This is a genomic window from Streptomyces sp. NPDC044064 (assembly GCF_056434245.1).
Map to the genome: position 1 here is coordinate 1 of NZ_JBWKFN010000046.1, position 55,313 is coordinate 55,313.

General features: G+C 68.9%; 57 protein-coding genes and 3 pseudogenes (1 of these 60 running past the window's edge). 32 read left to right on the plus strand and 28 right to left on the minus strand.

What is annotated here, in order from left to right:
* Positions 1-169: 169 nt before the first annotated feature.
* The 3 genes from AC07DS_RS42895 to AC07DS_RS42905 all read right to left on the minus strand — a co-directional run bounded on the left by AC07DS_RS42895 (position 170) and on the right by AC07DS_RS42905 (position 2,210).
* The gene (locus tag AC07DS_RS42895; protein WP_479154161.1) at positions 170-580 is read right to left on the minus strand and encodes an RICIN domain-containing protein; all 411 of its coding nucleotides are present in this window, start codon (positions 578-580) and stop codon (positions 170-172) included.
* Positions 581-844: 264 nt separating this feature from the next.
* On the minus strand, positions 845-1,198 hold the full coding sequence (locus tag AC07DS_RS42900) for a peptidase inhibitor family I36 protein (RefSeq protein WP_479154162.1): 354 nt from the start codon (positions 1,196-1,198) through the stop codon (positions 845-847).
* 712 nt (positions 1,199-1,910) lie between these two features.
* On the minus strand, positions 1,911-2,210 hold the full coding sequence (locus AC07DS_RS42905) for a hypothetical protein (protein WP_479154163.1): 300 nt from the start codon (positions 2,208-2,210) through the stop codon (positions 1,911-1,913).
* A gap of 157 nt (positions 2,211-2,367) precedes the next feature.
* Here AC07DS_RS42905 and AC07DS_RS42910 point away from each other — a divergent pair.
* Positions 2,368-2,772 (plus strand): annotated as a pseudogene (locus tag AC07DS_RS42910) (transposase); the annotation flags it as partial.
* A 63-nt stretch (positions 2,773-2,835) separates the two neighbouring features.
* Here AC07DS_RS42910 and AC07DS_RS42915 read toward each other — a convergent pair.
* The 3 genes from AC07DS_RS42915 to AC07DS_RS42925 all read right to left on the minus strand — a co-directional run bounded on the left by AC07DS_RS42915 (position 2,836) and on the right by AC07DS_RS42925 (position 6,100).
* Positions 2,836-3,240 (minus strand): nuclear transport factor 2-like protein, encoded by a 405-nt coding sequence (locus AC07DS_RS42915; protein WP_479154164.1) that lies wholly within the window; start codon positions 3,238-3,240, stop codon positions 2,836-2,838.
* A gap of 272 nt (positions 3,241-3,512) precedes the next feature.
* Positions 3,513-4,460, minus strand: a complete 948-nt coding sequence (locus AC07DS_RS42920; protein WP_479154165.1) for a hypothetical protein — start codon at positions 4,458-4,460, stop codon at positions 3,513-3,515.
* Positions 4,457-6,100 carry a serine/threonine-protein kinase gene (locus AC07DS_RS42925; protein ID WP_479154166.1) on the minus strand — a complete coding sequence of 548 codons (1,644 nt, stop codon included), beginning with the start codon at positions 6,098-6,100 and terminating at the stop codon, positions 4,457-4,459. The genes AC07DS_RS42920 and AC07DS_RS42925 overlap by 4 nt, the downstream gene beginning before the upstream one ends.
* Before the next feature lie 363 nt (positions 6,101-6,463).
* Between AC07DS_RS42925 and AC07DS_RS42930 the strand changes: the two genes are divergently transcribed.
* Genes AC07DS_RS42930 through AC07DS_RS42945 form a run of 4 tightly spaced genes read left to right on the plus strand, consistent with a single transcriptional unit; the run spans position 6,464 to position 9,272 of the window.
* Positions 6,464-7,162 carry a response regulator transcription factor gene (locus tag AC07DS_RS42930; RefSeq protein WP_479154167.1) on the plus strand — a complete coding sequence of 233 codons (699 nt, stop codon included), beginning with the start codon at positions 6,464-6,466 and terminating at the stop codon, positions 7,160-7,162.
* Entirely contained in the window at positions 7,159-8,622 is a 1,464-nt protein-coding gene (locus AC07DS_RS42935) for an ATP-binding protein (RefSeq protein ID WP_479154168.1), read from the plus strand. The genes AC07DS_RS42930 and AC07DS_RS42935 overlap by 4 nt, the downstream gene beginning before the upstream one ends.
* Positions 8,623-8,673: 51 nt before the next feature.
* On the plus strand, positions 8,674-9,075 hold the full coding sequence (locus AC07DS_RS42940) for a hypothetical protein (protein WP_479154169.1): 402 nt from the start codon (positions 8,674-8,676) through the stop codon (positions 9,073-9,075).
* Positions 9,075-9,272 (plus strand): hypothetical protein, encoded by a 198-nt coding sequence (locus AC07DS_RS42945; protein ID WP_479154170.1) that lies wholly within the window; start codon positions 9,075-9,077, stop codon positions 9,270-9,272. Before AC07DS_RS42940 ends, AC07DS_RS42945 begins: the two co-directional genes overlap by 1 nt.
* A gap of 333 nt (positions 9,273-9,605) precedes the next feature.
* On the opposite strand, the gene AC07DS_RS42950 is transcribed toward AC07DS_RS42945, so the two are convergent.
* The gene (locus tag AC07DS_RS42950) at positions 9,606-10,034 is read right to left on the minus strand and encodes a hypothetical protein (RefSeq protein WP_479154171.1); all 429 of its coding nucleotides are present in this window, start codon (positions 10,032-10,034) and stop codon (positions 9,606-9,608) included.
* A gap of 483 nt (positions 10,035-10,517) precedes the next feature.
* Here AC07DS_RS42950 and AC07DS_RS42955 point away from each other — a divergent pair, with 483 nt between their 5' ends.
* Positions 10,518-10,799: a hypothetical protein gene (locus AC07DS_RS42955; RefSeq protein WP_479154220.1), complete on the plus strand. Its 282-nt coding sequence runs from the start codon at positions 10,518-10,520 to the stop codon at positions 10,797-10,799.
* Here AC07DS_RS42955 and AC07DS_RS42960 read toward each other — a convergent pair.
* The 4 genes and pseudogenes from AC07DS_RS42960 to AC07DS_RS42975 form a co-directional block, all read right to left on the minus strand.
* Positions 10,743-11,082: pseudogene (locus AC07DS_RS42960) on the minus strand (hypothetical protein); the annotation flags it as partial. The gene AC07DS_RS42955 and the pseudogene AC07DS_RS42960 overlap by 57 nt on opposite strands.
* Positions 11,083-11,146: 64 nt before the next feature.
* On the minus strand, positions 11,147-11,995 hold the full coding sequence (locus AC07DS_RS42965) for a class I SAM-dependent methyltransferase (protein ID WP_479154172.1): 849 nt from the start codon (positions 11,993-11,995) through the stop codon (positions 11,147-11,149).
* A 488-nt stretch (positions 11,996-12,483) separates the two neighbouring features.
* Positions 12,484-13,011: a hypothetical protein gene (locus tag AC07DS_RS42970; protein WP_479154173.1), complete on the minus strand. Its 528-nt coding sequence runs from the start codon at positions 13,009-13,011 to the stop codon at positions 12,484-12,486.
* A 42-nt stretch (positions 13,012-13,053) separates the two neighbouring features.
* The gene (locus AC07DS_RS42975; protein ID WP_479154174.1) at positions 13,054-13,191 is read right to left on the minus strand and encodes a hypothetical protein; all 138 of its coding nucleotides are present in this window, start codon (positions 13,189-13,191) and stop codon (positions 13,054-13,056) included.
* Between the two features lie 321 nt (positions 13,192-13,512).
* On the opposite strand from AC07DS_RS42975, the gene AC07DS_RS42980 reads away from it, so the two are divergent.
* The 3 genes from AC07DS_RS42980 to AC07DS_RS42990 all read left to right on the plus strand — a co-directional run bounded on the left by AC07DS_RS42980 (position 13,513) and on the right by AC07DS_RS42990 (position 16,773).
* Positions 13,513-14,235, plus strand: a complete 723-nt coding sequence (locus tag AC07DS_RS42980; RefSeq protein ID WP_479154175.1) for a dienelactone hydrolase family protein — start codon at positions 13,513-13,515, stop codon at positions 14,233-14,235.
* Positions 14,236-14,600: 365 nt separating this feature from the next.
* Positions 14,601-16,112 (plus strand): DUF4246 domain-containing protein, encoded by a 1,512-nt coding sequence (locus AC07DS_RS42985; RefSeq protein WP_479154176.1) that lies wholly within the window; start codon positions 14,601-14,603, stop codon positions 16,110-16,112.
* A 298-nt stretch (positions 16,113-16,410) separates the two neighbouring features.
* On the plus strand, positions 16,411-16,773 hold the full coding sequence (locus AC07DS_RS42990; protein WP_479154218.1) for a DUF2255 family protein: 363 nt from the start codon (positions 16,411-16,413) through the stop codon (positions 16,771-16,773).
* On the opposite strand, the gene AC07DS_RS42995 is transcribed toward AC07DS_RS42990, so the two are convergent.
* Positions 16,735-19,398 (minus strand): helix-turn-helix transcriptional regulator, encoded by a 2,664-nt coding sequence (locus AC07DS_RS42995; protein WP_479154177.1) that lies wholly within the window; start codon positions 19,396-19,398, stop codon positions 16,735-16,737. The two genes, AC07DS_RS42990 and AC07DS_RS42995, sit on opposite strands and share 39 nt — an antisense overlap.
* Before the next feature lie 141 nt (positions 19,399-19,539).
* Here AC07DS_RS42995 and AC07DS_RS43000 point away from each other — a divergent pair, with 141 nt between their 5' ends.
* The 4 genes from AC07DS_RS43000 to AC07DS_RS43015 all read left to right on the plus strand — a co-directional run bounded on the left by AC07DS_RS43000 (position 19,540) and on the right by AC07DS_RS43015 (position 23,334).
* Positions 19,540-20,820, plus strand: coding sequence for an MFS transporter (locus AC07DS_RS43000; protein WP_479154178.1), 1,281 nt, complete (start codon positions 19,540-19,542; stop codon positions 20,818-20,820).
* A gap of 2 nt (positions 20,821-20,822) precedes the next feature.
* Entirely contained in the window at positions 20,823-22,160 is a 1,338-nt protein-coding gene (locus tag AC07DS_RS43005; RefSeq protein ID WP_479154179.1) for a carotenoid oxygenase family protein, read from the plus strand.
* A gap of 168 nt (positions 22,161-22,328) precedes the next feature.
* The gene (locus tag AC07DS_RS43010) at positions 22,329-22,766 is read left to right on the plus strand and encodes an ester cyclase (protein ID WP_479154180.1); all 438 of its coding nucleotides are present in this window, start codon (positions 22,329-22,331) and stop codon (positions 22,764-22,766) included.
* A 94-nt stretch (positions 22,767-22,860) separates the two neighbouring features.
* Positions 22,861-23,334 carry a VOC family protein gene (locus AC07DS_RS43015; RefSeq protein ID WP_479154181.1) on the plus strand — a complete coding sequence of 158 codons (474 nt, stop codon included), beginning with the start codon at positions 22,861-22,863 and terminating at the stop codon, positions 23,332-23,334.
* Between the two features lie 196 nt (positions 23,335-23,530).
* On the opposite strand, the gene AC07DS_RS43020 is transcribed toward AC07DS_RS43015, so the two are convergent.
* The 3 genes and pseudogenes from AC07DS_RS43020 to AC07DS_RS43030 form a co-directional block, all read right to left on the minus strand.
* The gene (locus AC07DS_RS43020; protein WP_479154219.1) at positions 23,531-24,466 is read right to left on the minus strand and encodes a DUF5996 family protein; all 936 of its coding nucleotides are present in this window, start codon (positions 24,464-24,466) and stop codon (positions 23,531-23,533) included.
* An 87-nt stretch (positions 24,467-24,553) separates the two neighbouring features.
* Positions 24,554-24,808, minus strand: a pseudogene (locus AC07DS_RS43025) (TetR/AcrR family transcriptional regulator); the annotation flags it as partial.
* Positions 24,809-24,985: 177 nt separating this feature from the next.
* Complete coding sequence (locus tag AC07DS_RS43030; RefSeq protein WP_479154182.1) at positions 24,986-25,615, minus strand: MmpS family transport accessory protein; 630 nt, start codon at positions 25,613-25,615, stop codon at positions 24,986-24,988.
* Positions 25,616-25,875: 260 nt separating this feature from the next.
* On the opposite strand from AC07DS_RS43030, the gene AC07DS_RS43035 reads away from it, so the two are divergent.
* Both AC07DS_RS43035 and AC07DS_RS43040 read left to right on the plus strand, forming a co-directional pair.
* A complete protein-coding gene (locus tag AC07DS_RS43035; protein ID WP_479154183.1) occupies positions 25,876-26,562 on the plus strand; it encodes an HAD family hydrolase in 687 nt (228 codons plus the stop codon).
* Between the two features lie 102 nt (positions 26,563-26,664).
* Complete coding sequence (locus AC07DS_RS43040; RefSeq protein WP_479154184.1) at positions 26,665-26,880, plus strand: hypothetical protein; 216 nt, start codon at positions 26,665-26,667, stop codon at positions 26,878-26,880.
* Positions 26,881-26,895: 15 nt separating this feature from the next.
* Here the strand turns inward: AC07DS_RS43040 and AC07DS_RS43045 are convergent, their stop codons facing one another.
* Positions 26,896-28,329, minus strand: coding sequence for a gluzincin family metallopeptidase (locus AC07DS_RS43045; RefSeq protein ID WP_479154185.1), 1,434 nt, complete (start codon positions 28,327-28,329; stop codon positions 26,896-26,898).
* 488 nt (positions 28,330-28,817) lie between these two features.
* Positions 28,818-29,633, minus strand: a complete 816-nt coding sequence (locus AC07DS_RS43050; protein WP_479154186.1) for a DUF427 domain-containing protein — start codon at positions 29,631-29,633, stop codon at positions 28,818-28,820.
* 716 nt (positions 29,634-30,349) lie between these two features.
* On the opposite strand from AC07DS_RS43050, the gene AC07DS_RS43055 reads away from it, so the two are divergent.
* Complete coding sequence (locus AC07DS_RS43055) at positions 30,350-31,780, plus strand: selenium-binding protein SBP56-related protein (protein WP_479154187.1); 1,431 nt, start codon at positions 30,350-30,352, stop codon at positions 31,778-31,780.
* A gap of 1 nt (position 31,781) precedes the next feature.
* Complete coding sequence (locus AC07DS_RS43060; RefSeq protein WP_479154188.1) at positions 31,782-32,552, plus strand: hypothetical protein; 771 nt, start codon at positions 31,782-31,784, stop codon at positions 32,550-32,552.
* On the opposite strand, the gene AC07DS_RS43065 is transcribed toward AC07DS_RS43060, so the two are convergent.
* The 3 genes from AC07DS_RS43065 to AC07DS_RS43075 form a co-directional block, all read right to left on the minus strand.
* On the minus strand, positions 32,549-32,902 hold the full coding sequence (locus tag AC07DS_RS43065) for a leucine-rich repeat domain-containing protein (RefSeq protein WP_479154189.1): 354 nt from the start codon (positions 32,900-32,902) through the stop codon (positions 32,549-32,551). The genes AC07DS_RS43060 and AC07DS_RS43065 overlap by 4 nt on opposite strands.
* Positions 32,903-32,925: 23 nt before the next feature.
* Entirely contained in the window at positions 32,926-33,468 is a 543-nt protein-coding gene (locus tag AC07DS_RS43070) for an NADPH-dependent FMN reductase (protein ID WP_479154190.1), read from the minus strand.
* A gap of 359 nt (positions 33,469-33,827) precedes the next feature.
* Entirely contained in the window at positions 33,828-34,244 is a 417-nt protein-coding gene (locus AC07DS_RS43075) for a hypothetical protein (RefSeq protein WP_479154191.1), read from the minus strand.
* Positions 34,245-34,393: 149 nt separating this feature from the next.
* On the opposite strand from AC07DS_RS43075, the gene AC07DS_RS43080 reads away from it, so the two are divergent.
* The gene (locus tag AC07DS_RS43080) at positions 34,394-35,194 is read left to right on the plus strand and encodes a DUF5707 domain-containing protein (RefSeq protein WP_479154192.1); all 801 of its coding nucleotides are present in this window, start codon (positions 34,394-34,396) and stop codon (positions 35,192-35,194) included.
* A gap of 408 nt (positions 35,195-35,602) precedes the next feature.
* Here the strand turns inward: AC07DS_RS43080 and dacB are convergent, their stop codons facing one another.
* The 4 genes from dacB to AC07DS_RS43100 form a co-directional block, all read right to left on the minus strand.
* Positions 35,603-36,970, minus strand: coding sequence for a D-alanyl-D-alanine carboxypeptidase/D-alanyl-D-alanine endopeptidase (gene dacB, locus AC07DS_RS43085; protein WP_479154193.1), 1,368 nt, complete (start codon positions 36,968-36,970; stop codon positions 35,603-35,605).
* 172 nt (positions 36,971-37,142) lie between these two features.
* On the minus strand, positions 37,143-37,856 hold the full coding sequence (locus AC07DS_RS43090; protein WP_479154194.1) for a hypothetical protein: 714 nt from the start codon (positions 37,854-37,856) through the stop codon (positions 37,143-37,145).
* Positions 37,849-38,355, minus strand: coding sequence for a SigE family RNA polymerase sigma factor (locus tag AC07DS_RS43095; RefSeq protein WP_479154195.1), 507 nt, complete (start codon positions 38,353-38,355; stop codon positions 37,849-37,851). The genes AC07DS_RS43090 and AC07DS_RS43095 overlap by 8 nt, the downstream gene beginning before the upstream one ends.
* A gap of 61 nt (positions 38,356-38,416) precedes the next feature.
* Entirely contained in the window at positions 38,417-39,430 is a 1,014-nt protein-coding gene (locus tag AC07DS_RS43100; protein WP_479154196.1) for a L,D-transpeptidase, read from the minus strand.
* Positions 39,431-39,735: 305 nt separating this feature from the next.
* Here AC07DS_RS43100 and AC07DS_RS43105 point away from each other — a divergent pair, with 305 nt between their 5' ends.
* The 3 genes from AC07DS_RS43105 to AC07DS_RS43115 all read left to right on the plus strand — a co-directional run bounded on the left by AC07DS_RS43105 (position 39,736) and on the right by AC07DS_RS43115 (position 42,079).
* The gene (locus tag AC07DS_RS43105) at positions 39,736-40,275 is read left to right on the plus strand and encodes a hypothetical protein (RefSeq protein ID WP_479154197.1); all 540 of its coding nucleotides are present in this window, start codon (positions 39,736-39,738) and stop codon (positions 40,273-40,275) included.
* 205 nt (positions 40,276-40,480) lie between these two features.
* Positions 40,481-41,278, plus strand: coding sequence for a bestrophin-like domain (locus AC07DS_RS43110; protein ID WP_479154198.1), 798 nt, complete (start codon positions 40,481-40,483; stop codon positions 41,276-41,278).
* A 333-nt stretch (positions 41,279-41,611) separates the two neighbouring features.
* Positions 41,612-42,079, plus strand: a complete 468-nt coding sequence (locus AC07DS_RS43115) for a hypothetical protein (protein ID WP_479154199.1) — start codon at positions 41,612-41,614, stop codon at positions 42,077-42,079.
* A gap of 334 nt (positions 42,080-42,413) precedes the next feature.
* On the opposite strand, the gene AC07DS_RS43120 is transcribed toward AC07DS_RS43115, so the two are convergent.
* From AC07DS_RS43120 to AC07DS_RS43135, 4 genes are all read right to left on the minus strand, one after another.
* Positions 42,414-42,686 (minus strand): hypothetical protein, encoded by a 273-nt coding sequence (locus tag AC07DS_RS43120; protein ID WP_479154200.1) that lies wholly within the window; start codon positions 42,684-42,686, stop codon positions 42,414-42,416.
* Between the two features lie 191 nt (positions 42,687-42,877).
* Positions 42,878-43,327, minus strand: coding sequence for a hypothetical protein (locus tag AC07DS_RS43125; protein WP_479154201.1), 450 nt, complete (start codon positions 43,325-43,327; stop codon positions 42,878-42,880).
* Positions 43,324-44,313: a metallophosphoesterase family protein gene (locus AC07DS_RS43130; protein WP_479154202.1), complete on the minus strand. Its 990-nt coding sequence runs from the start codon at positions 44,311-44,313 to the stop codon at positions 43,324-43,326. Before AC07DS_RS43130 ends, AC07DS_RS43125 begins: the two co-directional genes overlap by 4 nt.
* Positions 44,313-44,684, minus strand: a complete 372-nt coding sequence (locus AC07DS_RS43135; protein WP_479154203.1) for a cupredoxin domain-containing protein — start codon at positions 44,682-44,684, stop codon at positions 44,313-44,315. The genes AC07DS_RS43130 and AC07DS_RS43135 overlap by 1 nt, the downstream gene beginning before the upstream one ends.
* Positions 44,685-45,380: 696 nt before the next feature.
* Between AC07DS_RS43135 and AC07DS_RS43140 the strand changes: the two genes are divergently transcribed.
* The 11 genes from AC07DS_RS43140 to AC07DS_RS43190 form a co-directional block, all read left to right on the plus strand.
* Positions 45,381-45,983 (plus strand): sigma-70 family RNA polymerase sigma factor, encoded by a 603-nt coding sequence (locus AC07DS_RS43140; RefSeq protein WP_479154204.1) that lies wholly within the window; start codon positions 45,381-45,383, stop codon positions 45,981-45,983.
* Between the two features lie 25 nt (positions 45,984-46,008).
* Positions 46,009-46,797 carry a zf-HC2 domain-containing protein gene (locus AC07DS_RS43145; RefSeq protein ID WP_479154205.1) on the plus strand — a complete coding sequence of 263 codons (789 nt, stop codon included), beginning with the start codon at positions 46,009-46,011 and terminating at the stop codon, positions 46,795-46,797.
* Between the two features lie 884 nt (positions 46,798-47,681).
* The gene (locus AC07DS_RS43150) at positions 47,682-48,104 is read left to right on the plus strand and encodes an ATP-binding protein (RefSeq protein ID WP_479154206.1); all 423 of its coding nucleotides are present in this window, start codon (positions 47,682-47,684) and stop codon (positions 48,102-48,104) included.
* The gene (locus AC07DS_RS43155; RefSeq protein WP_479154207.1) at positions 48,101-48,649 is read left to right on the plus strand and encodes a hypothetical protein; all 549 of its coding nucleotides are present in this window, start codon (positions 48,101-48,103) and stop codon (positions 48,647-48,649) included. The genes AC07DS_RS43150 and AC07DS_RS43155 overlap by 4 nt, the downstream gene beginning before the upstream one ends.
* A 169-nt stretch (positions 48,650-48,818) precedes the next feature.
* A complete protein-coding gene (locus tag AC07DS_RS43160) occupies positions 48,819-49,226 on the plus strand; it encodes a hypothetical protein (protein ID WP_479154208.1) in 408 nt (135 codons plus the stop codon).
* Positions 49,227-49,228: 2 nt separating this feature from the next.
* On the plus strand, positions 49,229-49,510 hold the full coding sequence (tatA, locus tag AC07DS_RS43165; RefSeq protein WP_479154209.1) for a Sec-independent protein translocase subunit TatA: 282 nt from the start codon (positions 49,229-49,231) through the stop codon (positions 49,508-49,510).
* A 199-nt stretch (positions 49,511-49,709) separates the two neighbouring features.
* Entirely contained in the window at positions 49,710-50,666 is a 957-nt protein-coding gene (gene tatC / locus AC07DS_RS43170) for a twin-arginine translocase subunit TatC (RefSeq protein WP_479154210.1), read from the plus strand.
* Positions 50,667-50,738: 72 nt separating this feature from the next.
* Entirely contained in the window at positions 50,739-51,194 is a 456-nt protein-coding gene (locus tag AC07DS_RS43175) for a VOC family protein (RefSeq protein WP_479154211.1), read from the plus strand.
* Between the two features lie 197 nt (positions 51,195-51,391).
* On the plus strand, positions 51,392-53,041 hold the full coding sequence (locus AC07DS_RS43180) for an alpha/beta hydrolase (RefSeq protein ID WP_479154212.1): 1,650 nt from the start codon (positions 51,392-51,394) through the stop codon (positions 53,039-53,041).
* Positions 53,038-54,708, plus strand: coding sequence for a PQQ-binding-like beta-propeller repeat protein (locus tag AC07DS_RS43185; protein WP_479154213.1), 1,671 nt, complete (start codon positions 53,038-53,040; stop codon positions 54,706-54,708). Before AC07DS_RS43180 ends, AC07DS_RS43185 begins: the two co-directional genes overlap by 4 nt.
* A 134-nt stretch (positions 54,709-54,842) precedes the next feature.
* A protein-coding gene (locus AC07DS_RS43190) for a transglutaminase domain-containing protein (RefSeq protein ID WP_479154214.1) crosses the window boundary here: on the plus strand, positions 54,843-55,313 show its 5' portion. Its footprint extends 66 nt past the window's final position; 471 of the gene's 537 nt are visible here — the first part of the coding sequence; its start codon is at positions 54,843-54,845; its stop codon lies off the right edge, out of view.

Genomic DNA, 55,313 nt, shown 5'->3' on the forward strand with positions numbered 1-55,313 from the left:
CGGCCGGGAGAGGTGGGGGGGGGAGGAAGGGGGCAGAGACCCCCCCCCTTTTTCCCCCCCCCCCCCCCCCCCCCCCCCCCCCAGGACCGGTTCACCTCGCGGCTGCGGAGTCACGGCTACGGCACGATCGTCCAGCGCTGACGTGCGTCGTCGCTGCAGTTCTCGATCGTCACGTAGGCGGCCTCCCGCGCCGAGGGCACCAGGCACAGGTGTGCGGCCTCGTTGCGGAAGCGGAGGGAGCCGTCCCCGTACATCTTCGCCTGCCAGCGGTGGCCCGTGCCGTCGTCCTGGCGCCGCGGTCAGTGCAGTCGTGCAGCAGGGAACGTTCGCCGGGCCCGGGCTCGTAGGTGTCCAGGATGTCGACGCACCGTCCGCCGCTGCCGAACGCCTTGAGCCGGACGATGTTGTCGCCCAGACCGGCGTACTCCATGTCCCAGCGCTGGGTGTGGACGTCGTTGCGCCGACGGGTGGTCAGCGGGGAGCCGTCGCGGCCGGGTCCGCCGAATCGGTCCAGGTAGAGGCCGTTCCACGCCCGCAGCCGAACCCGCAGGTCACCGGACTCCCACGCGCGGTCGGACACCCCGCGGGAGTTGCCCCATCACTGCTGGGCGGGACTGTCGCCGCATGCCAGGGCCAGGACCTACTTGCGCCGCGAGACGCACCCCGCGCGTACGAGGTACGCGGCTGCGACCAGGAAATCACCGTCCCGTCAGATCCTGCACCGCTGACCCGCAGCTGCCGCGACCACCGCTCGTACAGACGGCCTGCGTGCTGCAGCGCCCAGTGTCTGGCCATGGGCATCCGGGGCGGCCGGGCCGCACCCGGATGCTCGCAGGGCGGGGTGTCAGCGGGTGCAGACGTAGCGTTCGCCTGTGAACGAAGTCGCGTTCGAACTGCTGCCGCCGGGGCGGATGCTCCATACGTGTTCGTCCTGGCTCACGTCGAAGAAATCGACGTACACCGACAAGTTGTTCCAGTAGGACCCCACGTTGGTGATCCCGTAGTTCAGGAGATCCCAGCAGACGCCGTGCCTTTGGGTGGTGAAGGCCATGTTGTTGAAGCCGGTGTCCTTGTACAGACACAGCCATCCAGTGCGGCACGACTCTGCGGCCGATGCCGGCGCCGGGGAGAGGACGAGGCCGCCTGCGGTCGTGGCCAGCAGGGCGAGCAGCAGCGCTCGGAGCCGCAGTCTTCGCATGGGGGTCTCCTTTTGATGGCGTGACCTCGGGCTCTGCCCAGGACGGACCGTCATGGATTGGTCATGGACACGGAAAGGCTCCGCTCCTGCAAGGGTAGGGCGTGTCATGGATCCCGTTGCGGCGACGGCGTAATTGCCCAGGGCCGCGTCGAAGATCATGCAAAGGTCCGCGCCGGAAGCAGCCAGCGCGGACCCCAAGCCCGCGGGCCACCAGCCAGCTCGCACCCCGCCAGGACACCGCCTGAGGCCAAGGCGAAGCGATGATGCCCATCGGGCAACACAGGGCCAACTCCGCCGTAGAAGCAGCCCAGGGAAGAACCAGGGACGAGCAGCGGAGCGCGCGCAGCGGCCGGCGGCCATCAACCGGGACGGGGACTGCCCGCGGCCACTGGACTGGCAACGCCAGTACCGCACCCTCGCAGACCTCGTCGCCGACGACCCCCATGGCACCCTGCCCGGCATCGAGCCCAGCGTGCTCTGCGAGGGCAACGACCTCAGAGGGGTCCAACGGCAGACCAACTCCTGGCCTGAGCTGTCGAAAGAGCAACAAGCTGGGGCTGTGCACACTGGGAATCAGACCCGCCAAGCGGCCCACCCGGAGCCAGATCCCGCCCCGGCCCGCTCGACGGCGCCGCCTCATCCGAACCGAGGACACTCCGGACGGACGGCCGGAGGAGACGCGTGCGGACCACCCCTCCCCCGGCCTTTCGGCTCAGCGGAGGACGACGTTATGGGCGGGCGAGACGTCCGGCTGGAGGTGTCCGTAGCCAAGGTCGGCCATGACAGGGCCAAGTATCTTGGCGAATGCCTCGAACGACTCGGGAGACTCCCACACGTCGGTGACCCGCCAACAGCTGCCGACGGGTCCCGCGACGTGGGCGAGAAGTCCTGTTACGGGCAGGTCGGCCAACGAGGTGAATCCCTGGCCCTCGGTGACGCGGTCGATGCAGGTGTCGTACAACTCCTGGGCGGCAGACGTGTTCTCAAGGTCGAAGGTGACGATGATGGCCATGGTCCGGGCACTCCTGTCCGTTGTCCGCTGGATTCGACGGATGCCGCCCCACGATCTCCCCACCCCGACGGCGACGGCAACGGCGCACGGGGGCGGCTCGTCAGAGCGCCGGGAGCTCAAGCTCGTGCAGCCTCGCCGTGCGCGCCCCTGAGAACCTCTAACCGACGCCACCGGCATCCCGCTCGCCGCCACCCTGACCGGCGGCAACCGAAACGACGTCACTCAGCTCATCCCGCTTCTCCAAGCCGTGCCGCCCGTGCGCGGCAAGCGCGGTCGGCTCAGGCGCCGCCCCGAGGTGGTGCCGGCCGACCGCGGACACGACCACGACAAGTACCGCCGACTGGTCTGGGGCCTCGGTGTGAAGCCGCTGATCGCCCGGCGCGGAACCGAGCACGGTTCCGGACTCGGCACCCAACAATGGGTCGTGGAGCGCGCATTCGCCCATCTGTACTGGTTCCGACGTCTGCGGATCCACTGGGAGATCCGCGACGACATCCACGAAGCCTTCCTCACTCTGGGATGCGCGCTCATCTGCTCGAGGCGCTTGAAGTCATCGCGATAGGAGTCTTGCGACTCCGACAACGTGACAGGCCGGCCAGCTGGCTGACCCGAGCGAGGCCAGGAATCAGGTTCCGGCGATGGTTCGGCCCGGCATCGGCTCCGCGAGCGCGGCCCGCCAGGCCGGCACGCCGAAGGGGTCGGCGAAGTACTGCGTCTCGTGCACCACGTGCTGGTCAGCGAATTCCATGATGCTCACCGAGTACGAAGGCGCACCGTCGTAGGTGATGATGCATTCGCTCACCCACAGATTCGCATGGCCGGTGATCCGCCGGACGGTGAAGTGCCGGTCGGCCGGGTGTCCGCCGCGTTGCGCCGAAATCGTCACTCGGCCCCGGAACCGCTCGCCTGACTGCGGGTAGTCCAGGATCGCGTCCGTGGCGTAGATGGCGTGCTCGGCTTCGGTGTTCCCGCGTTCCGAGGCCCGCCAATGCTCCTCGATCGCGGCCCTGGTCCGGGAGTCAGCATCCATGGCACCGCCCTTCCGTAGCAGTGACAGCCTAGGCACTCCGGGCCACAGCCGGCCCGGGACCAGGCGGACGTGGGCTGCCAAGTCCTCCCTTTGGCCGGGTCGGAGGGCGGCAGCCATCCACTGTGGCAACGGCGTCGAATGGCCGCACCCGGCTTACCCGTCTTCGATCCATTCCGTTAGGGGTTCCAAGGCCCCCTCGGGCCAGGCGGGCCGCTACGGGTCAAGTTGCCGACGCCGTTCGGGACGTATCCACCTGGACGACTGACGGGTGGTCAGGGGCAGTCGTATGTGAGGTGCGTGGCCACCGTGCGGTGGGTGGGAGTGAGGATGCGCAGTTCGGCGCGTGCCTTGTAGTGACCCTTGCCCTGGAAGGTCCACAGGAGGTGCAGCCGTGCCTGCCTCTGGCCCCGGTCCACCGTTTCCCGCAGGACGGCCGAGGCCGTGCCGTCACTTCGGTTCCAGCGGTAGGAGAGCGTGCCCGGCCGGTCGTCCGTGGCGACCAGGCCGACGATGGACGCGGTGCCGTCGCAGCCGACGGTCGTCGGCCGGGCGGTGACTGCCACCGTGCGCACCCCGACGGACGGCTGGAGGTGCTGCCAGGCCAGGAACGCGATGACGCAGACCAGCACCAGCGCGGGCAGAGCGTGTCTGCGCATGCGCCGACGCGGGGGCGCGGGGGCTGGTGGGACGGTGGGCAGCGTTCTGTCGGTGCGGTGCGCGACGGCGGCCGTCACTCCCGGGCCGAAACGCAGCACGGTGCCTTCGACACGATCGGGCTGCGTCGGTGCGGTCGGCGTGATCTGCGTGCCGGGCGGTGCGACGAGAGTGTCGGTGTCGTCGGGCTCTGGCCGCTGGATCCAGTGGCTGGCCAGCACGGTGGCGCTGTACTCGGCGTCGTTCGGGCCGGTTTCGTGCGCCGGGGAGTGTTCGGTGGTGGGGTCGAGGTGGGTTGTGGGGGCGTGCTCATCGCTGGGGTCGAGCACACGGGTGGGTTCGTCGGCGGTGTCCAGTGCGTGGGTGGATTCGCCGGTGGGGTCGAGCACACGGGTGGACTCGTCGCTGGCATCGAGCACACGGGTGGACTCGTCGGTGAGGTCGAGTACGCGGGTGGATTCGCCAGTGTGGTCGAGCACACGGGTGGACTCGTCGCTGGCATCGAGCACACGGGTGGACTCGGAGTCGTCGGCAGGTGCCGGGGTGCGGTCGTTCTGAGTGGTCATCGGAGGTCACACTGCCTGGTCAGAAGCTGCTGCGAGGCGTTGCCATTGGCGGCGGCCGGGGTCGTGGTGGCCTGCACCGCCCAGTAGCACCCCTTGTTCTGGAAGGTGTGGTCGACGGCGAGCGAGTACTGGGTGGCGCCGCTGCGTTCGAAGGTCTGGGGCGCACCGTCCGGGATGCTGAGCACTCCTGCGGAATCGCTGGTGAACCACGAGACGGTGATGGAGATCGGCCCGGTGCCGTCCGTGGTGATGTCGATGGTTGCCGAGGCGGTGGACGGACCCGTCTGCCGGAACGCCGACACCGCGACGTCCTTGACTGCGGGAGCTGCCGGCGCGGAGGGCGATGGGGTGGTCGGTGTCGCATCGGTGGTCGCCCCGCCTGACGTCGTCCCCCCCGACGGCGTCGTGGTGGCGGACGTCGAAGGGTCGCTGGCACCGGTCGTGTCTGGAGACGGTGGGCCCGAAGGCGACAGGCTCGGGGAGGCAGTGGTGGTCGGGGACGGGGACGTGTGGCCCGGCGAGGTCGATGCGGTGGGACCCTGTGACGTCACGCCGGGCTGGGCGCTGGTGGTGGCGAGGGCCTGGGCCGTCTGCTGCGGATCCGCTGCCCGGGCATGCTGGGCGGCGTAGGTCAGGAGGATGCCCAGGAGCACGGCCGCCGCCGAGACGAGCATCCCCGGCCGACCGGGGAGCCACGACCGAGCCGGGCCGTGGCCCGCTGCCTGGGCCAGGACCGTGCGTGCGGTGTCCGTCGTGGTCTGCGGGGCTTTGCGTGCTGAGGGCAGCAGCAGCGGCAGCAGTGCGACGAGCGCGGCCAGCCGTCCCCGGCCGCGTTCCTCCCAGTCGGGCCCATAGGCGGCGCCGGCGGCCGCCTCCAGTTCCGAGACGAACGCCTCGGCGTGCGTGGGCCGCTCCTCCGGGTCCTTGGCCAGCCCGCGCCGCACGAGTGCGCGCACCGGCTCGGGGACCTCGTCGGCGGGGACGGGCGCGTCGACGTGCCGCAGCGCGAGTTCGGCGATGTTGTCACCCGAGTACGGCTTGTGGCCCGTGAGGCACTCGAAGAACGTGGCCGTGGCCGCGTACACGTCGGCGCTGGGAGAGGCGGGCGCGCCGGTCCACTGTTCCGGGGCCATGTAGGAGGGGGTTCCCGCGACGCCGACGCTGGTGCCGGTGTCCACCGCGATCCCGAAGTCGACGAGCTTGGACGAACCGTCCGGCACGACCAGGACGTTCTCCGGCTTGTAGTCGCGGTGGACGACGCCGATGCGGTGCGCGTCGGCCAGGCCGAGCAGCGAACCCTTGAGGATCACGAGCGCGGCCTCGGGATCCAGCGGACCACGCTCGGCCAGCAGGGCCCGCAAGGAGACACCGTCCACCAGCTCCATCACGATGGCGGCGCCGTCCGGACTCTCGACGTACTCGTACAACCCGGCGACGTACGGGCTTTCCAGCCCGCCGAGCAGCCGCGCCTCGGCCCTGAACTCGTGCACGAATCCCGGCCGGGTGCGCAGTGACTCGCTGAGGTATTTCACCGCGACCGGAAGGCCGCTCTCCTGGTGCACGGCCAGTACGACCCGTCCGCTCGCCCCGGATCCGAGTTCCAGCGACTCGGTGTATCCGGGCACCGCCCATGCGTTCATTTCGTCCCCCCAGATCCGCTGTGCCGACCGAGATCCCACTCGTTCCGGCGCTTCCGGCACGCGTTGAGAGACACATTTTCGGCCACTGCGGTTGCGGTGAGGCGCCGCGGATGTCACAGGTTGACCACTCCTGGCAGGGGCACCGCGGAGCGCGGCGGTCTCTTCGGTGGCCGGTGGCCCCCCGCCGGCGGGGCCTGTGGATCGTGGCGCAGGTCGCGCTGACGTGCGTGTTCCGGCCGATGAGGGCACAGGTCACCGGGTTTGCCGATGGAAGGGAGACGGGCCTTACGCTGACCGGGCGCTGCCGGCGGACGCGTATCCCCTACGCCGGCCGGGCGTTGACGGCGAGCGAGGGAGGCGCACATGGGTGGGACGGCACCCCCTGGGACGGTCCTGGTCGTGGACGACGACGCGGCCATCCGGCGGTCACTGGAGCGCGGGCTGCGGCTGAGTGGATTCGCGGTCCGCACCGCACCCGACGGCCTCGGCGCGCTCGCTGCCGTCGCGGACGGCCCGCCCGACGTCCTCGTCCTCGACGTGTCGATGCCTGGGATGAGCGGCATCGAGGTGTGCGCGCGGTTGCGCGCCGATGGCCGGGATCTGCCGGTCCTCATGCTCTCCGCACTCGACGAGACCGCCGATCGGATAGCCGGCCTGCAGGCCGGCGGCGACGACTATCTGGTCAAGCCGTTCGCCCTGCAGGAACTCGTGCTGCGGCTGCGCGCGCTGCTGCGGCGCCGGCCGCCCGCCGCGCAGGAACAGGCGTTGCGGGTGGCGGACCTGCTGATCGACCCCGCCGCCCGCACCGTGCGGCGTGGCGGATGCCCGCTGGATCTCACCCGGCGCGAGTTCGAGCTGCTGGAGGTGCTGGCCCGCAACGCCGGGCTCGTCCTCACCCGTGACCAGCTGCTGGAGCGGGTGTGGGGCTACGACTTCGACGTGCGCAGTGATGCCGTCGACACCTTCGTCAGCTATCTGCGGCGCAAGCTGGAGGCCGACGGCGCACCACGGCTGATCCACACCGTTCGTGGGGTCGGCTTCGTGCTCAGGGAGGAGCCGTGAGACTGTCGGCCCGGATCGGACTGGCGGTCGGCTGTACGGTGCCGCTGCTGGTACTGGCCTGCGGATGGCTGCTGCTCCAGCTCGTCGCCCGCGATCTGCACCGCGCCGAGGACGACCACTTGCGGGAACGGGCGGCGGCCGTCGTCCCGGACGCCCGGGCGTTGCTGCGGGCCGGCGCGGCGGATCGGCCCAAGGCGGCGGACACCCGTGAACGCGCCCTCTACAGCGCGGCGCTCGACGTGGGCGTGCGGGTGGTGGGACCGGACGGTTCCTTCAGCGGCGGCCCGCAGCCTGCCTCCGGCGTGCCGCTGCCCGCGCGCACCGGGGCGCCGGTCACCGTGCGCGCAGGCGGTGCCAGCTGGCGGGTGCTGGCCCGCCCGGTGCGCACGCCGCTCGCCTCCGGCACCGTGTGGGTCTTCGCGTCGGACACCGCCGACCGTGGACAGCAGCGACTGGTCCGACGCCGGGTGCTGGTCACCACTGTGCTCGCGGCCCCGCTGTCCGGTCTGCTGGCCTGGGGGATGGCCGCGGGTGCCGCCGCGCCGCTGCGCCGGCTGACCCGCCGTACCGCCGGACTGGACCCGAGCACCGATCGCGTGCGCCTGCCGGTGGAGCGGACCGGTGTCACCGAGGTCGACGAACTGGCCGCCACCGTACGCACCGTGCTGGCCCGCTACGACGAGCAGGCCGCCCGCACCGCCGAGGCCCTGGACACGGCCCGCTCGTTCTCGGCGGCCGCGGCCCACGAACTGCGCACGCCGCTGATGAGCATGGGCACCAACCTGGACATCCTGGCCGGTCACCCCGGGCTCCCCGAACCGGACCGCACGGAGGTCGTCGCCGATCTGCGCCGCGAACACGGGCGGCTGCTGGGCCTGCTGGTGATGCTGCGCGAGCTCGGGCGCGGGGACCTGGTGGAGGCGGAGGCGTTCCACACCGCCGACCTGACGGAGATCGCGGAGGCGGCTGTCGCCGAGGCCCGGCGCCACGCGCCCGGCGCGCTGGTCGCGCTGGACGCCCCGGCAGGTATCACCGTACGCGGCTGGGAACCGGGACTGCGGCTGCTGCTCGACAATCTGCTGGCCAACGGTGTGGCGCACGGAGCCGACGCGGACGGACTGGTGAGCGTGGCGGTGGGGCTGCGGCGCGTGGGAGCGTGGATCGTGCTCACGGTGGACGACGGCGGACCGGGAGTGCCGGTACAGGACCGGGAGCTGATCTTCGAGCGGTTCCGGCGCGGCCCGGCCAGCGCCGGCTCCGGGCTCGGACTGACGCTGGTGGCCCAGCAGACCGCACTGCACCGGGGCACCGTGACGGTCGGCGGCGCACCGGGCGGCATCGGCGCACGCTTCGAGGTGCGCCTGCCTGCCGAGGAGGGCGAACTGCCCGACCGCCGCGACTGGCTGATCGGGACAGCCGGGACATACCGGTCACAAGGATTCCCCAAAGAGGACTCCTAACCTGCCGCGGGACGGGCGGACGAGGGGTCCGCCCGGGAACGGAGGAATTTGATGGACATCCGGCGAAGGCGGCGCAACCTGCTGGTAGGGCTCGCCACGGCAGCGCTGCTGGCGGGCGGCGCCGGTGCGGCCACGGCCGACAGTTCCCCCGCGCCCGGACCGACCGGTGACGGGGCCAAGGCGCTGTGCAAGCGAGTGCCGAAGATCGACCGGCGGATCGACCGCGCGCTGAAGCGGCTGGACGCCGGGGCAGACACCCGGGGTTCGGTGGCCCGGCTGGAACGTCGCGCGGCCAACGCCGAGAAGGCCGGCCACACCGAGATCGCCACGTTTCTCCAGGACCGGCTGAAGACCCGCAAGGCGCTGGTGCCCACCCTCAAGCAGCGCCAGAAGGACCTCGACCAGGTCAGGGCGTGGTGCCGGGCCAACGACGGCGGCAAGGCGGCGAGTTGATGCGCGCAGGGGCCGCGGTGGTGCCGGTGGTCCTGCTGGCCGCCCTGGCCGTCGGCTGCTCCGGTCACGACGGGGCCTCGCCGAAGGCTCCGGCGGCCACGCCGTCGGGCTACTCACAGATGCAGCAGAAGGTGAACGCGGCGGAGTCGGCAGCCGCCGCAGCCGACCGGGACGCGGCCTCGAACGCGGACCGCTGACCCGAGGGGAGGCAGCGCAGCGCGGCCGGGCAGGCCCCCGAGGGGCACTGCCCGGCCGTAGTCGTAGCCCGAAATCGCGGCACGGCCGAACCGTGTCACTCGCATCGACGACATGAACGCTGTGTAAGAAACCCGCAGGTAAGCGCCCTATGAGGTATGAGGTCCCTTGGACCGTCTCCGGCCGTCGTCAGTAGCCGCGTGGTCCCCGAAGACGGCATCACCGGCGGCCGGAGTGCGGGGCGCGCTGGGCGGCGGCATGAGGTGGCATGTAGGCCACAGCGTGCAGCCGTAACCGCGATCGAGCCAGGCAACGGCACGGCGCCACGGGCCCGGTCACATGAACCGAAGCAGCACCACCAGGGCAATCGGCACAGGGAGCACGGCTCCCATCACGCGCCATCGGACGTCCTCGCGCATGACGAGTGCCAGGAAGGCGAGTGTGTACGGAGCCGCCAGCGGAATCACCGAGACCAGGCCTACGGTCGGCGATATGTGATGACCGAAGACCAGGATCTCCCGCAGGACGACCCACCCTGCCGTCCCGGCCGTGAGTACCTGAACCGTGAGCAACGAACGCCGAGCGCGGCTTGCGGTCGCGCGGCACTCGGCGACCGTGTCGCGGACGATCATGACGCCCGTCCACGCGAAGAGCGTTACGACAGCCATGATCATGAGCAGCCCGATGGCACCGAGCCCACCGTCACCGAGGATCGAGTCCGGGTGCCAGAAGATCTCGACGAAGACCCAGGCAGGGAGGTTCAAAACGATGCCCGCAGCCCATGTGAAAACGATCTCCTTCCCCAGACGATCCGACCACCACCCCTGCAGGGCCCTCCCCCACAGCATGATCTTGCGCAGACTCCCGCCCATACCCCCGCCCTCCGCTGACCGCTCGGCATCCCAGGCCGACCTCCGAGAGCGTGGCACACGCACAGGTGCCACCAGCCATGCGCCCCGGTCAAAGGAGGAGCCATGATCACTCGCGCCGAACCAGCTACCCGGGTGTCGTGCTGCTCACCGGTCGGAGATGTGGAACTCCTCGTCCTCAAGCACAAGTTCGTTCCGCCAGAGGGCAAGTGAGCGGGCGGAGCGGGATCGGAGCCCCCCGAAGCACTTCGATCCGGAACGCTGCTGATGAGAGCGCTGCCATCCACTGAGAGCACCCAACGCGTGAGTCGTCGGCTCCAGGGCCGCGTCAGGGTCGTCGTCCGCATAGTGCGGAGAGAGCCCGAGGCGGTTCGTTGGGTGGATGACGAGCCGTTTCCCGGAATCGTCGAGGTTCAGTTTGTTGACGCTGCGGGCCAACGCTGGTCTTTGATCGACAAGAGTTCGATCTTCGCGCAGTTCGCCGAGCCGGCCCGAGACTCGGTCTACCCCGTGACGGTCACGGTGGCGTGTGAGGTCCAGGACGACATCGAGGCGAAGGCCGGCGACGAAGTCGTAACTGTCTCCACTTCGCCGGACGGGGTCACGACGCCGGACGGACGGGACACCTTCGCGGTGAACCAGAGCCAGCCCATCCTGTGAGCGCGAGATCGTGAAGCATGCCCCAGCCCGGTCGACACCTGACTCGGCACAAGCTCTGCAGTCATTGCAACTCCTGGGCAGCGGGATACCAATCGCATGACATGGCCGGCAGCGGCGCACCGACAAGACCCGGTCCGCCAGGCGGCAGCCGCCACGGCCCGCCTCGCTTGACGTCACCTCCACGGCGCCGCACCAACGGGACCAGCTAGCCGAACTGGCCCTCGGTCAGCCCGGAGAACGGCTCGGTCCGACTCGGGTCATCCGCTGAGATCACCCCGCCCATGACCAAGCAACGCGCCAAGGGCTATGCCCGATACGGAGCAACCTCCAGGGAACTGCGAGGCGCTCTACCGGCGGACCGCCGTGATCAGTCCGCCGGGCCGCTCCTCGCGCTGCGGCGGGGTGCTGATCGGGCGGCCGTAGGCGGCAGCGCGCTCGCGCAGGGTGTGGCTTTCGGCGTCCCAGCCGTACCCGGCCAGCCAGCCCACCGGGTCGTCAGGCATCTCCGAGACCCACATGGACGCCGCCGATCCCGGCACGGCGTCCACGCCGAAGCGTTCGATCACGCCGCGCGAGCCCAATGTCAGCCCCATCCGACTGCCGGCTGCCGACTGCGCGCTGATCCGGGCCAGCAGCAGCTCCACCGCGTCCTCGGGCAGATAGATCAGCAGCCCTTCGGCGATCCACACGGTCGGCTCCGCCGGGTCGTGCCCTGCGGCGGCCAGCGCGCCTGGCCAGTCCTCACGCAGATCCACCGCGACGGTGATCCGCTCGCAGCGTGCGACGGCCCGCTGCTGGCGCAGCACCGAAGCCTTGAAGTCCAGTGGCGCGGCGGTGTCGACCTCGAACAGTCGGGTGCCCTCGGGCCAGTCCAACCGGAAGGCGCGGCTGTCCATGCCGGCGCCGAGTAGCACGACCTGCCGGACTCCGGACGCGGAGGCCTGCTGCAACAGGTCGTCGAGGAACTTCGTTCTGATGACGATGGAGAACGCCACACCCTGCCGACGGCGTCGCGCGGCCTCGTCACCGGGCGGCGGCAAGGAGGGCCCCAGACCGCCGGCGGTGGCGAAGGCCTGTGCCAGTGGGTCGCGGAACAGCGCGTTCTCCCGCTCGGTCTCCAGCGCCCGCACCCTGGCCACTCCCACCGCCGTGGCCCACACTCCCGACGGCTGCACCCGCTCCTGCTCATCAGTCACCGAGCCAGCCTAGATGATCGATTTCCAGGGGGCCTGATGAGTGGAGCCAGGTTCATGCGCGGCCAGCCGGTCATGCGCGCAATGGCTCGGCATCCGGGGCGCAAGCGGCATCCGGACCGGCTGGTGTTCCAGGGGAGCCTGCTTCCTCCTGCACACCGGGCTCTCCCGGGAACACCTACCGCAGGAACTTGGCTCCGGCTCGGACACGCCGATTGCCGCCGCCTGGTCCGGGACCTCGGCGTGAAGCCAGTGATCGCCCGCCGAGGCACCGAGCACGACTCCGGACTCGGCACTCAACGCTGGTTCGTGGGGCGAGCATTCGCCCACTTGCACTCGTTCCGCCGCCAACGGATCCGCTGGGAGACACGCGACGACATCCACGAAGCCCTCCTCACCCTCGGATGCGTCGTCATCTGCTGGAGGCGTCGTACCGCGCCACGACGGCAGACGGCCCCTGCACCTCATGACGCGTGAACCATGTAAGCCGGTCAGTGCACCCGTTCACCGCACTCCGCCGGAAACAGGACAGCGCCGGACGGCAGTTCACCTGGACGCCGTCCAGTCACCCGCAGGCACGCTTCGAGAGAGCCGTTCACGGGCGGGTATTCGAGGGCAACCTCGTCCAGCACGGCGATCTCACCGGCGAGGTGCAGTTCCACTGCATGTACGCCGTCCGGGAAACAGCCGACCAGGGCCCCGAAGGCTGCCGTGTCATTGCCGTCGGCGACGCACTCTCCGATGTCGAAACGCCAGTGCTCGGCCGCATCAGCAAGCAGCGCCCTGCCCCGCTTGCCGAGTCCGGCGAGGAGAGCTGTGCGGGCTCGCAGTTGGTGGGCGATGGCGCAGCAGATCGGGGCTGCTGTGCCGTAGGACGTCGTCACCCGCGTGTACGCGGCGTGGGGATAGGACGACAGGGCCTCGTCGAGCAGTCCCAACGCGGTGTCCCGCGCCGCCGGGTGACCCTGCTGAGCGATGTCCAGGAGCAGAGGGGTCGCGACCGCAGCCGCCGGAAACACCGCACCACTGTGACCATGGACGATTCCGCCGCCGCCGAGCAGCTAGCCGGCCTTCGCCGCCTCCACCGGGTTGGCCGCATCAGCCAGCGCGCGCAGACCATGGGTGGCACGAGCCGGTTCATACCAGTCGGGATGGCCGGGTACGGCACCCCAATCCACCGAGTCGATCGCATCCAACACGCCAGCATCCTCGCACCTGGCTGCTGCCCACTGCCCCAGGGGCCGACGATGCCTTGTAGATCATTCCGTCAGGAGTTCCACGCCCGCAACCACATGGTCTTGGCCCGTAGTGGAGTGGCTCCGTGGCATCCGGCCAAGAGCCTCCGCAAAACCCGTTGGCGGACCACGGCGACCACTGTTACCTTTCCGGAGGCCGTGCGACAGAACGAGGAGGTGGTACCCGTGAACGCAGAATCGACATGGGTGCTCCCCTCCGGGGTCACGGTCGGGCGATAGGTCGTCCGGGAGCGCCGTTCAAGCGCACTCCCGAAAGGCACGACCATGCATTTCACCTCTGAACGCCGCCTCGACGACGGCGTCCTCGAACGCGAATTCACCCTCGGCGAGATCCCCGGCACCCTGTGGACACCTGAATCCGCCGCACCGGCCCCGCTGATCCTGATGGCCCACAACAATGGCCTGCCCAAGGGGGAACCCCGGCTGGTGGCCCGGGCCCGGCACTCCGCGGCGTACGGCTACGCGGTGGCCTCCATCAACGCCGCCGGGTGCGGTGGCCGGCCCCGTTCCGCCACCGACGAGCAGGCCCGCGCCGACCTCCGCCGGGCAATGCAGGCGGGCGAGCCGGTCGACGAGATCTTCGAGTCCTTCGTCGGCCCGCTGGTCGAGAAGGCGGTCCCGGAATGGCGGACCACCCTGGACGCCCTCCTTGCGCTGCCCGAGATCGGCGGCCCGGTCGGGTACTCGGGATGGACCGCCGTCGGTATCCGGCTTGCGGTGGTCGAGCCGCGCATCACGGCCGCCGGTTTCTTCGCCGGGGGTTACGTGCCCCGCGCCCAGCGCGAGGAGGCCCGGCAGCTCATCATTCCGCTGCTGTTCCTGCTGCAGTGGGACGACGAAGGGAACCCTCGGCAGCGGGCCCTGGACCTGTTCGACGCCTTCGGCAGCAAGGAGAAGACGCTGCACGCCAATCTGGGCGGACATGTCGGTACCCCGTGGTTCGAGGGGGAGGACGGGAACCGGTTCTTCGGCCGGCACCTGAAGTGAGGCCGGGCCGCAGAGGCGGCAGCAGACGGTAGACGGCGCAGGCCATGATGCCGTTCATCGAGGACAGGTCCCTGCCCTCCTCGAAGGCGGTGGCCGGCAGATGCACGACCGCCCCGATCGCGGCGGTACCGGCCATCGGCGGTACCGGCCGGTCGGGACGGCGCAAGGGCGTGGACACCTTTGCTCAACGGCATGAACTTCGATCGCCCTTGCGGAAGTTGAGCTGCTTCCAGCAGGCAGCCCTGCTCATCCTCTGCGTCGAACCCTTGGTTCCCGGACCAGCGGGGACAGGAACCACGGCTGCGGTGTCAGTCCACTGAAGTACCCTTCCAGCCACCGCACACCGACTGGGAGGATCAAGAGAATTGACTGGCCTGTCCGCTTTCCCCCTGCCCTTTCATGCTTCCCGTTCCATAGCGTTCGCGACGCCCCGAACGCTGCGGGAACTTCAGATGATGCAGTGCAGCGCCCACATTCGGGCGAAGCCGGGGTGGTTCGACAAGATGAACGATGCCGACATCGTCGCCAGGTGGTCGAAAGAAGCGGTCGCCCAGGGCCTCACCGAGGCGCAGGTTCGTTACGTGCTTGCCGAACTCGTGCATTACGCCGCGCTGCGGGACGGACGAACCGGCGTCGAGACGTCCGCCGTCGACGGGGTGTGGCAGTCGGACACGCTGGTCGACGACAAGCTCAGATCCCGGCTGCGCGAGGCGGTTCGAGTTCTGGAACAGGTCCCCGAAGGAGAACAGGACTGGCATCCCGGATCCGACGGCCAGGTACTGGATCTGGTTCATCCCTCACTGTTCTGCCTGGTGAGAGAGGCGAGCGGCGCGCCCGAGCGAGCTTGGCAGAACCCGACGGACCGCTATTCGAGGTACGAATTCTCGGAGACATTCCAGTGGCTGCCCACGGACGTCGACGTCAGCGACGACGGCGATGTCGCCTTCCGTTCGTACGTCAACAACATCCACCCCGAGACTCATCGCGAACTGGCCTCCGCCCTACCGGACTTGTTCGCGCGTCTGCGCCCGCTGCTGGAGAACGTGCTCACCGATCTGCGCCATCCTCGCCCCCTGCGGATCGAGGCCGATCCTTACGGGTGGTACGACTCGGAGCCGGAGTATCCGGACAAATCGTCCTACGGTGATGATGGGGCGGCCTACACAGAAGCCCTCCGTGCGTGGGAAGAGGCCCAGGACGACTGGTGGGAGAACCGCCGCCCGGTCATCCCGGATGCCCCGGCCTTCACTCCGCCCGAGTTGCCCGACGAATCCACCCGCGTCGACCTGCGTGGCCGCCGTCTCCAGGTCATCGTCAAGCTCGCCACCATTCATCTCACCCCGGACAAGCCCGAGTACCCCGGCGGTTCCTGGCATGTCGAGGGGATGATGAACGAGCGGATCGTCTCGACCGGCATCTACTACTGGGACAGCGAGAACATCACCGAAAGTCGGCTGAGTTTCCGGGCGGCACTCGACGACCCGCACTACGAACAGAACGACGACAACGGTCTGCGTGAGGTCTACGGCCTGGAGGACGAAGACGCACTGAACCAGGTGCTGGGATCGACATCGACCCCAGCGGGCCGCTCCCTGGCGTTCCCGAACATCCTGCAACACCGCGTCGACTCGTTCCGCCTCACGGACCCCGCCCGCCCGGGATATCGCAAAATTCTCGCATTCTTCCTGGTCGACCCGTCGGAAAAGATCCTCTCGACATCCGATGTGCCACCGCAACAACCATGGTCCGACACCTCGACCATGACGCTTGAACAGGCCAAGGAGTACCGCGAACAGCTCATGCAGGAACGCAAGTTCTTCGTCGACGAGCACAACGAGCAGCTCTACGAAAGAGAATTCTCCCTCTGCGAGCACTGAACCCTCGTCCATCCTGAACAAGTACAGGTCAGGAGGGTCTGGACGACCTGGACGTTCATGCCGAGGCGCTGTGACCGGGGCGCCCGCGGTGTCAGAGGTTCGTGGTGGGATGGGCGAGCCCACTTCGCCCATCACCGGGAGACCGTCTTGACGCCCAATCGCCGCGGCCGAGACGAATCCAGCTCGGCGGGAGGGTGTGCGTGTCCCTGTCGATTGCGGTGGAGCCCGCCCATCTAGGTGAGGACCACCGACGCGTGCGTAGTGCCGCGACGGTGAAAGTTCGTCCATGAACGCTTACATGGATCGCACGGAGATCGCTTTGTGGGTACGGCATACGGACGGTCGGTGGTCGCACAGGACGGTCTGGTTGGTGGTGCTCGACGGGGAGGCGTATGTCCGCTCGGCGTTCGGCCGGCGCAGTGCCTGGTACCGCCGGGTCCTGCGGCATGCGGACACGGAGGTGGAGGTGGCCGGGGTCCGGCTGGCCGTCACGCTCCAGGCGGTGGATGACCCCGAGCTCGTCCAGCGTGTCTCCGGTGCCTACCGGGCCAAGTACGGGTTGAGCTGGCCCGGCCCCGTGGAGTCGATGAACGGGCCCGAGGCCGCGGCCACCACGATGCGGCTAACGAATGTCGGGCAGGTCTCGCAGTTGCCTGCGTGAGGTGAGCCCGAGTTTGCGGAAGATGTTGCGCAGGTGCGCGTCGACCGTCCGCGGACTGAGGAACAGCTTTGCCGCCACCTCCTTGGAGGTGGCGCCGTCGGCGACCAGGCGTGCGATGTGCACCTCCTGCATCGTCAGCTGGTCCGATGCCTTCGATGTGCGGCTGCGAGCCTGCTCGCCCGTGGCGCGCAACTCGCCGGCGGCGCGCTCGGCGAACGCTTCGACGCCGAGGTCGGAGAGCGACTCGTGCGCAGGCCGCAGCGCGGACCGGGCGTCACGCCGCCGGCCCTGGCGGCGCAGCCATTCCCCGTACAGCAGTTGCGCCCGCGCGCGGTAGACGACCAGTGCGCCGTCGTCGAGCAGAGCGATCGCCTCCTGGTAGGCGGACTCGTCCTCGGTCACCAGGGCCCGCGCACAGGCCTCGACGCCAAGGCCCCACGCCTGTCGGCCGGCCTGGGTGCGTTCCTGGAGGGACACGAGGGCCGCGGCGGCGACCTCGGTCTCGCCGCATCGCACGGCCGCCTCGACCAGCTCGGGCAGGGCAAGGCCCGATGTGCCGAAGGCGCCGTACGCGACCGCTTGCTTTGCCGCCTTCAGCGCGGCCGGGTAGTCGGCGAGGCCATTGCTGAATACGGCCGTGGCCCACTGCACGCTGAGGCTCATCCGGTGATCCACCGATGCGAACAGTTCGACCGCTTCCTCGCGCCGTCCGCGCAGCGCGGCCAGGTGGAGGCGCGGATAGACCAGCGGCGCCGCGCCTGTGGCGTCGGCGATCGCCTCCTCCTCGGAGATCAGCTCCGTCGCGGCACCGAAGTCGCCGGTGTGCACGGTCGCGGTGGCCAGCATGGCCAGTGCGATGGGCAGCTCGTGGAAGGAACCCGATTCTCGGCCGGCAGCGACGGCGCGGGTGGCGATGCCGTACATGGCGTCGCGGTTCCACAGCTCGGCGGCCACCATGAAGCCCAGTGAGGGCCGCCTGGCCCACACGTCGTGGCCGGCGTCGCCGACGACCGGCCTCAGGATCTCCCCCGCCGCCCGATGCCCGTCGCCGACGAGGCTGGTGAGGCCGGTCAGGAGCGCCGCCGCGCCGGACACCGGCTCCCCCGACGGCGGGGCCTTCCTGACGGCGTCCACCACGTGGTCGAGGTCGCCGAGCAGGACGCCCATCTCGATGGCGTCCAGATGGCACTCCCGTGACCAGCCGGGGTCGGTGGCCGCCAGCAGGGCGGCGGCGCGCAGGAGGTATTTTGTGGGGCCTTCGTCTCCCCTACGGCGGACGAACGACAGCCTGCCGCGGAGCAGGTCGGCTCTGGCGGCCTGGCTCGGATCGTCGGTCCGGACGGTGCTGAGCAGTTCGGCCGCGGTGTCGAAGTCGCCCACCGAGAGCTTGTTATGGACCGCGGCGAGGATCCGTTCGGCGCGTCGGACCGGGCTGATCGTGAGTGCGGCCGAGCGTTCGAGGAAGGCCGCCGCCGCCGCGACACCGCCACGTTCCCGGGCGCGGCCGGCGGAGGCTTCGAGTTCGGCGGCGACCTGCTCGTCCGGGCCGGCACTGGCCTGGGCGCGATGCCAGGCCCGCCGGTCGGGGTCGGCGACCGGGTCGGTCGCGACGGCCAGTGCCTGGTGTGCCCTGCGCCGGTCCTCCGGCGTCGCGGCGTGGTAGGCGGCCGAGCGGGCGAGGGGGTGGCTGAAGCGGATCCGGGTGCCGAACTCAACCAGCGGGGCAGACTCCGCGGCAACTGCCGCGTCGATGCCCAGGAGTTCGGCCGCACGCCACAGCAGGCCGGGGTCGCCGATCGGGTCGGCGGCGGCGACGGTCACCAGCAGCCGGGCCGCCGGCGGCAGGAGCTCCAGCCGGGAGCGGAAGCTCTGCTCGATCACGCCGGGCACCGAGTCGGGTTGGGCGAACCCGCCCGCCATCCCGCCGAGTCCGGCGGTCCTCGGAAGTTCCACCAGCGCGAGGGGGTTGCCACGCGCCTCGGCAAGGATGCGGTCGCGCACCCGCTCGTCCAACGGGGCGCGGACCGCCGCAGCCAGCAGAGCGCGGGCATCCGATTCGCCAAGACCCTGAAGCGAATGGCCGGGCAGCTCGTCCAGCTCGGGCAGACGGCTAGGCTCGCGCGCCGCGAACACGAGGGCGATCGGCTCGGCCGAGACCCGGCGGGCCACGAAGGCCAGCGCCTTGGCTGACGCCTGGTCCAGCCACTGTGCGTCGTCGACGACGCACAGGAGCGGGCGTTCCCGCACCGTCTCCACCAGGAGGCCCAGCGACGCGACGCCTACCAGGAACGGATCGGGTCTGCCGGTGTCGAGGCCGAAAGCGATCTCCAGCGCCTTGCGGTGCGGCGCAGGAAGCTCCGTCAGCCGGTCGGCGACGGGCGCGAGCAACTGGTGCAGCGCGGCGAACGGCAGCTCCGTCTCGAACTCCGCACCGGACGCCTGCATGACGAGGAATCCGGTCGCGGCCTCGTCCAGGTGACGCAGCAGCGCGCTCTTGCCGATGCCCGGCTCACCCCGCAGGACCAGGGCGCCGCCCCGGCTCTCCCGTCCCGCTCGGAGCAGGGCGTCGAGCCGCCGTATCTCGTCTTGACGACCGATCAGCTCATCCGCGTGTGTCTCGGGCATGTTCGAAAACCTATGCGGTGCGGTTGTGTGGCGCAGGAGAATCCGGAACAGGCCCCAGTGCCCCAGAAGCCGTCCCGCGAGGAGTCGTATAGGCAATGACTACCGACGCGAGCGGCGGGCGCCCGCTGCGAGTGTCGAGACATGACCCGCACCGCAGAGCAACCGACCGCCACCGACTGGACATCGCTGGCCGTTCTGGCCACGGCCCAGTTCCTGGTCGTGCTGAGCACATCGATCGTGAACGTCGCCCTGCCCCGGATCCGGGACGGGCTCGCTCTGTCGGACACGGGCCAGGCGTGGACTGTCAACGCCTACGTGCTGGTCTTCGGCGCGCTGTTGCTGCCGGGCGGGCGCGCAGGCGACGTATACGGCCTTCGTCGCGTGTTTCTGCTCGGCATCGGCCTGTTCGCCCTCTCCTCCCTGGGCGCGGCACTGGCGCCCACGGCGATCGTGCTGATCGTCTGCAGGGCAGCACAGGGAATCGGTGCCGCGCTGCTGGCGCCCACGGCGCTGGCTCTCGTGCTGACCCTCTATCCCGACAGGGAGCGGCGTGGCACCGCGCTCGGCGTGTGGGGCGCGGTCTCCGGTGCCGGCGGTGCGGCGGGTGTGCTGCTGAGCGGGCTGCTCACCAGTCTGTACGGCTGGCGTGCGGTGTTCGTCGTGATGGTGCCCTTCGCCCTGGCCGTGCTGGTGGCCACCCGGCTGCTCGTCGGGGCCGACCGGCCGCGTGGCGGAAGCCTGGACGCGCCGGGCGCGGTGACGGTGACGGCGGGGCTGGTCGCGCTCACCTACGGCCTGTCCGGCCATTGGCCGCCGGCCGTGGCCGGTGTGGCGCTGCTCGGCCTGTTCGTGGTGCTCCAGCGGCGTGCCACAGACCCGCTGCTGCCGGCGCGGATGCGCGTGGTGGCGGTGCCCAACGTGCTGATGGCCCTGCTGGGCGCGGTCTGGCTCGGTCTGTTCTACTTCCTGCCCCTCTATCAGCGGCGCGCCCTCGGCTACTCGCCCCTGGAGGCCGGGCTGACCCAGCTTCCCCTCGCCCTCACGATCACTGCCTCGTCATGGGTCACCGGCAAGGTCTCCGGCCGCCTCGTGCTCCCCGCGGGCCTGCTGGTTCTCGCGGCCGGACTGGCCTGGCTGTCCCGAACTCCGGCCGAGGGCACCTTCTTTGCGGACCTGCTCGGCCCGACGCTCCTCATGGGCATCGGACTCGGGGTGGCCTTCGTCCGGCTCACCGCGATGTCCTCCACGGGCGTCCTGGCCACTGACAACGGCCTGGCCGGCGGGCTGGTCAACGCCACCCGGCAGATCGGCGGAGCCATCGGCCTGTCCTTCCTGACCCTGCTCCCCTCCCCCGGCGCGGCCTTCCTGGCCTGCGCCGCCCTGACCCTCCTCGTCTCGGCTCTCTCGACCCGAAAGGCATGACCATGACTATCGACAAGCCCTATGTCAGCGGCCACTTCGCCCCCGTCACCGACGAGATCACCGGCCACGAGTTGCAGGTACGCGGCACCCTCCCGCCTGAGCTGAACGGCCGCTACTTCCGCAACGGCCACAACCCGAAGCCGGGAGTCACCCCCACGCACTGGTTCCGCGGCGAGGGCATGATCCACGGGGTCCGCCTCACAGGCGGCCGGGCCGAGTGGTACCGCAACCGCTGGGTGCGCACCCCCTACCTGGACGGCGTGCCCTTCACCGGAACCGAACTCGAAGTCAGCGCCGCCGCCACCAACATCATCTTCCACGGGGGCCGCTATCTGGCCCTCCAGGAGGCCAACCTGCCCTGGGAGGTCAGCGCCGACCTCGACACGATCGGCGTCCACGACTTCGGCGGCAAGCTCACCAGCGCGATGACCGCCCACCCCAAGGAGGATCCGGAGACCGGCGAGCTGCACTTCTTCAGCTACAGCCCCTTCCCGCCGCACCTGACCTACTACGTGGCCGACGCCTCCGGCGACATCGTCACCTCGGAGGTCATCGACGGCTCCGGCCCTTCGCTCATGCACGACTTCGCCATCACCCGCGAGCACGTCGTCTTCATCGACTCACCGGTGGTCTTCGACCACGCCGAGCAGTCCGGCATCCCCTACCGCTGGCACGACGACGTCCCGCTGCGCATCGGCGTGATGCCGCGCGCCGGGGGCAGGACCACCTGGTACGAAGTGACCCACCAGGCGGCGCTGTTGCACGTGACCAACGCCTACACCGACGCGCAGGGCCGGATCGTCCTCGAAGCACCGTGCTTCGACCGTTCCGCCTGGGAGGGCTCGTGGAAGTGGTGGGTCGGCGCTCCCGGCTACGGCACCAGCCCGGACGCCGGGTCGACCTTCTACCGGTGGATCATGGACCCGGCCACGGGCAAGGTCACCACCGAGTCCCTCAACGACCTGGCCACCGAGTTCCCGTCGATCAACGACGCCCACACCGGTTCGGCCTACCGCTACAGCTACGCCATCGCCTTCCCCGGCGCCGGCCTGTCGGGCTATCACACCGTCAAGTTCGACACACAGTCCGGGCAGGAGAAACTGCTCGCGCACGGCGAGGGCCGGATGCCCGGCGAGGCCGTTTTCGCGCCCGCCGAGGGCGGGACCGCCGAGGACCACGGCTACCTGCTCACCATCGTCAGCGACCTCAAGGCCGACGCCTCGGAACTGCTCGTCCTGGACGCGAGCGACCTGAGCACCGTGGCCGCCGTCGAACTCCCCCGCAGGGTGCCCGCCGGCATCCACGGCCACTGGATCCCCGATTCCGAACTGCCTGCCTGACCGACCCGAACTGCCCGGGCCGCCCCTGATCCCCGCAGCAACGGCCCGGGCTCCAACCCCACCGCAACAGCCGTGCCAGCAGCAACTCCGTCAGGAGACCCGAAGCCGACGCCGGTGTCGGCTTCGACGGCTGCACCGCGCAGTCCATCAACACGAAGGAGAACTGCCATGTCCGCTTCCGCCAACGCCCTGCTCGCCGAGCCGTGGAAGGACCTGTGGAACAACGACCTGTCCCAGACCGACAAGATCATCGCGCCTGGCTTCGTCGCGCACGCCGCCCCCATCACCGGCTCCGGCGACGACACTGTGCATGGCCGCGAGGGCCTGAACGGCTGGGTGACCGGCATCCACACCATCCTGCGCGACCTCAGCTTCGAGATCACGGTCGGCCCGATCGCCACTGACGACTTCCTGGTGGTCCGCTGGGCGGCCGAAGGCACCTACGCCGGAGGCTTCCCAGGCGCGTCCGACGACGCCGTGGGCACCCGCGTCCACTTCACCGGCACCGACACCCTGCTGATCAAGGACGGCATGCTCGCCGAGTACTGGGCCAACGCCGACAGCCTGCTGTTCGTGCAGCAACTCGGGGTCCGCGAACTGTCCTGAACTGCGTGCAGCCCGTCTGCCTCAATCCGCCCGCGCCGCGCTGTCACCGGTGCGGCGCGGACCGGAACGGCCATACGCGCCATACGCTCGGCATATGTCCGACGTCACGTCTGCCGGCGCCACAGCCGACGACCTTCCTGCACCGGCCGAGGGCCTGGTACTCACGCACTTCCTCACGGTCAGCGACGTCCCTCGCTCGCGGGCGTTCTACGCCGACGTACTGGGTGGAAGGGTGGTGCTGGATGAGAACCCCTGCATCGTCAAGGTCGCCAACAGCTGGATCATCATGAACCCTGGCGGGGGGCCCACCGACGACAAACCCGATGTCGTCCTGCGCACACCGGAGGACCTCAACACCGTCTCCAGCTTCCTGAACGTACGGGTGGCGGACATCCACGACTTCTACGCCACGGCGCGCGCCAAAGGGGCCGAGTTCCTGACCCCGCCCATCGACCGCCGCGCCGAGCTGCGTTGCTACATGCGTGATCCGGACGGCTACCTCATCGAGGTGGGCCAGGCCACGGGGCTGCTCAAAGGAATCCTGGCGCGCACCGACACCGAAACCTGACGACGGCGCCTCATCAGGGAGGCATCCCTGATGCCACGCCGCCAGATCCCGGGCCTCGATCCGACCGCCGCTCCCTGACGAAGCACCCGCGCGCGGCGGGACACTCTCTCCCTCCTGACCAGCTTCGAACCGGGAGAAAGCTGCTCCACCGGCCGCGCTCGATCGTTGGCCTCTCCGGTCCGGTGGGGCCCGGTGGTCAGATCTGCCGGACCGGATCTGTGATGCCTCCGGGGCACGCGAGCGCGGCGATGTCCCATCCGGCGCGTCCGGCCCCGGCCCGGTAGGCGCTTTCGTAGAAGGAGAGGACGGCGGCACGGGGATCGGTCTCGACGCGGGCTTCGTCGTAGCACAGCACGGCCAGGTGGCTGTCGCCGCGCGTGACCCACCGCGCGGACGCGGGGCTGAGCGGCTCTCCGGCCAGGCCGGCGGGTTCGGGGGCGGTGTAGGAGTAGAAAGCCGGTTCGGTGAAGGTGTCGTCGCCGAACCAGAAGCCGAAGCTGATCACTTCCCGGGAGTACGCCTCTCGGGTTACGGGGTCGACCTGCCGGGGCTGGTCGATCTGTCGCCCGGAGAACCGGCTGTGGGCGATGTCGAAGGTGTGCCAGAAGTGGTGCACCGGGCTGCTCTTTCCCGAGAAGCCCGCCGCGAACTCCTCCAGCACGGAAGCCACCTGGCTCAGGACCCGCCAGTAGCGGTTGGCGGCCACGGGATCGTAGGTCGCATGCTCGGTGTCCTGGGCGAACGGCCGGCCGGTGTCGGGCAGGTCGAAGGGCCTGGGAATGGCGATGTCCACCCGGACGCCCAGCGCGTTCAGAGCGGCCAGGGTCGCGTCGTGGAAGGACGCGACGGACTGGCCCGGAAGCGGGAAGGACCGCTCGTCGCCGTCCAGCGTCGCGACGACGAGCCGGTGATCGACGAAGTCGAAGTCGATCGTGAAGATCGGATTCCCGTCGACCTGGCCCATCGGGCGCGTGGTGATGCCGCGCCCGGTGACATGGAACGGGACGTTCCACCAGTGGTTGCGCCGGATGCTCGCCGCCAGGCGGATCTTGCCGACGATCTGTGCGAAGCGGTGCAGTGTCTCCTTGGTGTCCCGCCACTCTGTCAGCGGAATCGGTGGGAACAGCTCCATCACGCTCCCATGATGACCCCGAGCGCGGCGTCCGGCACCCGCGCCGGGGACTGGAGGGAACGGGTTCGGTCCTCGGCCACCGTACGTTCACCGACCCCCAGAGTGTCCCTGGGCCGGTCGTCGTTGCACGGCATCGGCGACAACCGCTGTCACGAACTTGCTGATGGTCGCCATGGTCGGAGGGCCGGGGTCGCGGTCTGCGAACAGAAGATGCCCGCCACCGACCAGGGAGAGGGTGAGTGAGTCGATGTCGGTGTCGGCCGCGATGCGGCCCAGTTCACGCTCGTCGGCCAGATAGGCGGAAATCGCGGTCGTGGCCTGGGCGAAGATCGCGATGCCGCCGAGTGCGTTGGGCCGCGTGGAGTGGCTTCGGTTGACACTGCAAGTTGTCCCGACCTGGCTGCAGCGTCCAGTTCGTACCCGACAGAGGCGGGAAGGAGGCACCGCCGCATCGGGAGTAACGGGGTGCCTGGTGAACGGCGCGGCAGGATGCTGGTGCCGCGCCGAAAGTGCACTGCCTCAGTCCCAGCCGCCGAGCAGGCCGGAACTCAGCTGCGCGTCACAGATGTTGTAGCCACCGGCGGCGTGCCCCTTCTTCGTGTGGCCATCGACGGTGACCGAACAGTTGATGTCCCCGGAGCCCTGGAGTTGCGCGTTCACGGTGTAGTACATGGCGTCGTCGTTCAGGGGCAGGGTGGCCTCGAACTTGCCGTTCCGAAATTCACCGTTCCGGCTGTCCGAGTCGGATCCATAGGTGATGTCGAGCGAGCCGAGGGCGCCGGCGGGGGCGGTGCCCCACACCTTGAAGGTGACGACCTTCGGGGCCGTCTTCTTCCTGTTGCCTGACTTCTGCCCGCTGCCCTGGTCGATGTCTTGGGCGGGCTGCTTGTTGTCCTTCGGCGCGGAGGCCGCGGGCTTGATGTCGCTCGAGGCGCCGGAGCCCTTCGAGCTGGAGCCGCCATTGACGGCGGCGCCGATGATTCCGATCAGGACGATGACGCCGACGAAGCCGAGGCAGCCAAGGCCGAGGATCTTCCCGAAGCCGGTCTTCTTGGGCTGCGGCGGCTGCCACTGCGGCGGGGCACCGTAGGGCTGCTGCTGGGGTCCGCCCCATCCGGGCTGCTGCGGCGGGTACTGCTGGTGGCTCATGGTCCCCCCAGGGTCAGGTGCGGTTGAGTGCGACATGTGTGACTTGTAAAGATGGCGTGCGGTTGCCGCTAATCGGAGTCATTCACTCGATCGTGGTGAACTTCCCGTTTTGCTTCGTTCACCCGCTCCCGGCATGCCACGCGAGTCTCGCCACCGTCGCCCTCGCCGACCGGGCCACCGTCATCCGGTGGTTCACGTCGTGGGGCCCTTTCACCCGGGCGGGCCGACTCGAAAGCGCTCACCGCGGGGAGGCGCTCCACATGCCTGTAATTTTCTTCGACATCGGGGCGACTCTGGCGGATCCGCACGTGGAACCCGACGGCTCCCTGACACTTCAGCCCCGACCACGCGTCATGGCAGTACTCGACGCCCTCCGCGACGTGCGCAAGGGCATCATCTCCAACCCCGGACCCGGCGACGGCGCCGTCGCACGGGTAGCGGCCGCGCTGCACGAGGCGTTCCCCGACCGTTTTACGGACGAGGCACTTGTGCACTGGGGGGCGAAGGACAGTCGCGTGATCTTCGACCAGGCGGTTGCGAGCACCGGAGGGACGGCGGCCGACGAGTGTGTGTTCGTGGGCGAGGACGCCGCCGAGCGCGCGTTCGCACGGCAGGTGCGGATGCGTACGGCGGCCCACCCGGTGTTCGCTCTCGCCGCGATCGGGAACCGTCCCGTGTTCCGGGCGCGTACGGAGCTGCCGGACGGCCTGGGTCTGCCGGAGTTGACCGCGGCCGTGGACGCGAGCGAGGCCGTTGTCACGGAGGTCGTGTCCGAGCGGCTCGCCCTCGTCATGGTGACCGCACAGGGCGCCGAAACGCTCACGCGCGCCGGCTTTCCGGTGGATGTGCGGGGGCCGGTGGATGACACGGCCGCCTTCCCGATCAGGGACGACAAGCCCGTCTCGGCAGCCGAAACGCTCGCGGACGCCCCTGACCGATCCCCCTAGCGGCTTCTGGCGGCTTCCGGCGGCTCGGCCTGCGCCGGACCCGACAGCCGCGTGATCTGCTCTCGGCAGGCATCCGGATATTCACGACATGGAGTGCGTTACGTGAGTGCAAATGGTGACGAGGACCGGAAGAGCGCCGGCGATGGCGGGCAGGGCGATGACGCCGAGCGCCGGGCGACCGAGAAGTTCATCAGCGACCTGCTGGCGCGGGGCGAGGCGGTCTTCGAGGGTGAGGAGCCGACGCCGCGTACGACACACGTCGTCAAGCGCGGGGACGACGGACGGCTCACCGTCCGTCGTCTGCGCTTCTTCCACTGATTGCGCCACGACTGGTCAGTCGAAGCACCGCCTCACCAGAGCGAGGCCCTCGCCGGTCGTGCTTCGCGTGATCTCGTGCGTCTTGAGCCGGGAGGGGCTGTCGTCGACGAACGCCGTAGCGGAGCGGTACTCCTGGGCTACGGCGACGCGACCGCGGCGGAAGAGGTCCTCGAGGTACGACGTGGCGACCCGCTCGGGGTCGGCGGGGCGCACCGAGCCGCCGGCGGGGTCGGAGCCCGCGATACCGAACCGTCGTTCCTGTGCGGGGGCGGAGAGGATGAGGGGCTGGCTGAGTCCGTATGCCGCCCCGTGGAGCGTCACGGCCGTGAGTCCCTCGTCGTCGGCGCCACCCGGTGTGGCCTCGGCGATCGCGGCGGCTTTGCGTGCCACCTCCGGCTCGGTGATGGACGCGGCAGCCTCCAGGGAGAGGATGCCGTGACGAATGAACGCCGAGCGCAGGGAGGGGCCGTACTTGCCGCCGTTGCGGCGCTGGTCCGCGGCAATCATGTGACCCGCGACCTGTGCGTAGTAGGCGGACACCACGGGCGCGGCCACGACGGCATCGACCAGCAGCTGTCCCGCGATCTCGGCCGCGAGGCCCAGACCGGCCTGGTCCTGCAGGTCCTGCTGCCGGAAGATCCCGGCGACCACCTTCAGGAACGCACCGCTGAACACCCGGGAGAACGAGTGCGGCTCGCTGGAGAGCATGTTCGCCGGTCCGTTCGGCGGCAGCCCGACCGGGTCGCGGTAGAAGAAGCTGTTCGACATGTTGCGCAGGCAGTCCGGGTCTACCGCGTTCGGGTGACCCTGACGGATCGCAGCGCCCAGTTGCTCGGCCATCCTCGACACCCGCGAGGACAGTTCGAGGTCGCTCTGCGTCTCGGCCAGTACCGCGATCCGCAGAGGTTCCAGCTGGAGCGAGGTCAGCAGCGCGCTGATGTCTCCGAAGGCTTCGTGCAGGGCGGCCGTCTCCGCGCTCGCGGCGTTGAACAGCCGAGGACACAGGGCGTCGAGGATCGCGTGGCCCGTCTCGTGCGCGACGACCTCGGGGCTCTCGCACGCGGCGACAGTGACACCTGCCACCGTACTGCGGAAGAACCACAGGCCTTTCCGGTCGTAGAAGGCGTTGAGGTCGTTTCCTGCGTTGAGGTGCGCGGTGAGGGCGCGTCCGACCATGGGATGCCAGTGCGTTCCGGTCGGCACCAGCGGACCCCAGGTCTGGCTGGCCCTGCTGAGCGCATCGGCCGCCACCCAGTAGCGGAAGGCCTCAGTGCCGGGCCCGGCTCCATTCGGCTGCGGCGCGGCTTCCGCGATGGCCGTCGGGAAGGGTTGTGTGTCGAGCTGGGGTACGGGATGCGGTACTGGCATGCTGACCTGCGGAGGGAATCCGGGGTCGTCCTCGTACACCAGAACCGTCGGAATCGTGGCGTGCTGTTGCTGCACCGTCATGGCGCCTCGCTGAGTGGGAGAGATTGCGGATGGTGGAATCCACCACAGGGAGACCCTTGAGCAAGGGTCCCTCGTGTTCAGTACGAGGGCCCGGTAGCCCACTGTCAATTCGAACAGAAGCAGATGGGGCAACCCTCGGTCGGCGGTCGTCGTAGCGGAGCGGGCGGTCATTCCTGGCCCTTGGCCGGTTCGCATGCACCAGCAGACCCAGCGACGGAAGACGGCCGAACGAGTGACGGTGAAAGTACCGGCCCCGGTAGAGGTCATCGGTCGCCCGAGCACAGAACACGGCGACGATCAGCCCGACCTTCACCGAGGCACGAGGGCTGCCGCCGCTCCCCCACCGGTTGTGCCCGTTCGACGGACTCTTCCACCCGGGCGAGGGAGTTGTACCTGGCGATGTCCTGGCAGACGTCGCAGGCCCGGCACGGTCTGCCCGACCGCTGACCGACGCTGTGCGTTGCGACAGATGCGGCGGTCGCTTCTCGTCATGTGTGTGATTCCCCCGAGAGCGTCTTGGTGAAGTGGGTGACGGGGCGCTCCACTCGCTCGCCGTCCACGGTGATGTCGACCGCCTCGTTGTAGAAGGCGAGCAGCCCCTTGACCGGTCCTGCCGCAGGCAGCGGGTCCCGGTAGCTCCACACCAAGTTCGGCGGCACGTCGGCTTCACCGCGCCACGACCAGTACTCGGCGGTGCCCTTGTAGGGGCAGCCGGTGCGGTGGTCGGTGGGCTCGAACAGGTCGAGTCGGACGTCCTCGCGCGGAACGTAGTAGCGCGTGGGCAGGCCGGTCTCGAACAGCAGGACCGGGCGGTGAGTGTCGGCGACGACCGTGCCGGCGACCGAGACCTGGACGTGGCGGCTGCTCGGGATGGCATCCACCCGCTTGTGCGGGTCACGGGGATGGATGAAGATCTCCTCCTCTTCCTCGTACCAGTGGTCCAGCCCTCGGCCCACTCGCCGGAACCACTCGAAGGCGATGTGGTCGGCCAGGTCTGTGGCCGGGAAGGTCCAGGCCGCGTTCTCCAGTAGCTCGCCGTCGATGTCGAGGTCGTAGAACAACTGCGAGCCGGTGTGAGTGCCGGTCGGCGGGTTCTTCGCGGGGCGCAGCAGGTCCTCGCGCACCTCCGCGCGGGGAAACACGTACAGGGGAACGGGGACACCCGGCTCCCAGACCAGGACAGGATGGCGGCTGTCGACAACCATGACGTCGCCCTTTCGGCCACGCACCCAGCGTTCGCTCGGCTCCCACAGGAGGCCCTCGGGGGTGGTCCTCACGGCTCGCAGGGTGGGGGGTGTGATCATGAGCGGCTCTCCTTCGGCTTGCCCACGCGCCGGCATCGACGACGTAGGGGCGGTGCTCCCGCCAGGCCGCCAGCCGCTCGGGACGGCCGAACAGGGCTACCGACGACGATCAGGTACGTCATCTCGCGTCTCCTTCGTTCACGTACCGGCCCTTCCCTGCACGTCTGCGGCCCCCAGAGCAGGTGAGGGGCACGCCAACCCGAGCAAAAACCCTGTCTGACAAGGGCTGGCACAGTGACCCGAGTTGCCCGATGGGTGATCTGACAAGAAGCAAGTTTGCGGCGATCTCCCGGCCGCCTGCGCACCCTTGCCCGCACCGGCCAAGGCTCAGGCGAGAAAACACATGATCAGCCCAACTTGGTCATCCCGCCCAGCGGAATCCGGCGCAGCGATACCTACGGCGGCTCGGATACCCAGCCCGGCTCGCGACCGGGTTCGGCGTCGGGATCGCCACCCCCTACCGCTAGGTCGCCGAGGCTGTGAAGGTTCTGGCCGGCCTCGCCCCGGACCTGGCAGCGGCCGCCCGCACCGCCCCGCGCCTCGGAGGGGCACTGGAGCGGTCCGCTGTCGCCTTGGCATGGCTCCAGGGGTGTGAAACGCTTGATCCATGACATATCCGTCCCCCGTCTGCGCGCCGATCTCGGACGAGTGAGCCCGGCTGCTCTGTCGGGAGTCCACCCGGGTCCAGGCTCCCATTCGGGGAGTGAGGAACAGCCATGACGACGACTGAGCACGCTCACCACAGCGACGGGCACAGTGACCCCACCTTGTACCGCTCTCCCGCGGACGCCGTCGCCGCGCCCCCTGAGAAGCTCGCCTATGTGGTCGGATTCGACCCGACCGCACAGCGCGCCGACGCATTGTTCACTGTCGGTACCGACCCCGAATCCTCCGCGTACGGCCATGTGACGTCCCAGGCCGAGCTGCCCGACTCGGGCAACGAACTGCACCACTTCGGCTGGAACGCCTGCTCGAGCGCACTGGCCCACGCCGGTCACCAGCACGCTGAACGGCGCTACCTCATCGTCCCGGGCCTGCGCTCGTCCCGGCTGCACGTCTTCGACACCAGCCCCGATCCCGCTCGCCCCCACCTGGTGAAGGTGATCCAGCCCGAGGAGCTGGCTGCCAAGGCCGGATACTCCCGCCCGCACACACTCCACTGCGGCCCCGACGGAATGTTCCTTTCCTGCCTGGGCGGCGCGGACGGTGCCGACGGGCCCGGCGGCGTCGCGCTCCTGGACCATGAAAGCTTCGAAGTGCTGCGCGCCTGGGAGAGCGACCGCGGACCGCAGCAGCTCGCCTACGACGTTTGGTGGCATCTGCGCCGGAACATCGCCGTGACCAGCGAGTGGGGGTCCCCCTCGATGATCGAGGACGGCCTTGTCCCCGAACTGCTCCTGGGTCGCCAGTACGGCCATACCTTGCACTTCTGGGAGCTGGACTCCGGCCGGCATCTGCAGAGCCTCGACCTCGGGGACGAGAACCAGATGGTTCTGGAACTGCGCCCGGCACACGATCCCGAGGCGACGTGGGGGTTCACGAACACCGTGGTCAATGTGGAGGACCTGTCGGCATCGGTCTGGTTGTGGAACCGGGAGGGCGAGGACTTCGTGATCCGCAAGGTGATCACCGTCCCGGCCGAGCCCGCGCAGACGGAGGACCTGCCCCCGGCTCTGCAGCCGTTCGGCGCCGTGCCGCCGTTGATCACCGACATCGACCTGTCGGTGGACGACCAGTGGCTGTACGTGTCCGCCTGGGGAACCGGTGACCTGCTGCAGTACGACGTGAGCGACCCGTTCCGTCCACGGCAGACAGCGGCCGTGCGTCTCGGTGGCGTCGTCTCCCGACAGCCGCACCCCGCCGAACCGGACATGCCGCTGACCGGTGGAGCACAGATGGTCGAGCTCAGCCGGGACGGACGGCGGGTGTACCTGACGAACTCCTTGTACGCCGCCTGGGACGAGCAGATCTATCCCTCGGGCATCGACCCGTGGATGGTCAAACTCGACGCCGACACCGCGCACGGCGGGCTCGTGGTCGACAGCGGCTTCTTCCCGCACGGCACGGAGTTCTCCGGGTTGCGCGTGCACCAGACGCGCCTTCAAGGCGGCGACGCCTCCTCGGATTCGTACTGCTACCGCCGATGACATGCTGCTGTCCGTACTCTGCGCGGCAGGCGCACAGACCGACGAAGGAACAGGGTGGCAGCTGCCCTCCACCGAGACGCTGGTGGCCGTGGTCCTGGTGGCTGTGGCCACCACGGCGGGCGTCTGGCTGGCACGGCGCGGATCCAGCCGGTCGGAGCTCCTGCTTGCCGCGGCGTCGGGGATTCTGCTGATCATCGCAGTCCTCGACCTCCTGCCCGACGCGTGGGACGAAGCGGACGAGGTCGGCCTGCCGCAGTGGGCAGTGCCGCTCGCTGCACTCGCCTCCTACGGGGTGACGGGTGCCGTGGCCGGTATCGGCTGCCCGTGCGAGCGGGGTCGTGCGGGCGGCATCGGCTCAGCATCAGGGCTCGCACTGCACCGTCTTCTGGAGGGGGCGACCCTGGCACTGGCCCCGTCGGTCGCCGTGATGGCGGCGCTCCTGGTTCACGCGGCCGGCGAGGGGCTGGCGCTGGCCGCTCTGCTGGGAGTCCACCCGAAACGGCGCGTGGCTCCATGGATCGGGCTGGCCTGCTTGAGTCCGGTCGCGGGAGCCTTCGTGGCCAACGCCTTGCCCATCCCGGACGGCCTCATGCCACTGCTGCTCGCCCTCATCGGCGGCGTACTCGCGCAGGCGGCCTGGGTTGCGCTCGTACTGGCCCGCCGGCAGCGGCCCGCGGACCAGCGAGTTCTCGCAGTCCCGGCTGCGGCGGCGATGACTCTCGCCGCCGTCGTCACCGCGCTTGTCCTCCTTGTCGGGGCAGAGAACCATTAGAACAGGACGACGCAGCCTCGCCGCTCCAGCTGGATCAGTAGCGATGAGGAGGGCTCGCAGGCGTTCCGGCGCAGGTCCAGCTTCTCCAGTGAGGGCATGTCGACGACCCGGTCCGGTAGCTGCGTGAGACCGTTGCTTCGCACGTCCAGCTGACGCAGCCGGGGCAAGTCTGGGAGGAACTCAGGTAGTTCGGCCAGGGCATTCTCCCGCAGATCCAGGTGACGCAATCGGGGACGTTGAGGTAGCGCACCGTCCGATCTCGGTCGGCAGATGGGTGAGCCCGTTGTCCGCGAGAATCGGTTCTCTCTCTGGGCCTGTCGACGGTTCAGGTGATGAATCGCAGCAGGCACAATACGACCGACTTCGCAGTGGTCTACTCGCTGGACGTCGTCAACAGGCGGAGCACCTCGATCAGTTGCCGACGGACCTCCGGGTCGGTGATGTGCCCGTCCTCGCCAACCATCGCCCGGTCCACCGGGATCTTCACGCAGGCCGACTCCACGATGCCTGCGCCGGTGTAGCCCAGCACCGTCCTCAGCGTGGCCTCCGCTCCCTGACCGCGCCCCGGGGCGGCCGCGTTGACCCAGGCGACCGGCTTGTCACTGATCTCCGTGCCGCCGACCGTCCAGTCCAGCAGGTTCTTGAAAGAGCCCGGCAGTGTGCCCGCGTACTCAGGGGTGCAGACCAGAATCCCAGCTGCCCGGTCGATCGCAGCCCGAAGCCCGGCCACGGCCGTCGGCAGCGGGTCGGCATCATCATCGGGGTTGAAGTGCGGAAGGGCCGCCAGCCCCTCGTACCGGACGGTACGTACGCCTGCGGACAGCGCCACCTCGTCCGCGGTACGCAATACGGCCTCGTTGGTGGAGGCGGTCCTCAGACTTCCCGACAGCAAGAGAATCACCGGCAGCGTCGACATCCGCTCAACCTACGTGCTCGGCACCGCAGTCGGCCAACAGGATTGCCGCGACGAGCACTGATGCCGGTCAGGTGGTCAGAAGCAGGAAGCTCTCCCCGCGAGCGGGCGAGCGTGGGCGCAGCCGACTCAGGTCGAGACTCCAGGCCGGCTGCCACGTGATCTCCTCCAGTTCGGCCTGTGCCAGGAGGCGCTGTCAGTCTCTCCCACGCGGCCGCCGCTGATGCTCCGCTGACGTACTGGCAGAAGCCGGCCAGACGGGCAATTGAACGCGGCGACCAGGCGGTCGAGGTCTCCGGACCTCGTCGACGGCCGCCTTGCCGGCGCCAGGCTCATCACGACCAATGAGCGATGCTTCAGATTCAGTGGACGCCGTAGTATCTGTCGTAGAAGGCGGAGTGTTCCTCGACTGAGAAGCCCTCGAATTCACCGAGCGCCTCGCCCTCGATCAGTCGGCGTAGCGCTGCCGCCGCAGAAGGCGCAGGGTGAGCCGCGAGGTAGGCCTTCGTCGCATCGAGTCCGTGTCCGAGCAGGAGCTGGACGTCGATCGAGCAGGCTGCATCGAAGCCGGCTTCCTTCGCACTCCAGACGAGGAGCGCGTCGTCGATCCGGCCGCTGTTGAACAGTTGGACGCAGCAAAGCTTCATGAGCTCCGTGTCGCCTTCGCCCTGGACTCGTCGTTCACGCTCCGTGCACTCCCCGAGCAGTGTCCGGATCTCGCCGAGGTCTACGCCTGCGGGGCGGAGCCCATAGCGGCGCAGGCTCTCCTGATCGTCCATCGGTGGTCCCCCTTGATCGTCCGACGCGGCCCGTACCCTATCGGCCCCGCATCTCGTCGTGGCTCGAAAGAATCTGTACGATGCGTGCGCTCATGGGCTCTTGTCGGGAGACGTCCCGCAGGGCCCTTCTTCTCACGTGGGGGATGCATATGCGCATACGCGCTTCGGTCGCCGCTCTGTCCGGCGCCCTGGTTCTCGCTTCGGCTCTGGTGTTTCCCGCCGCCGCGCAGGCGCACGCGGGACCGATGGACAGTGACGACACGACGATCACGAAGGTCGTCGTCAACGGCGGCAAGGACATCGTCCTCGGTACGTCCGCCAAGCAATCGTTCACCGCCACGGTGGATGCGGCCGACCCGGACGGCGTCACCGGCGGCTGGGTCGCCCTGTGGCACGGCACCTCCTTCGACGACCAGGGCAGGGACGGCGCTCTGTTTCCCGCCGAGGAGGGATCGGGCTCCTGCGTGGCGACCAGTGGCCAGACCGCGACGTGCACGGTCCACTTCACCGTGGACCCGAAGGCCGACATGACCAAGAACGCCTTTGCCGGCACCTGGCACGCGTACGCCATCGCGTACGGCCGCCCGAGCGGTTCCGTCAGCGACGGATACGCCGGCTCCGTGCACATCAAGCGCAACACCACGCTGACCGCGAACGCCTCGCCCGAGCCGGTGGTCCATGGCCGGACCATCACGGTCAAGGGCAAGCTCACCCGCGCCAACTGGGAGACCCATGCCTATGCGGGGCTGAGCAACGTGTCGGTGAAGCTCCAGTACCGCAAGTCGGGCACCCGCACGTACACGACCCTCAAGACCGTCACCAGCGGCTCCGGCGGAGCGGTGACGGCCACCACGACCGCGACGAGCGACGGGTACTACCGCTTCTCCTACGCGGGTACCACCGCCACCGACGCCGCGACGTCGGCCAGCGACTTCGTCGACGTCCAGTAGGAACCCGGGTCCCGCTTCCGCGGCCAGGGACACGGGAGCGGGGAACCCCGCCGTCGCGATCAGTCTCGGCCGCCACTGGCAGCTCGTCGTCGTCGGCAGCGATCACGAGGTCGGCGTATCCGGGCTTTTGGGCTGTCGCGATGTCCGTGCCGGCGTACCAGCGTCCACACCCGCTGCACCGTGTCCCCCACATGGAAGAGTCGGCCGATCAGCAGCTTGCCCCGGTTCGGCGTCCACCGCTGATCGTCCTCGAAAGCGTGGGCCAGCGGCCCCCGCTTCAACTCCGATGGATCCGGCCGCCGGCAGGCGGCGGCCCGCCACCAGCCTTCGGTTTTCAGCCGCTGGGGGGCGACGCGGCCGTGCGGCAGAGGGGATGTCAGAGCCCCACCAGTGCCGAGGCTGAATCCCTTACGCGTAGCAGCCGTTGACGGTCGCCGCGAGGCCGTCCATGGCGTCCTTGATGGCGTTCGGGTCGGCCGTGGCGCCGTTTTCGACGAAGGAGAACACCTTCCACTTGCCGTCCTTGCCGTGAGTCAGACCGCTCAGCGAGATGGCGCCGGTGAGGGTGCCGGTCTTAGCGTGTACCTTGCCCACCGCGCACTTGGAGTTGGCGTCGTCGAAACGGCCGTACTCCGGGCCGAGCGTGCCGCCGACCTCCCCGGAGACGGGCAGGCCGTCGAGGACGGCGCCGAGGGTGTGCGCGTAGCGGGGTTGCGTCAGCAGTTCGAGGATCTGCGCGAGCGTGGCGGCCGGGATGCGGTCGGCCCGGGACAGGCCACTGCCGTCGTGGAGCTCGAGGTTGTCGAGCGAAACGCCGTACTCCCGGCTCAGCACCCGGCGTACGACCGCAGTGCCGCCTTCGAAGGTGGCAGCGCGCCCCGCGCCCAGGGCCGTCATCCGCAGCAGGGTCTCGGCGATGTTGTTGTCGCTGTGCTTGAGCATCGTGCGGACCATGTTCGACAGCGGCGCCGACTTGTGCTGGGCCACCGGAACGTCCGTCGGGCGTGCGGTGGCACGGGTGACGTCTCCGGTGACCGTGACGCCATGCGCGGCGAGTTGCCCGGCGAAGACCTGTCCTGCGTCGATGGAGGTGTCGTGGACGCCGTGCCCGTCCACCACCAGCGCGCGGACCGGGGCGACGGTGTCAGGGTAGTAGCCGCCGTTCCAGCCCTTGGCCAGAGCCGGCTCCGGGAACAGGCTGTCGTCGACGGTGACCTTCACGGTGGTCCGGCCCGCGGCCTTGAGTCCAGCAGTCGCGGTCTTCGCCAACTCTGCGAGATCGGCGGTGGTCAGAGTGCGGTCGCCGCCGCCGACGAGGGTCAGGGTGCCGTGGCCGTAGACGACCTTCGTGGTGAACCGATGCTGCGGGCCGAGCACGGTCAGGGCGGCGGTCGAAGTGGCGAGCTTGGCGTTGGACGCCGGCATCAGCGCGGTGGAGGCGTTGTGGCCCCAGATGGTGGTAGCCGTGTCCGCGTTGAGGACCACGCCGCTCACGTTCGAGCCCAGTCGCTGATCGAGTACCCGGGTCTTCAGGTTCTGGGCCATCTGCCTGTCGGCCGTGTCCAGGTCGTGGGTCTTGGCCGTCGTACCGACACCCTTTTGGGCGGCGAAGGCGGACGGACCCGCCAGGGCGGCGGACGCCACGGGCACGGCCATGGCGAGGACGAGGGCCCGGCGCCCACCGGTTCCGGCCCCATACTGTCTGGGCTTGCGGTGCCGGCGCCGACCACCCGGAAGGAAGGTGTTCTCGGGGGTCGTGGCAGTCGTTTCAGTCATCGGGGTTCGAGGCTTTCAGGAGTGGGGGCCTTGGAGAAGGCAAAGCAGGGTTCGCTGCATCAGCCGTCATACATGTGCCAGCCGGAAATCAACTTGGCGGCCTGTAGCGGTAGTTGACTTCAGCACAGGGCCAGTACGGTGGGTGTGCTCGTGCCGCGCTGCCGGTTCGGCATCATTGGTCGCCGGTGACCGGCTGGCGCTCGTAGCACACGGAGTCCGGGTCCGCGCTCGCGGCCTGTCGGCCCTTGATCTCCACACGTGCGCCGGTCTTGATGGCGTCGTACACCCACTTCCCGTCCCGGGGTGAGAGGGCGACGGCGCCGGGGCCGGCGTTGTGACCGATGCTGTTGAGACCGGCGGCGGGGTCGAGCGCCCACATCAGCAGCCGCTCGTGGTGACGGCGGTCGGTGAAGGTGACCGCCCACTGCAGGCGGGGCACATACTTGGTGAACCTGTCGGGGCGCAGTGTGATGGAGGGGTGCTTGGCGGTGACCGTGACCGCCCGTTCGCCGATCGGGCAGTTTTCCTGCAACCCGCTGATGCGGAACCTCCTTCCTTCGATGGTCAATGTGTAGGCCTCCAGGTCGATCGTCACCCGCTGTACGGGCGCCTGGGACGGAACGGGTGACGGGGTGTGGGACACGGATGCCGCAGGGGGTGCGGCCGCCTTGGTGACGGAACCGAGGGCACCGGAGGCGAGGCCGGTGAGGGCCGCCGCTGCCAGCGCGGTGGAGGAGAGCACAACGCGCTGGCCGCGGCGACGGCGTTGCGCCCGGTTCCTCGCCTGTGCGCCTGTGGCCGGCGCCGCGCCCTGCGCGGCCAGGCCACGGAGCCGGGCCGACAGCTCCGTCTCGGTCAGGGGCTGCGGTGGTGGCTGGTCAGACACAGGCTTCCTCCGTGGAGTGGTTTTCCTCGCTCACCAGGAGAGCGGCGAGTGCCGTACGGCCGCGTGACAGACGTGCCTTGATGGTGCCGACGGCCGCACCGGTCTGGGCCGCTATCTGCTCCACGCTCAGATCGCACAGGTGATGCAGCACGATCGCGGTCCGCTGGGCATCCGGCAGGTGCCGCAGTGCGGCGACCAACGCCACATGGTCCGGGTTCGGTTCGGGCACCGGCCGCGGGACGGACTCGCCCCGCACCAGCTCCCACCAGCGGCGCGCCCGCCGCCAGCGGCTCAATGCCATACGGTGTGCCACCGTGCGGATCCAGGCCTCGGGATCGCGCTCGCCGTTCAGGACGGACGAACGCCGCTCCCAGGCGCGCGCGAACGCCTCCTGGACCACGTCCTGGGCTTCGGAGTAGTCGCCCGTCAGGGCGTACAGCTGACCCACCAGACGCGGGCAGGCAGCCGTGTAGAAGAGGTCGAACTCGTCCTCGGTCACCTTGTCGTGCTCTCTACTTACGGCGCGGGGCGCGTGTGGCGCAGGGCCGGTGCGATGGGGGTCATGCGGTCGTGGTGGCGCCGGCCTCGCTGTGTGCGAGCCACTGCTTCCAGGTCAGGTTCCAGTCGCCATAGCCGTTGCCGGCGGCGACGCGGTCCTTGTCCGCCCCGGTGACTGTGACGACGTCGCCGGTCCGTACCTGGTCGTAGAAGTGCCGGGCGGTGCCGTTGGAGGCGAGGCCGACACAGCCGTGGGTGACGTTGCGGTGTCCGGCCTCGGTGTTCGCCCGCGGGTTCTGGTGCACGTACGTTCCTGATGTCGTCAGGTGCACGGCCCAGTAGTAGTAGTCGTGGTAGGTGTCGCCGAGGCCCACGGTGCGGGAGTCCATGTACACCTTGGGCTGTTTGTCCATGACGACCATCGTCCCGTTCCAGGTGTCCGTCCCCGGCGCCCCGGTGGTGACCGGGATGCGCTGTGCCGTACCACCGGCGCGGACGGTCATCATGTGCGTCTTCGCATCGACCGTGGCGACCAACGACCGGCCGATGGTGAAGTGCCGGGCGCCGTGCGAGCCGAGACGGAGGGTGATCCGGGTGCCGGACTGCCAGTAGGTGGTGCCGGGTCGGAAGTCGACGCGCTGCCCGTCCAGGAGGTTGTGGTCCTTCACCCAGCTCCACGCGCCCATCGTGCCGGACGAGGTCTGTACGCGGAGCCAGCTCTCCACACCCTTGCGGTCGGCGGCTGGGACCGCCTGGGCGAAGGTGACGGATATCGGCATGCCCACTCCGACAGTCTGGCCGTCGCGTATGTTCACCCGCGCCTGCGCAAGCGCGGCGGGCTCCGGCATGGACGGAACCGAGGGTGCACCGGACGCCTTGCCCGCGCCGTCATCGTGCCCGCCTGCGGCCTTGTCGGCCGCCGCGGTGGAGGCCCGGGCATCCGGCGTGTCAGCGGCCACCCTGATGCCGGAACCCGCGTCCGTCGAACAGCCGGCAGCCGTGAACAGGGCCGCGCAGGCCACGACAACAGCGCCGAAACGGCCGGCGGTCCGACCGGCCGAACGGTTCAAGTACATGTAATCCCCCGAGTGAGGTGCGGTATCGCCTCCTATACGCATGGGCTCGGAGGCAGGTTGCATCGCAGGACAGAGTTTTTGCCGGGCAGCTGGACGCGGGAGATGCACTACGTGCTCGCGCACTGCCTGTCCCCTCTGCGGGAGCGGTGACCGCCCACCGCTCGCTCAGGGACACGCCGCCGGTGGGACTCCTCTCGACGCCGCTCCTCGCGATCACCCGTACACCGCACGGTGAGAGCGTGCTTTTTTGAACCTGTCGGTGTGTGCGCACGGGCGATACCCCATCGTGGGGTGAAGCTGAAGACATGAGCATCAGTAGCGAGCGTCCGGTGACGGCTGAACAGGTCCATGCCGCGTTGGTCGCTCTCGGGGCTGAGCCGATGGCTGACCCGGAAGTGCGACCCGAGGGTCCGCAGGAAGAGGACCGTCTGCATCTACTGGGGAGCCTGCTGGCGAAGACAGAGCTGGAAATCACCGCCGCGACGCGTTTGACCGAGGATGAGGAGATCGAGGACGTCCTCTCCACGATGCTCGGCTGGTCCGAACAGGTAGGAGCTGACCCCGGCCTTGCGGTCAACGTCCTGACGAACAGGCTGCACCGTACTGCGATGCAGGTCGCGCCCGACGCGGAGGAGCTGCCACCTGGGCGGGAGGCTTCCTTCGCCGCCGCCATGGCGGCGGTGTATGCACTCAGCGCCCAGCTGCACACGGAGCGAGGTGATGTCGAGGGAACCCGACGGGCTCTGGGTGGGGCGGAGGAAGCCCTCATCGACATCCTGCAGGGCATGCATGGCCTACGCGTCGCCATTGGAGACGTGGCTGGATTGGAGGACGAAGAGGATTGACCTGATCACGCCTCCAACGTTCGGCCATCGGTTGCCCTACGGCCAGAACGTGTCGGCTCAGATGGAGTTGCCCTTCATCACTCCAACTACACTGCCCACAAGCCGGGTTGGAATGGCTCAATGTCTCAGAACTGAGAGTTGACGGGATATGGAAACGTCAATTGGGAATCAGCAATGAGCGGTCGTACATGATAAGGTCGCCCGCGTGGGACTTTGGCTACTCAACAACCTGAACACGGCCAGCCTCGCGATCCTCATCGTTGGAGGCGTTGTTGTTTTGTCACTCGTCGCCTGCTTGGTGACGCGTCACGTTTTCCCTGCCTTGATCAATGGCGTGTCCAACGATGTATCCCGCACGGTACTTGAACTGTTCGGAGCCATCTACGGAATCGTTCTCGCTTTCGTCATCGTGACCTTGTGGACCGAGCTTGAGCAAGTTCAAGTAGTGGTGACCTCGGAGGCTACAGATCTCGCCGTTATCTCCCGCAACGCGCATTCGTTTCCTGACGAGGTGCAGAAGAAACTGGACCAAGCGATCGGGGGATACGTCCACGCTGTCGTAGAAGATGCATGGCCGCTGATGCGCGAGGGGAAAAATAGCCTCAGCGCGACCTCGGGCAAGCTTGAGGCATTGTATGGAGCTCTCCAGGGTTACAATCCTAAAAGCGCTTCCGAACAGGCCTTCTACAGCCAGTCGGTGGAGCGATTGAACGACATCACCGCACAGCGCAGAACCCGCATCCTGGCCGCAACGCAACGATTGCCCGCTCTCCTCCAGGTCCTCACCTACGGGGGAGCGCTGGTCGTGATACTGGTCACCTTGCTTTACGGAGTGGAGAACCTCAAGGTTCAGCTAATTTTCGTAGGATCGATCGCGTTGCTGGTAGGCCTGAGCCTCACCCTCGTCCTCGTCCTCGACCATCCCTTCGCCGGCGAAGTGAGTGTGAGTCCGCGCCCGTTCATGGAAGGTCAGCTGAGGAAATACTGGGGCATTGGTACTTGAGGCGGGGCGCTGCGCTGCTCCGCCTGACCGAACCACCCCCTCGTCACCGGGTTCGGACAGACCTCACTCCGCCGTCCGGCAGCACCCGGATGGACACAAGATCGTGAGATCGGCCATTATCCCGGCGTGCACACACCAAGACGGTACGCCGAGGTCCTCGCCGCAGCCTTTCTGACGGCAGTGCTGGCAGGCTGCTCGACGCCGCTCTCCCGGCCTGCGTCGGCAGCCACGGGCTCAGCAACATCCCATCCGTCTGCCGCCGCGACCCCCTCCTCGGCCTGGGGCGCACCAGCGTCCGGGGCGGGAGCACAGCTCACGGCCACCATCCTTCCGGTGCCGGCAGGCGCGCATGCCTGGACCAACCGTGACGGCGCGCTGGACTTGGACGGCTTCGCCCACGGACTCTTCGCCGCGGACTCCGTCTCGCGGGAGAAGGCCGTGCTGGTACGCCGGCACTTCGTCGCGGCCGCGCGACAGGGCTGGATCAGTACCGATGGCAGCCAGGCCGACATTTTCCTCGTTCGGTTCGCCTCATCCACCGGCGCCGAGAGCATGTACAAGTCCATGGCACACTCCTGGCAGACCAGCAGCACGCCGCACAAACAGACCTTCGCGGACCCCGCGGACCATGCCACCGGCTCCGTCATCAGCACCCTCGACAACCTCGGCAACGCCGGTGTCAAGCTGATCAGCGTCCGCAACAACCTGTTCGTCTACATCCACTACTTCACCGCCGCGACGCCCGACCGCAGTGGGGCACAGAACCTCCTCCGCCGCCAACTCGACGCCCTCGGCAAGTAGGAGCGACCCGTCGCCCCGCCGCCGGCCATACGGGCGAAAGGAAGCTTCCGGACCCGGCAAATGGATAGCCCGAGGGCGGATCGGTTGTCCTCGGCGAGCGCCGCCGCCACGGCATCGGCGACGGCGGGCGTACGAACCCGCGAGCCGGCCAGGGCTGCCGCGGCCGCGCCCCACACGGCGACATCCGCTGCCTCGGCCGGCGACAGCAGTGCACGGGCACCTCACGGCGCGGGCCGGGACGGCCGGCGCAGCGAAAGCCGACCGCCTCATGGTCTGGATGGTCGTGCTCGGTTGAGGTGTCGAGCACCTTCGCGAATGTCTCACCGTCCGCCGGTCAGCTCGGTCGGCGGTGGAGCAGGGTGGCCCGCAGCTCGTTCTCGGTAATCTCCTCAGCGGGGCGGTGGAGCGTCCAGCGGCGGGCCTCGCCGTCCATGGGCAGCACCTTGACGACGGTTTCCAGCGGTGGGTGGACGACATCGCCACAGATGAGTTGGCGGATGATGACGGCGGTGTCGTCGTCCAGGCCGAGCAAGGCGCGTACGGCATCCTTCAGTTCGCGGAGGCGCGGGCTCGGCCAAGCAATTCCTGGGCGCGGTTCGAGGTACATGGGGGTGCTCCTTGGTTCCGGATTGAGGGCGGGTGCATCCACACCGCTGTCCGCCTGCGGCTTGCGCAACGTGGTGGAGAGTGGTCGGTGGTCAGGCCGAACGTGGAGGCTTCGGCAAGCAGCAGGGCCTGCAGGTCCTGAGCCGACGCGAAATCGCGGCAACCCGTGAGCACCCGCCTGGCAGTGGTCGTTCAGTTGGGTGGTGTGCGGGTGGTGGCCCAGTCGGGTGTCCTGACGGGCGGTCGGGCAACTCGGGGTTGCCTGGCCACGGTCACCTGCCAGATGGCGAGGAGCAGCAGCGTGCCGGTTTCGGCGAGGAGGCTCAGGACCGCTTGTGGCTCGGGCTGCAGACCGTGCTCGGTGAATCCGAACACGCCTACGGTCCGCGAAGCGGTGAATCCGCCCAGGGCGCCGAGCGCGACACCTGCCGCGGCGGTCCGCAGCAGCGGGGACGGCATCCCGACCAGCAGCAGGACAGCGAGAGCGAAGGAAACGCCGGCCTGGAGCAGGAACAAGGGGCCGACGGCGTGGATGAAGCGATACCCGTCGACGTAGAGCTGGGCGTGGATGGATCCGCCGACGGCGAGGGTTGCGGCGGTCGCCGACCGCAGGGTGGGGGCGAGGAGTCTTCGGGCATTCATGCCAGCCTCTGATCTTTGATGGCCAGTTCGCGGTCGCCTTGGCGGTAGCCGACGCTGCGGATGCCGAGTGCGTCTTTGAGCTGCCGGGCAGGGACGACCTGCGGGGTGGGGGCGGCTGCACGGCCCGGTTTGGGCAGGGGGTAGGCGGTGGTGGTGGCGGAGTGGAAGGTGATGTTGCCCTCGGTCTTGGTGAAAAGCTGGTGGACGTGCCCGTTGAGACAGGTGACGGAGGAAAAGCGGCGCAGAAGGGCGATGACCTTGAGGGCGTCGTCGGTGCTCCAGCCCCACTGCGGGTACATGGCGAACAGCGGGATGTGGCTGAAGACCACGATGGGGGTGTCCGACGGCAGTCCGGAAAGATCGTTGCGAACGAAGTCGATCTGTTCATTGCCGAGGTGCCCGAGCTTCTCCAGGCTGAGGGTGTTGACCAGGGCGATGAAATGCACCCCGTGGGTGTCGAAGCTGTACCAGCCATCGCCGAGCGTGCCCATGCCGAAGGTCCGCCGGTAGGCGCGGCCGGCATCGCCGATGGAGTCGTGCTCGCCCGGCACGGTGAAGATGCGGTCCGTCTTCAATCCGGCCATCAGCTGCTTGACTTGGTCGAACTGCCCGGCCGTGGACAGGTGGGTCAGGTCGCCGCTGTGCATGACGAAGTCCGGCCTGAACCCGAGCGAGTTGACCTGGCTGATCGCTTCGGTGAATGAGCCGACCACGTCCAGGTTCGCCGGGCCCTGGAATCCGATATGGCTGTCGGAGATCTGCACGAACCGCAGCGAGCCGCTTCCAGCTGCAACGGGCCTGGCGTTGGCGTCCGGGGAGTCCGCGATATGGCTGATCACCTCTCCACCGGCCACGGTCAGCACAACCGCGCCGCCGAACCACCCTGCATGTCGCAGGAGTTGACGCCTGTTCATGCCGTGTTCGGTATCGGGCTGACCGGCGTCTTCGGCCGATGCCCCTTCGTGACTGTCGTAGTAGTTGCTCATCAGGTCACCTCCACGGTGCCGGTCATGAACGGATGGATGGTGCAGAGGTAGGCGTAGGTGCCGGGCTTGGTGAACATGTACGTGTAGGTGGCGTGGGTGCCCAGTGCGGCCGAATGCAACGGGCCGCCCGATCCGGCGCTGGTGACGGTGTGGGCGTCGGTGTCCTGATTGGTCCAGGTCACTGTCGTGCCCGCTTTGACCTTCAGCGTGGCCGCGGAGAATCCGAAGTTCTTGATCGCCACGGCGTTTCCGGTCACCGGTGCGTCCGACCGGCCCGTACTCGCGGGCCTCATCGGCATGCTCATGCTCGGTGTCGGCGAGGCGGCGGAAGCGGTGCCCGCCGTGTTCCCCAGCCCCGTGGCTCCGGTCATGCCTGCCATCTGGTGCTGCCCCGGACCGGGTGTGATGGCGCCGGTCCCGGTGGACGAGGAATGCGACGACTGGCCGCATGAACTGAGCAGCCCCAGCGCGGCGACAGTGGCAACGGTGCCGACGGCCAGCCCGGCCGCGGTCCGTGATCGACGGCTTGGCGTGCGAAAGTTCAGGTACATGATGTCCGCTCCTCACTGATCAGGCGGAGACAGGGACTGCTCCGGCTGGGCGCACGCACCTGCAGGTATGTGCGTGGATGCCGTGTTCATGGGCGTGTGCCTCTCATGGACCCAGCGATCGAGCACCGGCCGGGGCTCCGCCGAGGCGCCGACTTCTGTGCACGGGGGCGGGGTGAGCATGGCCGGCGCCAGGAGCCCGTGCGTCGCGTGGTGTTTTTCGGTCACCGCTGATCCATCCTTTGTCGTATCGGGAATCGCTGAGGAATTTCGTGTAAGTCAGCTCTTGTCCGGCTCCACGGACGGCGGGGTTCCCGCGGTTCGGTAGATATGCACTTTTTGCGAAACCTCTTGTTATCGCGGCGGATCAGCCGACCTCCCCTGCGGGCCGCGCGCGCTTGGTCCTGCTGGCGCCGCAAAGCCCGGCAGGTACGTATCGCCCGTGATGCCCGCAGAGCGCGACCGATGCCATACCGTGAGTTACAGGACAAAGCGGAACATGTGCGCGATGATCGTCTTATGCCCTGGAGTTCCCGAAAACGTGGTCCAAGGACCGATCCGGATCGCTCCGCGCACCGTGTCTCTGGTAAAGGGACCCTTTCGACCGCAGACGAGGAACTGCTGCGCACTCTGTACGCGGAGCACGCAGGACCCCTGTTCCACTACGTGCTGCGCCTGACCTCAGGAGACCGGCAATGGGCGGAGGATGTGGTGCAGGAGACGATGCTGCGAGCGTGGCAGCATCCCGCGGCGTTCGACCCCGCACGCGGCCCGGCCCGGGCATGGCTGTGCACGGTCGCCCGGCGCCTGGTCATCGATGCCCACCGGGCCCGGCAGGCCAGGCCGCCCGAGACCGGCGGCGAGGCGCTGGAACGAGCCGCCGAGCAGAAGCCCGGCGAGGACGAGATCGAGCGGGCGCTGGAGAGCTGGGCGGTTGCCGACGCGGTGCGCTCGCTTTCCCCGGATCACCGCGCCGTCCTGCTGGAGACCTACTACCGGGGCCGGACCATGGTGGAGGCCGCGCAGGTGCTGGGCATCCCGCTGGGCACCGTGAAGTCGCGCACGTACTACGCTCTGCACGCCCTTCGGCTGGCGCTGCAGGAACGGGGGATCGAGCCGTGACCGTGGCGGGCAGGAGGTGGCGACCATGAGTGCAGAGCACGACGCCCTCCGGTTGGCGCTGGGAGGATACGTCCTGAACACGCTGCCCTCGGCGGAAATGGAACGGGTGCGCGTCCACCTCACGGAGTGCACCGAATGCCAGGCCGAACACACCCAGCTCATGGGAGTGCCTGCGCTGCTGGCGACGGTGACCGAAGCCGAAGCCTCAGGTCGTACGGTGCCGACGGCCGACGAGGACCTGGCCGACCGGCTGGTGGCACGAGCAGCCGAAGGCACGCACGGCTCCCTGCCCGAACGGCCCGCCATGCCCGCGGTGTCGCAGGTGCCAGAGGAGAGTCTGCTGGAGAGACTGCTCCAGCAGGCCGCGTCCCGGCGCCGCAGGACCTGGCGTCTGCAATTGGCCGGCGCTGCCGCCTCGCTGACGTTCATCGCGGCAACGGCCGGCGGCACGTGGCTGGCGGCTGTCGGATCCGTGGGCAGTCAGGCGACGCCGCCTGGGCCGACCGCGCCCACTGCCTGGCGCACCTTCTCCGGAAGCGATCCCGCCACCGGCGTCTCCGCCTTGGTGAAGGTCTCGCCCTCTGCCTGGGGCAGTGTCGTGCAGGTCTCCGCCAGGGGGGCACCCGCCGGAATCACCTGCCGGCTTCAGGCGGTCGGGCCCAGCGGAGCCAGGACGGACGTCGCCAGCTGGCGGGCAGGCAAGTACCCTCCCGGCACCACGATCCAAGGAGCGGTTGCCATGCCTCCAGGAGAGATCGAGCACTTCGAGATCCACGCGGACAACGGTCAGAAGCTGGTCACAGTCCGGGCGTGACACGAGGCCAGGACGATCGCGTCACTGGGGCGCCCTCGCCCCCAGTGACGCGATCACAGCTGTCGGGTGTGGGCGCACGGCGGCACACGAGGCCGAGAAGACATCGCCATCGAGAAGACCTGTATGCGTGACATCGGCTGCACAGGCACGCACGTGATCACCCACGCACGTGATCACCGTCGTCGCCCGATGCCACCACGCCCCACGGCTCCGGGATCGGCGAGGTTGTCCGAGAGGGCACCGGGCGGATGACCGCGGCGGCGACCACGGCTCTGCGGGGGCCGGCGGCGTGGGCCTCAACCTCCACCGGGAGGAGGCCGAAGCCGGCGCCCTGATCGTTCTCACAGCGCGCCGACGGTTTCCGGGCCCTGGTCACCCTCACTCCCGGCTCCGGCCAATCGGGCGGGTCCTCAGCCGACTTGACCCGTGAGTGCGCCGACGGGGCACTCACTCCCTGCCCGGGTGGCCGGTGGCGCCACCCTGGTCTTTGCGACGGCCCGGCCGAGGTGTTCCCCCTCCCCCGCGCGAGCAGCAGTATGCGGCTCACCGAACGTCCGTCGACCTCAACTCTCGTCTTCCTCCGAAGATTGTGCGGCCCGGAGAAGCGGAAGAGCGCGCGCGAGGAGACCGAGCCGCCGGTGCCTGGTCCGACCGAGTACGGCGTCGAGCTTTGACAGGGGCGAGTGAGTCCGGCCAAGCCACTGGCATCGACATGACTCGCAAGAAGTCGAACAAAAGGTGCGAACAACTCGAACCGTTCGGCATGCGTCGTCCGTGGAACTCAGTGAACGCGGCCATACAGGATCCGCCTACCGACCGCCCCGAAGTGGTTGGCCCCCGATCCGGCCTCCACACATCCACAGAAGAGCCATAAGACCATGTTTGTGACCGATTCCCCCAGCCCGAGTTCACTGCTCGGTCGACACAGCCGCCACCGGGCACTGCTCACCTTGCCCGCGCAGGAGGCGTACGTCTCCGCCGCTCGTCACTTCGCGGCAGATCTGCTGGAGACCTGGAGTGTGCCCGCGATCGAGCGGGACTCCGCCGTCCTCATCGTCGACGAACTCGCCGCCAACGCCGCGCAGTACGGCCACGAGCGCATGACCCTGCTGCTCGTCCTCGACGACGGCACTCTGCACATCGTGGTCACTGACTCCGGTACGACCGTGGAACACCATCGCCCCGACACCGCCCCCGACGAACACGGCCGCGGCACCAGTATCGTCCAGCACCTCGCCCAGTCGACCGAGGTCCACCAAACACGCAGCGGCCGCAAGGTCCGCGCCTGCCTGAGGTGCTCGCCATGACCGGGCCGGACGTTCCGCACGGACTGCGACCCGCTGCCGGGGCCGGCACCGCCGCACAGCGACGGGTCACCGGGGGCAGCTGCGGCGCCTGGTCCCGCGACGACCCGCCGAGTGGGCCTTCGCACCCCACCAGCCGTGCCCCGAACAGCGGCGAGGGCATCAGCGCTCCGCCCCCGCACGAGGCGTACGCGAATGCGCCAGACCTGCGCCGCGAAATACACCAAGTGCTCGCTCTCGGGGCCGAACGCGACGGCCGCCAGGCCAGGCACGTCACCGGACCCCCGGTCGATTTGACAGTCGCCGAGCGCACCTGGCGGCTACGCCAGGCCGCCCTCATGGACCGGATGGCCCTGGACGACCCCGGCCCCGGCCCGATCGCAGCCGCCGCAGCAACCGCCGAACAACTCGCCCTGCTCGACCGCAGCCATCCCGAACTGGTGGCCGGCCCGCACCATCCCGACGCCATCGCGCTCGCCCCCAGCCGCCGCCTCTATGTCCGCCAGGAGTACGCCGCCTGGACGACCGCCGGGCGCCCCGGGACCTGAATCGACCCTGATCCGACAGGAAGAAGGAGACATGAACCGCAACGACATCGACACCCGGGATGCTCCCGCAGCCGTCGACCCACTCCACTCGCGTCGCTTCCCATGCCCGACAGGCACGCGTGCACATCGCGCCGGTCGGCGACAGGAACGGTCACAGCAGGGAAAGCCGATGAACGCACCGTGGCCGAACACGATGACCCGTCTGCTGTTCCAGGTGCCCGAACGTGGTTGCTGCCCGAGGCAGCGGCCGAGCCTCCAACCGGCCCAAACGCCCTCGCACGCTCCGCGGGCCGGGCAGCCGGCGCGAGCGGCCAAGAAGGAGACAGGCTGTCAACTGTGCTTCGCTATAAGCCCGTTGCTGGTCGAGCACTCCGCGGTCGCCGCGCCGACGGGCGGCGAATTCACTTGCGAGGCCCGGCTGGACGACGCCGTAGGAATCTCCCGATGGCGCGAGCGGTGGACACCGGTGAAACACATCGACCGCGTCCAGCAGCGTCCCACCATTGCCGCCCAGGAACAAACGGCACGGATCGCCGGGGCAGGTATGAAGACCGACACGTTCGAAGGGGCGGTGTGACGATGTTCCGCAACGCCCTGGAGCCCTGGCACTTGCTGATCCTGGTCGCCGTGGTGGCTTTGCTCTTCGGCTCGAAGAAACTACCCGACACGGCCCGGGCGCTGGGCAAGTCCATGCGGATCCTCAAGAGTGAGACCAAGGCCATGAAGGACGACGGCGCCGCGAACGAGCCGCGCCCCGAGTCCGAACCTGCACCGGGACCGCGGACGATCCCGGGCACTCCCGGAGACACCGCCACCGCCCGCACCGAGCCCACGGACAGTACGACCGGCCACTCGGACTGAGCCCGGTCCTGCGCGCCCTGGCTCATCCCCGCGATCAGCTCGCGGTAAGTGGTGCCGACCTGGACCAACTGCCTCCTGGGCACGCCACCGACCGCAACCGTCGTCGTAGCGAGCTCGCGCCCCACCGGGTGACGGAGACGATCACGTACTAATGCAAGGCCGGTAGTCTCCGGTCTGCCGCACGAGATGAGGATGCGGCGTGCCCCAGTCAGCCCGCAACAAGCAGAAGGATTCCGAGGGGCGGATGCCGCTCGCGCAGCACCTTCGTGAGCTCCGCAACCGGCTCGCCAAGGCCGTCCTTGCCATCCTGGTCATCACGATCGCCGCGGCCTTCGCCTACAAGGGCATCGTAAACTTCGTCACCAGGCCGGTGCTGGACTCGGTCGGCTGCCCAACGTCCTTCGCCGATCTGGCCAAGCAACCCGCGGACACCGCCTGCGCACGGATCACGATCAACGGTCTGCTCGCGCCCTTCACCCTGGCGCTCAAGGTGTCCCTGATGGCCGGCTTCGTGCTGGCCTCGCCGGTATGGCTGTACCAACTGTGGGCGTTTGTCGCCCCCGGCCTGCATAAACACGAGAGGAAATACGCCTACGCGTTCGTCGGCGCGGGCGTTCCCCTGTTCTTCGGCGGCGCCTTCATGGCCTACAAGGTGCTGCCCACGACCGCAAAGGTGTTGATCGGCTTCACCCCGCACAAGGTGGAGAATCTGCTGCCGCTGGACGATCTGCTCGACCTCGTCACCCGCATGGTGGTCGTCTTTGGCCTCTCCTTCGAGATGCCGCTGCTGCTGGTGATGCTGAACCTCACTGGTGTGCTGCGCGGCCGACGGATGCTCGGCTGGTGGCGCGGCATGATCGTGGGGATCACGGTCTTTTCAGCCGTGGCGACGCCGAGCACGGACCCGCTGACCATGCTGGCGCTGGCCTCGCCGATCTGGGTGCTCTATTTCGCCGCTGTTGCCTTTTCGCTTCTCAATGACCGGCGCAAGGCCCGAAGAGAGGCAGAGGGACCCAGCGACGACGAGATCTCCGACCTCGACCTCACGCCGCAGGACGTAGGCGAAGTGGAATCGGTGTCCGCCAGCAGCGGTGCCAATTCGACGGGGGTGAATCCGGGCTCGGACAGGCTGAGGACGCCGGGTGAGAGGACTTAGCTGTGCAGCTCGCACGGGGAGGTCTGGGCAGCCGTGGCCGACGTTGTCAGACCCGCCTGGCATTCTCCGGGTATGGAGATGACGCTGCAGCTGGTGATCGACTGTGCTGACCCGCAGAGGCTGGTGAGCTTCTGGGCCGAGGCTCTGGGATACGTGCCAGAGCCTCCGCCAGGTGGGCACTCCACATGGCGGGAGTACTGGGCGGGCATGGGGGTGCCCGAGGAGGAGCTGCCCGCCGGAGCCGGGGAGACGGCGGAATCGATCATCGATCCAGCGGGACAGGGGCCGCGGGTGTGGTTTCAGCAGGTCCCCGAGCCGAAGGTCACCAAGAACCGGATGCACCTCGACTTGAAGGTGGGCGGAGGGCGCGAGGTCCCGTTGACGGACCGCACTCAGCGGGTCACAGCCATGGTGGAGCGGCTCATCGGAGCCGGTGCCACCGTCCTGCGGATCACGGACGAGCCGAGCATGGAGCACTACGCCGTCCTTCTGCAGGACCCCGAGGGCAACGAATTCTGCGTCGTTTAGAACCCCGTCAGGCAGTACTGGTCACAGCCACTGGTTGATGTCCCGCTGGTGACCCCGGCTTCCTCTTCGGCATCCGCGCCCAGGCGTTCGTCATGATCCACGCCGTGCGCCACGGGGACTGACCGGGGAGCCTGTGGCTACGCCATTCGGACGCGGCCGGCTCGCGCACCCTGGCGCATCACGGTGGTTTGGGATGCATGCTCATAGTTGGCCCCATACTCGACCGCAGGCGTTGTGCCGCGGCCCTCGCCGCGGTGCTGACCTGCTCGACGGTACTGGCCGGGCCGCACCTGAACGCGGCCGGCAGCGCGCCGGCGCCTTCGGTGTCCGCCCCGAAGCTGGACTGGAGAGCCTGCGTCCGAGGCAGTCCGTTCGACTGCGCCACTGCCGTGGTGCCGCTGGACTACAGGAAACCCGCTGGTCGCCACATCGAGCTGGCGGTGATCAAGCGGAAGGCGACGGACCCCGGACGGCGCATCGGCACCCTGTTCTTCAACCCCGGCGGACCCGGCGGACCCGGCACCGTGCAGATGCCGCAGAACTACGCGTCCTTCCCGCGCGAGGTACGGGAGCGTTTTGACATCGTGAGCTGGGATCCGCGCGGAGTCGGCAACAGCACCGCGGTGAACTGCTTCGCGAATCCGCAAGAAGCCGCCGCATGGGACGCGGGCAGACCGGTCGGTGTCCCGGTCGGCGCACAGCAGCGGGCGTCCCTGATCGCCGCGTACCGGGATCTGGCCAAGCGCTGCGAACGGCGTGACCCCGAGCTGCTGCGCCATGTGTCGACCGCCGAGACCGCTCGCGACCTCGACCAGCTCCGCCGTGCGGTGGGCGAACCGCAACTCACCTACCTTGGAACCTCCTACGGCACGTTCCTGGGCGCCACCTACGCCAACCTCTTCCCCGACAAGGTCCGCGCCATGGCGCTGGACAGCAACATCGACCCGCAGGCCTGGACGAATCACGCGTCCGACGCGGCTCCCCGATCCACGACGTTCCTGCGCATGGGCACGGACCGCGCGGCGGCAGCGGTCCTGGACCGGTTCCTGTCCCTGTGCGGCTCCACGGCCACCGCCGGCTGCCCTTTCTCCGCCGGCGGCGCACAGGCGACCCGGGGCAAGTTCGACCAGCTGATGCAGCGGTTACGGGCCCACCCGGTTGGCGAGTGGACCTACGGCCGTACGGTCGCCGACGTGGTGAGCAGCCTCTACTTCGTCCGCCCCGGATGGACGAACCTCGCCGAAAGGCTCCAGAAGCTCTGGCAGGGCCAGGTGCCCCGGGCGGCCCCGCTCCCGCCTGCACCGCCGGTCCCGCATCCGAATCCGTACCTGGGCGATGAACAGGCGAGCGCGGTGTTCTGCGGCGACAGTCCCAACCCTCATGACCCGGCCGTCTATCCCGCCCTGGAGGAAGCAGCCGCCGCCCGCGCGGGCGACGCCGGACGGTACTGGACGTGGGCCGCCGCGGCATGCATCTCCTGGCCCGCCGTGGCGGCCGACCGTTACCGCGGCCCGTGGAACAGGCCGACGGCACACCCCGTCCTGGTGATCGGCACCACCTACGACCCGGCCACTCCCTACGCGGACGCGCAGGCGATGGCCAGAGAACTGGCCGACGCCCGCCTGCTCACCCACGAGGGGTACGGTCACACCGCGCTGATAAATCCCAGCAGTTGTGTGCAGGCGTACGAGAGCCGCTATTTCGTCGACGGCACCCTCCCGCCCGTCGGAACGACCTGCCACCAGGACAAGCCGCCTTTCCCGGCACCCGAACCCGTCGGAGGCATCGCCACCGGCGGCGGCGCGCTGGCCGGAGAGGTGCTGAGTGTCAGCCCTTCTCCTTTGTGAGTCGCGGGCGATCTAGTTGTTCCCTGAGAGCCACAACGCACCGATGCGACCTCGACGGGGGTACGGGGTCTTCTCTACGGCTTCTTGAGGTTCGTGCTTTCCCGCAGCCTTCGCCCCTTGCGAAGATCATTGCCATGACCATCCCGTTCCGCATCGACCGAATCCTCGGTGACCGTCCCTTCGCCGAGGTTGGTGAACCCACTCTCGCGGTCGACGACGAGCGGCGCCGCCTGCTGGCAGTGGCGGGCACACACACGGCGCTGGCGGGCATGCAGGAGTTCGGCAGCAATGCACCGGTTGGCGTCTACGGCACGGACGATCTGGCCTGCCGAGCGCTTCTCCGTGCGCGGTACCCCGTGCACGCAATGGCCTTCCACCCCGTGCTGCCCCTCCTGGCTGTCGGCACGGGCAGCTACGACGGCGGCTACTTCTTCGAAGGGGAACTGCTCCTGCTGGATTTGGAGTCGGGCAGGCCCACGTCGCTCATCGAGCACGAGCTCGGCCGCCAGGTCCTGGGCCTGGAATGGCTCAACGAACAGGACCTGCGTGTGCTGATGGCACCGCCTGACGACTGGCAGGACAAAGACGCATGGGGCGAGGGGCACGTCGCGGTGGTGAGTCGGCCCGACTGGAGGGCCGTATCAGCCAGTTCGATCACCTCGTACGACCTGGCCGGACCACGAGTGACGGCTCCGCGCCCCGACGGCCGGGATGACGCTCGTCGGACGGTCTCCTCCCTCAGCGCGGACTGGGATCCGCGGTGCAACGTCCGCGCAGTCGAGGAGCTGTCCGACGGCAGGATCCTGGCAACGCTTGACGGGATCCAACTGGAGTCCTGGCTGCCGTCGGGACAGCGGCAGTGGGCTGTTCTGGACGACGAGGGCGGCCGGGACCTTGTCATCGCGGCAGATGAGCAATCGGCCTGGGTCGGTCTGATGCGGCCCGAGTGGGGGAAGCCACCTCAGGCCGTGGTCCGCCTCTCGCTGGAGGCCGGGGCACAGCTCGACCACCTCACTCCCTGTGCCCCGATGTCTCTGGTGCGCAGTGCTGACGGCATGCCAGCCCTCGCACCCGCAGGATCAGCCGGAGAGCGGAGCAGGCTCCGCATCCGGCGCGGCAGCCGGATCTACTCCCGCGAGACCGTGCACGCGGAGGGCGAGCGGAACCCCGAAGCGAGAGAAACATGGCTCGTCGCAGCCGCCCTGAAGGCGATGCCGGTTGCCGAACGCCCGCGCGAGCCGACAGAGGCAGACGTCAGACGGCTGTTCCCCTACTCCTGGATACCAGGTGAGACACACTTCGCCGGTCCTGGAGCAGAGACCGCAGATGGTGCCCTCGTCCATGCCGGCACCGTCCACCACGGCCACGGGTTGCAGCCCGACGGCTCATTCGTCGTACGACGCCGGCCGACGAATGGCCAGCCGGCCTGGGTCTTCCGCACGAACCGGAAGGCCACCAGCCTTGATTGCGACGCGGAGACCGTCTATGTCACCTACGACGATGGCGAGATCGTCGGGCTGAATCTGCATGACGGCACGGTGCGTTGGCGTCGGCACCTCACCGTAGCCGCGGTGCGCGCCGTGCCAACAGCACTGGCCCTCGCCGAACCTGGTCGGATGCTCATCGGCACCAGCGACGGGCGAATTCTGGATTGCTCGATCACATAGGGGGTTGCAGCGACATCCCTGCGCAGTCGAGGGACAACTCAGGTCCCGACCACCGGATAGCAGTGCTGCGTCAGGCCCACCGATGCATCGCCGAAGTTGTGCAGCCGGTGTACTCGGTTCAGGACGAGCGGCCCGTGTCCGAGGTGCTTCGCCGCGGCCGTGGCTCGTGCAGCCAGCGGCTGGCGGTACTGGAGTCCGTGGCACGGGCGTCCGGGGTGGCCACGCGGGTGCGTGGCCTGCTGGTGGACGGGAGGTTCTGGTATCCGCGCTTCCTGCAGTTCCATCGGTTCGTCCCGCACCAAGTTGTGCTCGCATGGCCGGAGTTCCACCTTGACGGACTGTCACCGAAGGAACACCTCACCGCGCCCTGGTTGACAGTCTCGGAACTCTTCGGCGGCCTCAACGAGCTGAGCGAAGGCAGCACCGAGGGCTTCACCAACGCCGGCACGGAGACCCTCTTCGAGGCGTTGTCCAGGACAGCGATCGACTGGGACGGCGCGACCGTCTGCCCGGCCGCCGGCCCCGCCTGCGATCTGTCGGCCTACATCCTGGCGGACCTCGGCCACTTCGACTCGCGTGACGAACTTTTCGCCCAGCACGGCCAG

Excerpts from the sequence above, each read along its gene's own strand:
- AC07DS_RS43070 (WP_479154190.1), bottom strand. The coding sequence starts at position 33,468 with ATGTCGACGCTGCCGGTGATTCTCTTGCTGTCGGGAAGTCTGAGGACC.
- tatA (WP_479154209.1), top strand. The coding sequence starts at position 49,229 with ATGTTCCGCAACGCCCTGGAGCCCTGGCACTTGCTGATCCTGGTCGCC.
- AC07DS_RS42930 (WP_479154167.1), top strand. The coding sequence starts at position 6,464 with ATGGGTGGGACGGCACCCCCTGGGACGGTCCTGGTCGTGGACGACGAC.
- AC07DS_RS42995 (WP_479154177.1), bottom strand. The coding sequence starts at position 19,398 with ATGCCCGAGACACACGCGGATGAGCTGATCGGTCGTCAAGACGAGATA.
- AC07DS_RS43180 (WP_479154212.1), top strand. The coding sequence starts at position 51,392 with ATGCTCATAGTTGGCCCCATACTCGACCGCAGGCGTTGTGCCGCGGCC.
- AC07DS_RS43045 (WP_479154185.1), bottom strand. The coding sequence starts at position 28,329 with ATGACGGTGCAGCAACAGCACGCCACGATTCCGACGGTTCTGGTGTAC.
- AC07DS_RS43145 (WP_479154205.1), top strand. The coding sequence starts at position 46,009 with ATGAGTGCAGAGCACGACGCCCTCCGGTTGGCGCTGGGAGGATACGTC.
- AC07DS_RS43005 (WP_479154179.1), top strand. The coding sequence starts at position 20,823 with ATGACTATCGACAAGCCCTATGTCAGCGGCCACTTCGCCCCCGTCACC.
- AC07DS_RS42900 (WP_479154162.1), bottom strand. The coding sequence starts at position 1,198 with ATGCGAAGACTGCGGCTCCGAGCGCTGCTGCTCGCCCTGCTGGCCACG.
- AC07DS_RS43080 (WP_479154192.1), top strand. The coding sequence starts at position 34,394 with ATGCGCATACGCGCTTCGGTCGCCGCTCTGTCCGGCGCCCTGGTTCTC.
- AC07DS_RS43105 (WP_479154197.1), top strand. The coding sequence starts at position 39,736 with ATGAGCATCAGTAGCGAGCGTCCGGTGACGGCTGAACAGGTCCATGCC.
- AC07DS_RS43020 (WP_479154219.1), bottom strand. The coding sequence starts at position 24,466 with ATGGAGCTGTTCCCACCGATTCCGCTGACAGAGTGGCGGGACACCAAG.
- AC07DS_RS43010 (WP_479154180.1), top strand. The coding sequence starts at position 22,329 with ATGTCCGCTTCCGCCAACGCCCTGCTCGCCGAGCCGTGGAAGGACCTG.
- AC07DS_RS42940 (WP_479154169.1), top strand. The coding sequence starts at position 8,674 with ATGGACATCCGGCGAAGGCGGCGCAACCTGCTGGTAGGGCTCGCCACG.
- AC07DS_RS42990 (WP_479154218.1), top strand. The coding sequence starts at position 16,411 with ATGGATCGCACGGAGATCGCTTTGTGGGTACGGCATACGGACGGTCGG.
- AC07DS_RS43125 (WP_479154201.1), bottom strand. The coding sequence starts at position 43,327 with ATGAATGCCCGAAGACTCCTCGCCCCCACCCTGCGGTCGGCGACCGCC.
- AC07DS_RS43135 (WP_479154203.1), bottom strand. The coding sequence starts at position 44,684 with ATGACCGGAGCCACGGGGCTGGGGAACACGGCGGGCACCGCTTCCGCC.
- AC07DS_RS43015 (WP_479154181.1), top strand. The coding sequence starts at position 22,861 with ATGTCCGACGTCACGTCTGCCGGCGCCACAGCCGACGACCTTCCTGCA.
- AC07DS_RS43035 (WP_479154183.1), top strand. The coding sequence starts at position 25,876 with ATGCCTGTAATTTTCTTCGACATCGGGGCGACTCTGGCGGATCCGCAC.
- AC07DS_RS43120 (WP_479154200.1), bottom strand. The coding sequence starts at position 42,686 with ATGTACCTCGAACCGCGCCCAGGAATTGCTTGGCCGAGCCCGCGCCTC.
- dacB (WP_479154193.1), bottom strand. The coding sequence starts at position 36,970 with ATGACTGAAACGACTGCCACGACCCCCGAGAACACCTTCCTTCCGGGT.
- AC07DS_RS42945 (WP_479154170.1), top strand. The coding sequence starts at position 9,075 with ATGCGCGCAGGGGCCGCGGTGGTGCCGGTGGTCCTGCTGGCCGCCCTG.
- AC07DS_RS42980 (WP_479154175.1), top strand. The coding sequence starts at position 13,513 with ATGCATTTCACCTCTGAACGCCGCCTCGACGACGGCGTCCTCGAACGC.
- AC07DS_RS43075 (WP_479154191.1), bottom strand. The coding sequence starts at position 34,244 with ATGGACGATCAGGAGAGCCTGCGCCGCTATGGGCTCCGCCCCGCAGGC.
- AC07DS_RS43140 (WP_479154204.1), top strand. The coding sequence starts at position 45,381 with ATGCCCTGGAGTTCCCGAAAACGTGGTCCAAGGACCGATCCGGATCGC.
- AC07DS_RS43155 (WP_479154207.1), top strand. The coding sequence starts at position 48,101 with ATGACCGGGCCGGACGTTCCGCACGGACTGCGACCCGCTGCCGGGGCC.
- AC07DS_RS43060 (WP_479154188.1), top strand. The coding sequence starts at position 31,782 with ATGCTGCTGTCCGTACTCTGCGCGGCAGGCGCACAGACCGACGAAGGA.
- AC07DS_RS43160 (WP_479154208.1), top strand. The coding sequence starts at position 48,819 with ATGAACGCACCGTGGCCGAACACGATGACCCGTCTGCTGTTCCAGGTG.
- AC07DS_RS43030 (WP_479154182.1), bottom strand. The coding sequence starts at position 25,615 with ATGAGCCACCAGCAGTACCCGCCGCAGCAGCCCGGATGGGGCGGACCC.
- AC07DS_RS43175 (WP_479154211.1), top strand. The coding sequence starts at position 50,739 with ATGGAGATGACGCTGCAGCTGGTGATCGACTGTGCTGACCCGCAGAGG.
- AC07DS_RS43000 (WP_479154178.1), top strand. The coding sequence starts at position 19,540 with ATGACCCGCACCGCAGAGCAACCGACCGCCACCGACTGGACATCGCTG.
- AC07DS_RS43100 (WP_479154196.1), bottom strand. The coding sequence starts at position 39,430 with ATGTACTTGAACCGTTCGGCCGGTCGGACCGCCGGCCGTTTCGGCGCT.
- AC07DS_RS42905 (WP_479154163.1), bottom strand. The coding sequence starts at position 2,210 with ATGGCCATCATCGTCACCTTCGACCTTGAGAACACGTCTGCCGCCCAG.
- AC07DS_RS43050 (WP_479154186.1), bottom strand. The coding sequence starts at position 29,633 with ATGATCACACCCCCCACCCTGCGAGCCGTGAGGACCACCCCCGAGGGC.
- AC07DS_RS42915 (WP_479154164.1), bottom strand. The coding sequence starts at position 3,240 with ATGGATGCTGACTCCCGGACCAGGGCCGCGATCGAGGAGCATTGGCGG.
- AC07DS_RS43055 (WP_479154187.1), top strand. The coding sequence starts at position 30,350 with ATGACGACGACTGAGCACGCTCACCACAGCGACGGGCACAGTGACCCC.
- AC07DS_RS42925 (WP_479154166.1), bottom strand. The coding sequence starts at position 6,100 with ATGAACGCATGGGCGGTGCCCGGATACACCGAGTCGCTGGAACTCGGA.
- AC07DS_RS42920 (WP_479154165.1), bottom strand. The coding sequence starts at position 4,460 with ATGACCACTCAGAACGACCGCACCCCGGCACCTGCCGACGACTCCGAG.
- AC07DS_RS43130 (WP_479154202.1), bottom strand. The coding sequence starts at position 44,313 with ATGAGCAACTACTACGACAGTCACGAAGGGGCATCGGCCGAAGACGCC.